Annotated in this window: 57 protein-coding genes and 1 tRNA gene (2 of these 58 cut by a window edge); 29 read left to right on the top strand and 29 right to left on the bottom strand. The window is 60.2% G+C overall.

Annotated features, from left to right (window positions below):
• Both NE357_RS01510 and NE357_RS01505 read left to right on the top strand, forming a co-directional pair.
• A protein-coding gene (locus NE357_RS01510) for an FkbM family methyltransferase (RefSeq protein WP_169428435.1) crosses the window boundary here: on the top strand, positions 1-419 show its 3' portion. Its footprint begins 397 nt before the window's first position; the window shows 419 of its 816 coding nt (coding positions 398-816); the start codon falls outside the window, past its left edge; the stop codon is at positions 417-419.
• A 76-nt stretch (positions 420-495) separates the two neighbouring features.
• A tRNA-Thr gene (locus NE357_RS01505) sits at positions 496-571 on the top strand.
• Between the two features lie 74 nt (positions 572-645).
• Here the strand turns inward: NE357_RS01505 and NE357_RS01500 are convergent.
• The 6 genes from NE357_RS01500 to NE357_RS01475 form a co-directional block, all read right to left on the bottom strand.
• Complete coding sequence (locus NE357_RS01500) at positions 646-876, bottom strand: hypothetical protein (protein ID WP_169428434.1); 231 nt, start codon at positions 874-876, stop codon at positions 646-648.
• 202 nt (positions 877-1,078) lie between these two features.
• A complete protein-coding gene (locus tag NE357_RS01495) occupies positions 1,079-1,789 on the bottom strand; it encodes an SDR family NAD(P)-dependent oxidoreductase (RefSeq protein ID WP_169428433.1) in 711 nt (236 codons plus the stop codon).
• A gap of 33 nt (positions 1,790-1,822) precedes the next feature.
• Positions 1,823-2,467: a DsbA family oxidoreductase gene (locus tag NE357_RS01490; protein WP_169428432.1), complete on the bottom strand. Its 645-nt coding sequence runs from the start codon at positions 2,465-2,467 to the stop codon at positions 1,823-1,825.
• A complete protein-coding gene (locus tag NE357_RS01485; RefSeq protein WP_007952610.1) occupies positions 2,464-2,682 on the bottom strand; it encodes a tautomerase family protein in 219 nt (72 codons plus the stop codon). Before NE357_RS01485 ends, NE357_RS01490 begins: the two co-directional genes overlap by 4 nt.
• Positions 2,683-3,008: 326 nt before the next feature.
• The gene (locus NE357_RS01480; protein ID WP_169428431.1) at positions 3,009-3,323 is read right to left on the bottom strand and encodes a type II toxin-antitoxin system YafQ family toxin; all 315 of its coding nucleotides are present in this window, start codon (positions 3,321-3,323) and stop codon (positions 3,009-3,011) included.
• Positions 3,289-3,579: a type II toxin-antitoxin system RelB/DinJ family antitoxin gene (locus NE357_RS01475; protein WP_085712741.1), complete on the bottom strand. Its 291-nt coding sequence runs from the start codon at positions 3,577-3,579 to the stop codon at positions 3,289-3,291. Before NE357_RS01475 ends, NE357_RS01480 begins: the two co-directional genes overlap by 35 nt.
• Positions 3,580-4,038: 459 nt before the next feature.
• Between NE357_RS01475 and NE357_RS01470 the strand changes: the two genes are divergently transcribed.
• The gene (locus NE357_RS01470) at positions 4,039-4,965 is read left to right on the top strand and encodes a LysR family transcriptional regulator (RefSeq protein WP_169428430.1); all 927 of its coding nucleotides are present in this window, start codon (positions 4,039-4,041) and stop codon (positions 4,963-4,965) included.
• Here the strand turns inward: NE357_RS01470 and NE357_RS01465 are convergent.
• The 6 genes from NE357_RS01465 to NE357_RS01440 all read right to left on the bottom strand — a co-directional run bounded on the left by NE357_RS01465 (position 4,882) and on the right by NE357_RS01440 (position 9,581).
• Positions 4,882-5,199, bottom strand: coding sequence for an AzlD domain-containing protein (locus tag NE357_RS01465; protein ID WP_169428429.1), 318 nt, complete (start codon positions 5,197-5,199; stop codon positions 4,882-4,884). The genes NE357_RS01470 and NE357_RS01465 overlap by 84 nt on opposite strands.
• A complete protein-coding gene (locus NE357_RS01460) occupies positions 5,178-5,894 on the bottom strand; it encodes an AzlC family ABC transporter permease (protein ID WP_085702720.1) in 717 nt (238 codons plus the stop codon). Before NE357_RS01460 ends, NE357_RS01465 begins: the two co-directional genes overlap by 22 nt.
• Positions 5,891-6,268 carry a GNAT family N-acetyltransferase gene (locus tag NE357_RS01455; RefSeq protein ID WP_096821986.1) on the bottom strand — a complete coding sequence of 126 codons (378 nt, stop codon included), beginning with the start codon at positions 6,266-6,268 and terminating at the stop codon, positions 5,891-5,893. The genes NE357_RS01460 and NE357_RS01455 overlap by 4 nt, the downstream gene beginning before the upstream one ends.
• A gap of 79 nt (positions 6,269-6,347) precedes the next feature.
• A complete protein-coding gene (locus NE357_RS01450) occupies positions 6,348-7,094 on the bottom strand; it encodes a 2OG-Fe dioxygenase family protein (protein ID WP_169428428.1) in 747 nt (248 codons plus the stop codon).
• Between the two features lie 232 nt (positions 7,095-7,326).
• Positions 7,327-8,613, bottom strand: coding sequence for an OprD family porin (locus NE357_RS01445; RefSeq protein WP_169428427.1), 1,287 nt, complete (start codon positions 8,611-8,613; stop codon positions 7,327-7,329).
• 299 nt (positions 8,614-8,912) lie between these two features.
• Positions 8,913-9,581 (bottom strand): DsbA family protein, encoded by a 669-nt coding sequence (locus tag NE357_RS01440; RefSeq protein WP_169428426.1) that lies wholly within the window; start codon positions 9,579-9,581, stop codon positions 8,913-8,915.
• Between the two features lie 255 nt (positions 9,582-9,836).
• On the opposite strand from NE357_RS01440, the gene NE357_RS01435 reads away from it, so the two are divergent.
• Positions 9,837-11,927 (top strand): TonB-dependent receptor, encoded by a 2,091-nt coding sequence (locus NE357_RS01435; RefSeq protein ID WP_169428425.1) that lies wholly within the window; start codon positions 9,837-9,839, stop codon positions 11,925-11,927.
• A 64-nt stretch (positions 11,928-11,991) separates the two neighbouring features.
• Here NE357_RS01435 and NE357_RS01430 read toward each other — a convergent pair whose 3' ends face one another.
• The 3 genes from NE357_RS01430 to NE357_RS01420 form a co-directional block, all read right to left on the bottom strand.
• Complete coding sequence (locus tag NE357_RS01430) at positions 11,992-12,204, bottom strand: hypothetical protein (protein WP_169428424.1); 213 nt, start codon at positions 12,202-12,204, stop codon at positions 11,992-11,994.
• A gap of 245 nt (positions 12,205-12,449) precedes the next feature.
• Entirely contained in the window at positions 12,450-13,556 is a 1,107-nt protein-coding gene (gene aguA, locus NE357_RS01425; protein ID WP_169428423.1) for an agmatine deiminase, read from the bottom strand.
• A 179-nt stretch (positions 13,557-13,735) separates the two neighbouring features.
• Positions 13,736-16,648 (bottom strand): aminotransferase, encoded by a 2,913-nt coding sequence (locus NE357_RS01420; RefSeq protein WP_169428422.1) that lies wholly within the window; start codon positions 16,646-16,648, stop codon positions 13,736-13,738.
• Between the two features lie 309 nt (positions 16,649-16,957).
• Here NE357_RS01420 and rfbC point away from each other — a divergent pair, with 309 nt between their 5' ends.
• The 4 genes from rfbC to NE357_RS01400 all read left to right on the top strand — a co-directional run bounded on the left by rfbC (position 16,958) and on the right by NE357_RS01400 (position 21,250).
• Positions 16,958-17,503 (top strand): dTDP-4-dehydrorhamnose 3,5-epimerase, encoded by a 546-nt coding sequence (rfbC, locus tag NE357_RS01415; RefSeq protein WP_169428421.1) that lies wholly within the window; start codon positions 16,958-16,960, stop codon positions 17,501-17,503.
• A 104-nt stretch (positions 17,504-17,607) separates the two neighbouring features.
• Positions 17,608-19,416 (top strand): sensor histidine kinase, encoded by a 1,809-nt coding sequence (locus NE357_RS01410; RefSeq protein ID WP_169428420.1) that lies wholly within the window; start codon positions 17,608-17,610, stop codon positions 19,414-19,416.
• Positions 19,413-20,798, top strand: coding sequence for a sigma-54-dependent transcriptional regulator (locus NE357_RS01405; RefSeq protein ID WP_169428419.1), 1,386 nt, complete (start codon positions 19,413-19,415; stop codon positions 20,796-20,798). The genes NE357_RS01410 and NE357_RS01405 overlap by 4 nt, the downstream gene beginning before the upstream one ends.
• On the top strand, positions 20,795-21,250 hold the full coding sequence (locus NE357_RS01400) for a YiiD C-terminal domain-containing protein (RefSeq protein ID WP_169428418.1): 456 nt from the start codon (positions 20,795-20,797) through the stop codon (positions 21,248-21,250). The genes NE357_RS01405 and NE357_RS01400 overlap by 4 nt, the downstream gene beginning before the upstream one ends.
• Positions 21,251-21,265: 15 nt before the next feature.
• On the opposite strand, the gene cysQ is transcribed toward NE357_RS01400, so the two are convergent.
• The gene (gene cysQ / locus NE357_RS01395; RefSeq protein ID WP_169432583.1) at positions 21,266-22,099 is read right to left on the bottom strand and encodes a 3'(2'),5'-bisphosphate nucleotidase CysQ; all 834 of its coding nucleotides are present in this window, start codon (positions 22,097-22,099) and stop codon (positions 21,266-21,268) included.
• A 5-nt stretch (positions 22,100-22,104) separates the two neighbouring features.
• The gene (gene nudE, locus NE357_RS01390) at positions 22,105-22,671 is read right to left on the bottom strand and encodes an ADP compounds hydrolase NudE (RefSeq protein ID WP_169428417.1); all 567 of its coding nucleotides are present in this window, start codon (positions 22,669-22,671) and stop codon (positions 22,105-22,107) included.
• Positions 22,672-22,759: 88 nt separating this feature from the next.
• Here nudE and yrfG point away from each other — a divergent pair, with 88 nt between their 5' ends.
• Positions 22,760-23,422, top strand: a complete 663-nt coding sequence (yrfG, locus tag NE357_RS01385; protein WP_169428416.1) for a GMP/IMP nucleotidase — start codon at positions 22,760-22,762, stop codon at positions 23,420-23,422.
• 42 nt (positions 23,423-23,464) lie between these two features.
• Here yrfG and lysM read toward each other — a convergent pair whose 3' ends face one another.
• Entirely contained in the window at positions 23,465-23,905 is a 441-nt protein-coding gene (gene lysM / locus NE357_RS01380; protein WP_169428415.1) for a peptidoglycan-binding protein LysM, read from the bottom strand.
• A gap of 137 nt (positions 23,906-24,042) precedes the next feature.
• Here lysM and NE357_RS01375 point away from each other — a divergent pair, with 137 nt between their 5' ends.
• The 4 genes from NE357_RS01375 to NE357_RS01360 all read left to right on the top strand — a co-directional run bounded on the left by NE357_RS01375 (position 24,043) and on the right by NE357_RS01360 (position 28,958).
• The gene (locus tag NE357_RS01375) at positions 24,043-24,930 is read left to right on the top strand and encodes a LysR family transcriptional regulator (RefSeq protein ID WP_169428414.1); all 888 of its coding nucleotides are present in this window, start codon (positions 24,043-24,045) and stop codon (positions 24,928-24,930) included.
• Between the two features lie 92 nt (positions 24,931-25,022).
• Positions 25,023-25,862, top strand: coding sequence for a formate dehydrogenase accessory sulfurtransferase FdhD (gene fdhD / locus NE357_RS01370; RefSeq protein WP_169428413.1), 840 nt, complete (start codon positions 25,023-25,025; stop codon positions 25,860-25,862).
• A complete protein-coding gene (locus tag NE357_RS01365; protein ID WP_169428412.1) occupies positions 25,859-28,207 on the top strand; it encodes an FdhF/YdeP family oxidoreductase in 2,349 nt (782 codons plus the stop codon). Before fdhD ends, NE357_RS01365 begins: the two co-directional genes overlap by 4 nt.
• 271 nt (positions 28,208-28,478) lie before the next feature.
• Positions 28,479-28,958, top strand: a complete 480-nt coding sequence (locus NE357_RS01360; protein ID WP_169428411.1) for a glycine zipper domain-containing protein — start codon at positions 28,479-28,481, stop codon at positions 28,956-28,958.
• 64 nt (positions 28,959-29,022) lie between these two features.
• Here the strand turns inward: NE357_RS01360 and NE357_RS01355 are convergent, their stop codons facing one another.
• The 4 genes from NE357_RS01355 to NE357_RS01340 all read right to left on the bottom strand — a co-directional run bounded on the left by NE357_RS01355 (position 29,023) and on the right by NE357_RS01340 (position 33,634).
• The gene (locus NE357_RS01355; protein WP_169428410.1) at positions 29,023-29,454 is read right to left on the bottom strand and encodes an acyl-CoA thioesterase; all 432 of its coding nucleotides are present in this window, start codon (positions 29,452-29,454) and stop codon (positions 29,023-29,025) included.
• A 31-nt stretch (positions 29,455-29,485) separates the two neighbouring features.
• A complete protein-coding gene (locus tag NE357_RS01350) occupies positions 29,486-30,709 on the bottom strand; it encodes a 3-hydroxyacyl-CoA dehydrogenase (protein WP_169428409.1) in 1,224 nt (407 codons plus the stop codon).
• A 109-nt stretch (positions 30,710-30,818) separates the two neighbouring features.
• Positions 30,819-32,747, bottom strand: a complete 1,929-nt coding sequence (locus tag NE357_RS01345) for a RecQ family ATP-dependent DNA helicase (protein ID WP_169428408.1) — start codon at positions 32,745-32,747, stop codon at positions 30,819-30,821.
• A gap of 383 nt (positions 32,748-33,130) precedes the next feature.
• Positions 33,131-33,634 (bottom strand): polysaccharide deacetylase, encoded by a 504-nt coding sequence (locus NE357_RS01340; RefSeq protein ID WP_169428407.1) that lies wholly within the window; start codon positions 33,632-33,634, stop codon positions 33,131-33,133.
• Between the two features lie 304 nt (positions 33,635-33,938).
• Between NE357_RS01340 and NE357_RS01335 the strand changes: the two genes are divergently transcribed.
• From NE357_RS01335 to NE357_RS01315, 5 genes are all read left to right on the top strand, one after another.
• The gene (locus NE357_RS01335) at positions 33,939-34,220 is read left to right on the top strand and encodes a hypothetical protein (RefSeq protein ID WP_169428406.1); all 282 of its coding nucleotides are present in this window, start codon (positions 33,939-33,941) and stop codon (positions 34,218-34,220) included.
• 102 nt (positions 34,221-34,322) lie between these two features.
• Positions 34,323-35,450, top strand: a complete 1,128-nt coding sequence (locus tag NE357_RS01330) for a hypothetical protein (protein ID WP_169428405.1) — start codon at positions 34,323-34,325, stop codon at positions 35,448-35,450.
• Between the two features lie 342 nt (positions 35,451-35,792).
• Complete coding sequence (locus NE357_RS01325) at positions 35,793-36,092, top strand: hypothetical protein (protein ID WP_169428404.1); 300 nt, start codon at positions 35,793-35,795, stop codon at positions 36,090-36,092.
• A 158-nt stretch (positions 36,093-36,250) separates the two neighbouring features.
• The gene (locus NE357_RS01320) at positions 36,251-36,694 is read left to right on the top strand and encodes a hypothetical protein (protein WP_134825142.1); all 444 of its coding nucleotides are present in this window, start codon (positions 36,251-36,253) and stop codon (positions 36,692-36,694) included.
• A 47-nt stretch (positions 36,695-36,741) separates the two neighbouring features.
• On the top strand, positions 36,742-36,966 hold the full coding sequence (locus tag NE357_RS01315) for a type II toxin-antitoxin system RelE/ParE family toxin (RefSeq protein ID WP_243433403.1): 225 nt from the start codon (positions 36,742-36,744) through the stop codon (positions 36,964-36,966).
• A 172-nt stretch (positions 36,967-37,138) separates the two neighbouring features.
• Here the strand turns inward: NE357_RS01315 and NE357_RS01310 are convergent, their stop codons facing one another.
• On the bottom strand, positions 37,139-38,680 hold the full coding sequence (locus NE357_RS01310) for a phosphoenolpyruvate carboxykinase (RefSeq protein WP_169428402.1): 1,542 nt from the start codon (positions 38,678-38,680) through the stop codon (positions 37,139-37,141).
• A gap of 181 nt (positions 38,681-38,861) precedes the next feature.
• Positions 38,862-39,764 carry an Hsp33 family molecular chaperone HslO gene (gene hslO, locus NE357_RS01305; RefSeq protein ID WP_085712714.1) on the bottom strand — a complete coding sequence of 301 codons (903 nt, stop codon included), beginning with the start codon at positions 39,762-39,764 and terminating at the stop codon, positions 38,862-38,864.
• A gap of 104 nt (positions 39,765-39,868) precedes the next feature.
• On the opposite strand from hslO, the gene NE357_RS01300 reads away from it, so the two are divergent.
• On the top strand, positions 39,869-40,669 hold the full coding sequence (locus NE357_RS01300) for a phosphatase PAP2 family protein (protein ID WP_169428401.1): 801 nt from the start codon (positions 39,869-39,871) through the stop codon (positions 40,667-40,669).
• A 68-nt stretch (positions 40,670-40,737) separates the two neighbouring features.
• Here NE357_RS01300 and NE357_RS01295 read toward each other — a convergent pair whose 3' ends face one another.
• On the bottom strand, positions 40,738-41,145 hold the full coding sequence (locus tag NE357_RS01295) for an RNA-binding S4 domain-containing protein (protein WP_169428400.1): 408 nt from the start codon (positions 41,143-41,145) through the stop codon (positions 40,738-40,740).
• A 116-nt stretch (positions 41,146-41,261) separates the two neighbouring features.
• Between NE357_RS01295 and rimA the strand changes: the two genes are divergently transcribed.
• The 3 genes from rimA to rimK are packed head-to-tail and all read left to right on the top strand — an operon-like array spanning position 41,262 to position 43,439.
• Positions 41,262-42,041, top strand: coding sequence for a S6 modification regulatory phosphodiesterase RimA (gene rimA / locus NE357_RS01290; RefSeq protein WP_169428399.1), 780 nt, complete (start codon positions 41,262-41,264; stop codon positions 42,039-42,041).
• Positions 42,042-42,057: 16 nt separating this feature from the next.
• On the top strand, positions 42,058-42,537 hold the full coding sequence (gene rimB / locus NE357_RS01285; RefSeq protein ID WP_065257793.1) for a retropepsin-like aspartic endopeptidase RimB: 480 nt from the start codon (positions 42,058-42,060) through the stop codon (positions 42,535-42,537).
• The gene (rimK, locus tag NE357_RS01280) at positions 42,534-43,439 is read left to right on the top strand and encodes a 30S ribosomal protein S6--L-glutamate ligase (RefSeq protein ID WP_007949201.1); all 906 of its coding nucleotides are present in this window, start codon (positions 42,534-42,536) and stop codon (positions 43,437-43,439) included. The genes rimB and rimK overlap by 4 nt, the downstream gene beginning before the upstream one ends.
• Before the next feature lie 124 nt (positions 43,440-43,563).
• On the opposite strand, the gene NE357_RS01275 is transcribed toward rimK, so the two are convergent.
• Both NE357_RS01275 and ompR read right to left on the bottom strand, forming a co-directional pair.
• Positions 43,564-44,877: an ATP-binding protein gene (locus NE357_RS01275; protein WP_085712711.1), complete on the bottom strand. Its 1,314-nt coding sequence runs from the start codon at positions 44,875-44,877 to the stop codon at positions 43,564-43,566.
• 114 nt (positions 44,878-44,991) lie between these two features.
• Entirely contained in the window at positions 44,992-45,732 is a 741-nt protein-coding gene (gene ompR, locus NE357_RS01270; protein WP_007952694.1) for an osmolarity response regulator transcription factor OmpR, read from the bottom strand.
• Between the two features lie 360 nt (positions 45,733-46,092).
• Between ompR and NE357_RS01265 the strand changes: the two genes are divergently transcribed.
• From NE357_RS01265 to tauD, 7 genes are all read left to right on the top strand, one after another.
• A complete protein-coding gene (locus NE357_RS01265) occupies positions 46,093-48,417 on the top strand; it encodes a Tex family protein (protein WP_169428398.1) in 2,325 nt (774 codons plus the stop codon).
• On the top strand, positions 48,417-48,800 hold the full coding sequence (locus NE357_RS01260; protein WP_085733334.1) for a PaaI family thioesterase: 384 nt from the start codon (positions 48,417-48,419) through the stop codon (positions 48,798-48,800). The genes NE357_RS01265 and NE357_RS01260 overlap by 1 nt, the downstream gene beginning before the upstream one ends.
• 317 nt (positions 48,801-49,117) lie before the next feature.
• Positions 49,118-50,701 (top strand): glutamate--cysteine ligase, encoded by a 1,584-nt coding sequence (gene gshA / locus NE357_RS01255; protein ID WP_169428397.1) that lies wholly within the window; start codon positions 49,118-49,120, stop codon positions 50,699-50,701.
• A gap of 360 nt (positions 50,702-51,061) precedes the next feature.
• Entirely contained in the window at positions 51,062-52,039 is a 978-nt protein-coding gene (tauA, locus tag NE357_RS01250; protein ID WP_169428396.1) for a taurine ABC transporter substrate-binding protein, read from the top strand.
• 16 nt (positions 52,040-52,055) lie between these two features.
• Positions 52,056-52,850, top strand: coding sequence for a taurine ABC transporter ATP-binding subunit (gene tauB, locus NE357_RS01245; protein ID WP_169428395.1), 795 nt, complete (start codon positions 52,056-52,058; stop codon positions 52,848-52,850).
• Complete coding sequence (gene tauC, locus NE357_RS01240) at positions 52,847-53,686, top strand: taurine ABC transporter permease TauC (protein WP_169428394.1); 840 nt, start codon at positions 52,847-52,849, stop codon at positions 53,684-53,686. The genes tauB and tauC overlap by 4 nt, the downstream gene beginning before the upstream one ends.
• A 57-nt stretch (positions 53,687-53,743) precedes the next feature.
• Complete coding sequence (gene tauD / locus NE357_RS01235) at positions 53,744-54,586, top strand: taurine dioxygenase (protein WP_169428393.1); 843 nt, start codon at positions 53,744-53,746, stop codon at positions 54,584-54,586.
• Between the two features lie 160 nt (positions 54,587-54,746).
• Here tauD and mgrA read toward each other — a convergent pair whose 3' ends face one another.
• Complete coding sequence (gene mgrA / locus NE357_RS01230; RefSeq protein WP_169428392.1) at positions 54,747-55,784, bottom strand: L-glyceraldehyde 3-phosphate reductase; 1,038 nt, start codon at positions 55,782-55,784, stop codon at positions 54,747-54,749.
• A gap of 39 nt (positions 55,785-55,823) precedes the next feature.
• Positions 55,824-56,226, bottom strand: the 3' portion of a protein-coding gene (locus NE357_RS01225) for an LLM class flavin-dependent oxidoreductase (protein ID WP_169428391.1). Its footprint extends 917 nt past the window's final position; the window shows 403 of its 1,320 coding nt (coding positions 918-1,320); the start codon falls outside the window, past its right edge — the gene reads right to left on this strand; its stop codon occupies positions 55,824-55,826.

The raw sequence follows: 56,226 nt of genomic DNA, 5'->3' as shown, positions 1-56,226 counted from the left end.
AGCGGCCGATCCACTTCCTGAAAATCGACGTCGAGGGCCACGAAGAAACCGTCCTGCGCGGGATGGACTTCGGCCGCTTCCGCCCCTGGATCATCCTCATCGAAACCCCATGGGAGCGCGACCACACCTGGGAACACCTGGTGACCGACGCCGGCTACACCAACGTCCTGTTCGACGGCCTCAACAGCTTCTTCCTCGCCAACGAACACATCAACCTCAAACCCGCGTTCGACCTGCCACCGTGCAACCTCGACAACTTCCAGCTGTGCAAAGGCCACAACCTCGCCCACCCGGTAAACCCGGCCCTGGAAACCGCCCTGCAACGCGCCGAACACGCCGAAGCCGAACTGCGCGCCATGCAAAACAGCCGCACCTGGCGCGCTGTACAAAAACTGCGCAACGTCCTGCGCCGGGCGTGATTCGCAGAGGACGCAAAAATAGTCTGAATTCAGGGGTTTACAGAAGCACCCGAGTCGCTATAATCGTCGCCCACACGCCGGTATAGCTCAGATGGTAGAGCAACTGACTTGTAATCAGTAGGTCCCGGGTTCGATTCCTGGTGCCGGCACCATACAAAACAAAGCCCCTGCAGAAATGCAGGGGCTTTGTTGTTTCTCGGCATTATGACGGCCTGTGTTTAACCGTTTACCATCTGCTGGCGTAATTCTTCTTCACGTAACGGTTGATGTAACTGTTTAAACCTTGCCCTGCCACAGCCAAACGTATTAGCTCTGCCACAATCACAGCGCCGGGCTTGAGCGAATCATAAAGATAAGTTCTGTAAGCACCCTTTGCGAATTGAATCGTGATTGATCCCCGCCCTAGTTCATAAGCAATCACGCCTGAATCTCCAGCCAGGTTCTTATACTGCGCCATAACGTCCTTCCCCGACCGTACGATCACGAGTAACTGTTTCTAATCAAAATAGACGACTCTCAGCATATCCTCAGGCTTAGGCTCACTGAGTTCCCCTTGAACTCGCGGGAGCTTCGCAAGGCGCTGGTCGATGACGATCCACAAACCGTCGCCCACAAAAAAGCCCTCGCATCACTGAAAGGGCTTTGTGTTATCGCATCAATCAATGCCCAGCGCTCTGCCCGCCGTCCACATGCAGAATCTCACCAGTTACAAAGTTCGCGTTATCGAGATACACGACCGCCTGCGCAATATCGTCGATCTCGCCCATGTGCCCAACCGGATGCAGAGCCCCCAGCGCCGCGTGGGTTTCCGCGCCATGCATCGGCGTTTTGATGATGCCCGGCGATACCGCGTTTACCCGGATTCCGCGTTTGGCGTATTCGATGGCCAGGGATTTGGTGGCGGCGTTGAGGCCGCCCTTGGTCAGCGACGCGAGGACCGAGGGCACGCCGTCGATGGCGTGGTCGACCAGGCTGGTGGTGATATTGACCACGTGGCCCTTGCCTTGTTTTTCCATCTCGGCGATGGCCAGTTGGGTGATGTAGAAGAAGCCGTTGAGGTTGACCGACAGCACCGCCGCGTAGTCGTCCGGGGTGTAGGCGGTGAACGGTTTGGCGACGAAGATGCCGGCGTTGTTGACCAGGGTGTCGATGCGGCCGAAGCGGGCCACGCCTTCGCTGATCACGCGTTGAGCGGTGGCCGGGTCGCCGATGTCGCCGGCGATGGTCAGGATCTGCGGATCGTTCGACGGTTTGATCGAGCGCGAAGTGGCGACGATGTTGTAGCCCAATTCACGGAAGGCCTTGACCATGCCTTCGCCCAGACCTTGGGAGGCGCCAGTGATGACGACGGTTTTTTTCGAATTGCTCATGATGAAATCCTCAATCAATAAGTGGGTGTTGAATCAGGCGCTAGCCAGTTGTTTCAGCATTTGTTCGTAGTACTCGACCGATTGCGAACCGGAGACCAGATGCTTACCGTTCAGGATCAGCGCGGGCACCGAGTTGATCCCGTGCTGTCGGTAAAACGCCTGCAGTTGCCGCACTTCACTGGCGAATTCGTCGCTGGCCAGCACCTTGCGGGCCCTCGCCGCCTCCAGCCCCGCTTCGGTCGCCAGACGGATCAGCGTCGGGTGATCGTTGGGGTTGTCGCCGTCGCGGAAGTAAGCGCGCAGCAGGATCTTTTTCAGCACGACTTGCCGCCCTTCCTGCGCTGCCCACATCAGCAATCGATGGGCATCGAAGGTGTTGTGAAAGTGCGTGCGTTTCTCCAGGTCGAACTCGAAACCGATGGCCTTGCCGCGCTCGATTTGCATCTTTTTGCCGGCGGCAACGTCTTCGGCGGTGCGACCGTATTTGCGCATCAGGTGCTGCACCGCCGGTTCACCTTCGGCGGGCATGTCCGGGTTGAGTTCGAAGGGCTTGTAGGTCAGCTCCACCGAAACCTCGCCGGCCAGATTGCCGATCGCCTGCTCCAGCGCCGTCGCCCCGAGTGCGCACCAGGGGCACACCACGTCGGAAACGAAATCGATGGTCACGGTCGGGGTCATGACTGGCCCCGTTCCGCCAGCTGTCGGCGGTATTCGGTGGTGGTGATGCCGGCGTAGCCCCAGTTATCGGTGTCGACTTCTTCGATCACGATGTGGGTCAGGTCCGGGCGTTTGTTGAGGACGCGCTCCAGGGTTTCAGTGATTTCGGCGATCACCTGAGCTTTCTGCTCGCGGGTAACGCCGTCGCGGGTGATGCGTACGCTGACAAATGGCATGACGACTACTCCAGTGACCTGCCCTCGGGATGATGGTCAGGTGTTGGAGCTCAATGTAGGCGTGTGCCGGGAGGGGAAAAAGTAGGGGTGGGGTACTTCATTTGTGAGGTGGTGTAATGAATTGACAAGCCGAAGTTCAGTGACAGAGAATCCCCTCAAGAGCGCGAAACCGGCTGCCATCAGGTGGCGATAGCCGGCGTTAGGAACCCCGTTGATGACCTGAAAATCAGCGTTCGGGTGCGACCTCTTCTCCCCTGCTTGAGGGAGCACAATATCGAGCGACTTCAACAAAAAAGCCGACAGCGATGTCGGCTTTTTTGTGCGCGCTATTTGAACAGTTCGGAATGAGTACCCAAGTCAACGAAGGTGATCAAATCTGGGCGTGTGTTTTCGTAAATCATCAAAAAGTCACCGCCGATGTGACACTCGCGAAATCCAGTCCAATCACCGTTTAGAGCATGATCCACATACTCCGCAGGCAACTGTTCGCCCAAAAACAACATGACCATCACCTTACGAACTTCATTCATATCTCGACGCCCGGCACGCTCGTAACGATCCCAGGACTTCTTGAACTCGGACGTTTGTGAAGCCTGCTTAGGCCGCTCAGCGCGTTTTTGTCTTTTCTCCGGTTTCGCCATCGGCAGCCCTCAGCATCTCATCTATCGAGTCGAAACGCTGGCGAATATCTCGTGCTTCCATCATCGCGCGGGCGGTCTTCTCTGAAGGGACGCGCACCTCAAAGGGCAAGCCTTGGGTCGCCACGACCTGACGAAGAAACAGACGCATGGCATCACTAATACTGAGCCCGCAAGCGTTCAAAACCTCAGTGGCACGCGCCTTCAAATCCTCATCAATGCGGCAACGCACATCGGTGGTTTTCAGTAGTGCACCCATTTCAATTACCTCATGGTGATTTTGTAGCTACATCGGCGCTACCTCTACATTGTGGTCAGGGGATTCGTTTTGGGTCAATGTGAAGTTGATACACGGGTCTCCACCGTCGTAACTCACTACTATTTCATCCGCTTTGACACCGGTCTGCTATCAGCCCAATCGCCAATTCCCCTGAGATGTATCTGCTCATCGTGCAGGCATAACGTGTGAACCCTGTCAGTCGTTTCTCTTGATGAATCTGCCCAGACGCACCCAAACCGTGCACTTTTTTTGACCCCAATCACCCCCACGTCACCAAAAACCCCGATCCTGTGTCAGCCTCCAGCCATCGGCAGGGACATCGATTCGCTACTAATTGCGCGACAACTATGCTCAGGTACAGGAATATAGCCGGCAAATGGCGCCGTTCAGGCTGCCACGTACACAACAATACCCAGCCCACTTCAGAGGGCATTACCCATGGATAGCAGAACCTTACGCAACCTCATGCGCATCGTGCAGACCGGCTCCTTGTCGGCCGCAGCCGAGCATTCGTGCCTGACTGTGCAGGCCCTGGCCGCGCAGTTGAACAAGGTCGAAGAACAGTTCGGTTTCCGCTTGTTTCGCCGTTCCAACAAGGGGCTGACGCTGACGCCGCAAGGCACAGAGCTGACGCCTTATATGGACAGAGTGCTGATTGCCACGCGGCAGATGGAAGAGAAAGTCGAGGCGCTGAAGGTGCCGGGACAGCGCACGTTGAAAGTGGCGTTGAACACCACGCTGGACCCGGACTTCAACCGACGATTGATCGGGCGCTTGATCGATGTGTTCCCCGACTACCAGATGGAATTCAGCTACGCCGAGTCGATGGAAAATCTCAGCAAGCTGAAGAACGAGGACTTCGACCTGGCGGTGCTGATCGGCCCGCAGCGTCCGGGGTTGCCGAGCATTGTCCTGCCGGAAGTGCAGGTACAGGTGGTCGGCGCTCATTGCGGTCAGGAGAACGATCCGCTGACGTTGCTCGGCAACAAGTTTCAGGTGCGTCCTGCAGAAGATTGCCCGTATTCCCACAGCTTTTTGCGTTTTCTCGACGCCGGGCTGGGCAATTTCGAGAACAGCCGGCGGACGATTTACTCCTGCAGCGAAACGCTGACCCTGTCACTCATCACGCAGATGGACGCGGTCGGCATGGTCTCCCGCGAGGCCGCACAGAAGAACGGCCTGACGATTTTCCCCGGATTCGAGGATTTCCTCGAAGTGCGCCTGGCGGTGAACAACCCGGATCTGTCCGGCCAGGCGTTGAACGACGTGGTCGACCTGCCGTTACATGAACGAGCCGAGCGCAATGTACGCAGCCGTCCCAACCGCCACACTGAGAAAGAGGTTTTTGCTGAAATACGCACATAACAGCGTCGGAATCGCTGCATAGAATTCCGGGCGATCGAGCTGTATGTGCTGTTCCTTGATCAACAAGGGGGTCAGGCTGATCGCAGCGACGATCGCCACCGGCAGGTATTCCAGCGCCCGGGCGACGAAGGGCGGCCAGTGCTCGGTGTTGACCTGCAGCGGCAAGGCCCGTGGCAGGAAGGTCACGGCCATCATCAGCGCGACCACCAGGATCAGGAACGTTTGGTCAGGCATACACCCACTCCACAGCCCACAAACGTGGCGATGAAAACGTTGAACGGCGAGCTGCCCACCAGACTCAGTGCGCCCATGCAGACGACTGCGGCCATAGCGGCGATGAGTTTGTTGCGGGTGTTGCACAGCGAGACCAGCACGTAGAGCATCATTGCGGTCAGCGCGTAGTCGAGCTGGTATTTGATCAGGTGCGAAGCGTATTGCGCACACAGGGCCCCGAGCAATCCGCCGATCACCCACGAGGTGTGGCAGAACAGGTTGAAGCCGATCAGATAACGGATGTTCACCGGCGCCCCGGTGCCCAGCTTGACGCTGTGAAAGGCGAACGACTCATCGGTGAGCCCGCCGGCATAGCACCAGCGCTCCATGCGGCTCAGACCCAGCGCCCGCAGGGCCTTCGCCATGTAGACCGACATCAGCATGTGCCGCGCATTGATCAGAAATGTGGTCAGCACGATGGTGGTCAGCGACGCACCGCTGCTGATCAGCGCCAGCGCCGCGAATTGCGAAGCCCCGGCATACACGAACAGACACATGGCCACCGGCAGCCACAGCGGCAGCCCGGCGTTGACCGCCATCAGCCCGAAGACGAACGACACGGTGAAGTAGCCGGCCACCACCGGGCTGGCTTCGGCAAAGGTGCGCGATGGCTGACGGTCGACCATCAGCGGCGCACTGCCGGATGTTTCATTCATAGATCCCTCTCAAATGTCCGTTCGCCGTGAGGCTCGCAAAAACCCTGGGCCGTCCAGAAACGCTTGCCCGCGAGGTTAGCATCGTCAACGAACAGAAACATCCGCAGCACACCGACCCGTTTCATGTCGGCTGACGCCGCTTCCACCAGCCGCTGCCCCACACCCTGGCTGCGATAGCGCGCGCTGACAGCCAGATGGTTGATCGTGCCGCGACTGCCGAGCATGCCGCCCAGCACCGCACCGACGATCTCGCCTTCGACGTCGAAGGCGAGATAGGCCGTGGTGGTTTTCTGGATCAGCACGCCGCGCAGGCATTTGGCGTCCTGCCATTCACAGAACGACACTTCGTCGAACTGGCGGAAGAAACGCTCCATGCGCTGCGCGTCCTTGGCCGTCGCACGCCGCAGCACCACCGGCGTCGAGCACTCGACGCCGTCGATTGGGGTGATCTGATTAGCGAACAATGTCGAAAGCGGTCCCGGGCCGCGAGAAGGAAATCGCCAGAATCTGCCGGTACGCCATGGCATGGGAGTGGGTGTTGCGCGCCGGCGTGACGTAGTGGCGCATGTCGCGGTCGAGGAAGTAAGTGGTGTCGAGAATTTCCTGGTAGGTGGTCGACGCCAGTTGCTGCTCGTGAATGTCGTACAGGCGGCTTTCGGCCCCCTCGACATTGTTGCGACCCCAGAAGTGCACACCGCTGAACGGGTAACCGTCGCAGTGGATGCCTTCCGGCGTGATTTCCAGTTGTTTGCCGGGTTTGATCTCGATGCGGATCTGATGGATCTGGCATTGCCAGATTTCATTGTGCAACTCTTCCGGCAACACGCTTTTGTACACTTCGAAATCGGTGTCGATCAGGCTGCGCATCACCGGCGAAGTAATCACTTCGTCGGAGAAGTCCTGGAAGTGCCGCACAACGCCGCCCACGTAGGCGTTGTTCTCCTTGGACTGCACGTACGCGCGGTGTTCCAGCTGCTTCAGCTCGCGCGTCTTGGGGTTGTATTCAAAGTCGCTGTAACGACGGTAACGCATGCCGGCTTCGGCCTGACCGTAGTAACTGTCAGGCTCCATGTTTTCCCAACTTTTGGTCAGTCTGACAAAGTCGGCGAAATGACCGTAGAGATTGAAGTCAGCACCCTGCACATTGGCGTATTTGTCGCGCCGTAGCGATTCGCCCACTTCTCTGGTTAAAACGATCATTACCCAATTCTCCGCTGCATTGAACGGCCTAATCTATTAGGTGGAGAATTTGCGTCCATGAGAAAGAATTTCAGGCATTTAAAGCGCTGTTTGAAACGCGATTTGAAACGCCTTGAAAGTGCATTTCAAATGACAAAAACACGGGTTTTTATGCTGTTTTCGCAAAAAACGTCAAAAAAAACCCCGAACCAGTCGGGGTTTTTCTGACGCGCTTCGCGGCTTCAATCGATCATCAGAAGATGTTGATCGGGTAATCCACGAACACACGCAACTCGTTGCCGCTGACGTTGTATTCGCTGGATTTCTGCGAAACACGCAGGATCGAGCTACGCACTTTCACGCTCAGGTCCTTGGCCGGGCCACTCTGCACGACGTACTTGAACTGGTTGAAGATTTCGCGCTCGGTGCCGCCTTCGCTGGTGGATGTGGTGATGTTGTCGCCACGCACGTAAGCGAAGTTGTAGCTCAGACCCGGAACACCGAATGCGCCGAAGTCCAGGCCGTAGCCCAGTTGCCAGCTGCGCTCGTCTTCAGCGTTGAAGTCCGACCAGTAGGAGTTGGCCAGGTAGATGGTGTTGCCACCGTCACCCACGCGACCTTGGCCTTTCTGGTAGCCGCCATAGGCGTAACCCAGGTTGCTGTCGCCGGTGGAGCGCTGGTGCGCCACGGTGAACGAGTGCGGGCCGGTGGCGAAAGTGGCTGCCAGGCTCCAGATCTTGTTGTCGTCGCCGGTTACGCCGTTTTCGCGGACATAGGAGTTGTCCAGCTTGGTGCGGTAACCATTGAAGTCCAGGGTCAGGGACTGATCCTTGTCGATCGGGAACACGTAGTTGGCGTTCACGTATTGCTTCTTCAGCACGTCTTCGACGTCGGAAGCGTACAGCGCAGCCTTGAACTGTTCGGTGAACTGGTAGCTGCCGCCCAACACGTTGATCGACTTCAGACCACCGCTGTCACGGCCTTCAGCGCTTTTCCGCGATTCGGCGGTGAAACGACCGGCATCCAGTTGCAGACCTTTGATCTCTTTGGAGGTGATCAAGGTACCGGTGTAGCTTTCCGGCAGCAGGCGCACGTTGTCGTAACTCAGCACCGGCAGGGCCGGCATCTGGTCGCCGTAGGTCAGTACGGTGTTGGAGATACGGAATTTGACGGCTGCACCGCCCTTCGACAGGTCGTCGGCAGCGTTACCGCTGTCACCGCGCTTGAAGAAGTCGATACCGCCCGCACCGCTGCGGCCCTTGCCGCCATCCAGGCGCAGTGCGTACAGACCGAAGGCATCCACACCGACACCGACGGTGCCCTGGGTGAAACCGGACGAGAACGTACCGATGGCCGCTTGGCCCCATTCCGCTTTGTCCTGGTTGCCGTCTTTGTAGTCACGATTGATGTAGGCATTGCGCAGCAGCACTTTGAGGCTGCTGTCTTCAACAAAACCCTTGGACTCGGCCTGGTCGTTAGCCATGGCCGAAGTGGCACTCAACATCCCCAGTGCGATCAAACTGATTCGCTTGTTCAACATCTTGTTTTCCTTATTGCGGGTTGAAACGCGCTGTGTCGAACGGCTGAAACGGCGCTTATTGCACTCTTTTATTCACCCCGAAACAAAAAGACCCGCTCAAGACAATGTCATGGCGGGCCTGCTCCTGATTTTGAGTCATGGCGGTTAGCCACAGGCGTTGGGCCGAATCGTAGCCGCGCCCTGAACAATGTGTCAATTTCAAGAATCGTCTTTAAATAGGCAAAAATCGTCTAATAAAAGTAAATTTTACGATGGCTGCGTGCTGGGAATTGCCAGTAATCAGGTTTTTTGATGTCCGCTCACGCACAACCATCGAGGCCACAGACCGGCAAGGCTTGCACCACGGGTGCCGACGGAACGGACTCGCTCAACCACTGTGCAAAGGCCTGCGGTTTGCCGAGCCACGGGCCGATATCGATCAGAGTGAACTGACCGTCCTGTTCCAGTGCAAAGGTTGGAAAGCCTTGACCACCGAGTTTCGCCAACAATGCGCGGCTGTTCTTTATGTGTTGATCGGTATCAGTGGCCTTGAGGTTTTTGAGGAAAGTGTCCGCCTCGTAGCCCATCTCTACCGCGCACTCCACGAGCACGACCTCATCGGCAATCCGCCGGCCTTCTACATAGTGTGCGGTTTGCAAACGACCCAGCAGTTCCAGGCCACGCCCATCGAGGCGTTCTGCTGCCATGACAGCGGCAATCGGTGGCGTGGAATCAAATACCGCCGTGTGATCACGCAACAGACCTTCGAAATAGGCTTCGCCAAACGGCTGTCCGGTGTATTCGGCAATGCGTCGGTCGTGAGGTATCACGTAATTGCGCAGTTGCGGTGAAACGCTCTGACGGTTGGCACCGGTCATCATGCCGCCAGCATGGGCGATCACCGGCAGAACTTGCTGTGCGGCCTGTACCAGCGGCTTGGCGCCGTAGCACCAGCCACACAGCGGGTCGTAGATGTAATGAAGAGTCATCGAAAAGCTCCGGCTGGAAGATGGGAAAAATGATGCCGGCACATTAGTCCATGGGTCGTTGCGGAAAAACGCCGGAATGGCTTTCAGTCTGTTTCGGCAATCGGTCAAATGCGCTCATTGTCCGCTCCGACACAAACATGAAATAAATTGACACAATCAAACCAAGGAACCTTTCAGGAATAATTAACGGAAGCAAATGCAAAGCATTACCATCCGCGCGTTTGAATTCTTTCACCCTTTCGGATGCGCTTTTCAATGCCTGCCCCGTTCCGTCTTACGCCCGTCACGCTTGGGCTTTCTGCCGTTTTGTCCTCCGGTTTCGCTTACTCCGCGACCGAACTTCCCGCCACTTCGATCAGCGCTGAAGCGCAGGCCGACGACCCGCGCGTAAAGGTCAGCAACACCGCAACCCGTACGTCCACCCCCGTGCGCTACGTGCCGCAGGCGATCGATTCGATCAAGACTGCCAACGTCGCGGATTACGGCATCAATGACATCGAAGACGCCCTGAGCGGGATTCCCAACGTCAGCGGCGCAGGCGATACGCGCTTCGACAGCCTGCGCATCCGGGGTTTCGACGCCAGCAACGACTTCTATCTGGACGGCATCCGCGACGACAGCCAGTACAAGCGCGATCTGCACAACATCGAACGCGTCGAAGTGCTCAAGGGGCCGGCCGCCGTGCTGTACGGCCGTGGCAGCCAGGGCGGGATCGTCAACCGTGTGAGCAAGGCGCCCGAATCCGGCCGCCGCTCGACCATCGAGGCCCAGGGCGGCAGCGAAGATCTGCGCAGCCTGTACGCCGACCTCAGCGCCGACCCGAGCGAGAACATCAGCCTGCGCCTGAACATGGGCAACATGGACGAGAACAGCTTCCGCGACGGTGTCAGCGGCAACCGCAAACTGTTTGCGCCGTCGATGAGCTGGCAGCTTACGCCTGACCTGAACTGGCTGGTGCAGTACGAATACAGCCGCTACAACCGTACGCCGGATCGCGGCATTCCCGGCGTCGGTGGACGTCCGGCGGATGTTGGCCGAGACACGACCTACGGCAACGATCACGACTTCATCGATGACAAGGCACAGTCCCTGCGCTCGAAGCTGAGCTATGAAATCAACGACAACTGGCAACTGCGCCACACCCTCGGTGTGTTCAAGCTCGACAGCGATTTCGACAACACCTACCTCACCGGTTTCGATGCGAAGACCAACAAGGTCACCCGCCAGCACTGGCAACAGGACCTGACCACCCGCAACGTATTCAACAACGTCGAACTGGAAGGTGGATTCGACACCTTCGGCCTCGAACACCGCTTGCTGACCGGCCTCGAAACCGGCAGCCAGCGCCGCGACCCGACGCTGTACAACGCGGCAACCTCCGGACGCGGCAGCTCCGCAGTGCCATCGCTGGACCTGTACAACCCGGATCGCAATCTGCGCCACAACGGCCGTATGCAGGTGTCGAGCAGCAGCCATACAGAAGTCGAAAGTCGCGCGATCTACGTTCAGGACCAACTGCGCCTGAACGATCAATGGCAACTGCTGGCAGGCCTGCGCTATGACACCTTCGATATCGAGTCGACCAACAAACTGCGCAACATCTCCGAGGACCGTGACAGCCACAGCACCAGCCCGCGTTTCGGTGTGGTCTGGACGCCGCTGCAGAACCACTCGTTCTACGCCTCGTGGACCAAGACCTTCTCGCCGGTGGGCGGCGGTCTGATCGGTATCACTCCAGGCGCAGCCGGCAATACCAACGACCTGAGCCCGGAACTGACCAAGCAGAAAGAGATTGGAGTGAAGAGTGACTGGCTCGACGATCGCCTGAGCACCACCCTCGCCATCTACGAGCTGGAACTCTACAACCGTCGCACCACCGATCCGAACGACCCGACCCTGACTGTACTCAGCGGTCTGCAGCGTTCGCGGGGGATCGAGTTGACCGGTACCGGCAAGATCGTCGGCAACTGGTACGTGCGCGGCGGCTTCGGCGTGCAGGACGCGACCATCGAGAAGGACAACAACGGCCTGGAAGGCAAACGCGTCAACAATGTCGCCAAGCACAACGGCAGCCTGTTCCTGACCTGGAAACCGGAGATGGGCTGGTACGGCGAAACCGGCCTGACCCTGGTCGGCCAGCGTTACGCCGACAACGCCAACACCACCGTGCTGCCGGGCTATGGGCGCTGGGACGCTCTGGTCGGTTACCGCCACAAGGACTGGGACCTGCGCGCAGCGCTGAACAACATCACCGACCGCGAGTATTACGCGTCGGCCACCAGCGCCTTCCAGATCCAGCCAGGCGCGCCGCGCAGCCTGGTCATGACCGGTACCTACAGCTTCTGATTCACGCCCATAAAAAAAGCGCTGCCATCCCGGCAGCGCTTTTTACAATCCTTGTCTGTTCTTCTTATCCTTCCATCACATCCCACAATGCGTCCAGTTCGGCCTCGCTGAACAGGCCAGCGGGGTAACGCTCGATCATCATCCGGCGCGGATCAGGTTCCCTGATCTGACGCGTTCCATTGGACTTCAACCAGTGCGCGACAATCTGGAGCGACTCACTATTTACAGCCATGGGATGCATCGTCCGCTCGCTGATTACGTTCACTTCGGCGTTCATTTCCGCGCTCTCTCCCCGTTCGTGAGCGGCTACGTTATCCAAGGTTTATGACAGAACTGTTGAAGTTCTCCCCCCTCCCTAGTGCGTCATAAGCGATACAAGAGCTATGCCAATGTGTTGAAACTGCCGACAGGCGGATATAAAGAAACCCGCAGTCCTGACGGGCTGCGGGTTTCTCTTCAAGCGTAGGCAACAAATGACTGCCCGGTCGATTTTCCAATCAACTCAAGCTGTTACATCTGCACTCACTCTTTGTGCGGAGCGGGTTGCTGTTGGGTAAGGCAGTGAATATTGCCGCCCCCCAGTAACAGTTCGCGACCCGGCACCATCACCACTTCGTGTTGCGGGAACAGGTTCTGCAGAATCTCACGGGCCGGAGCATCCATTGGATCGTCGAAACTCGGCGCGATGATGCCGCCGTTGACGATCAGGAAGTTCACGTAGGAACCGGCCAGACGCACGCTCGGGTTGCGCTCCTGAGTGCCATCCACCGGGTCCACGCCTGCGCATTCCTCTTCGGTGGCAAACAGCGGCCCCGGAATCGGCATCTTGTGCACCGTGAACGGGCGCCCCTTGGCGTCGGTGCTGCTTTCCAGCACTTTCATCGCAGCCTGGCAGCGCGGGTAGTTCGGATCCTGCGGATCGTCGGTCCACGCCAGCAGCACTTCGCCCGGACGCACGTAGCAGCAGAAGTTATCCACATGGCCGTCGGTTTCGTCGTTGAACAGGCCATCCGGCAGCCAGATGATCTTGTCCACGGACAGGTTGTCGCGCAGCACCGCTTCGATTTCTTCACGACCCAGGTGCGGGTTGCGATTGCGGTTGAGCAGGCATTCTTCGGTGGTGATCAGGGTGCCTTCACCGTCGACATGAATCGAGCCGCCTTCGAGCACAAAGCCTTCGGTGCGATAGCGCGGGCTGCGCTCGATCTCGAGGATCTTGCCACCGACCTGGGAATCGCGGTTCCACGGCGAATACAGGCCTCCGTCAAAACCGCCCCAGGCGTTGAAGTCCCAGTTCACACCGCGCACTTCGCCGCTGTTGTTGATCACGAAGGTCGGGCCGCTGTCGCGGACCCAGGCGTCATCGCTGGACATCTCGACCACGCGGATATTCGGCACATCAAGGCGCGCGCGAGCATTTTCGTACTGGCCGGCGGACACCGCCACGGTCACCGGTTCGAAACGCGCGATGGCCTTGGCCACGGCAGCATGAGCAACCTGCGCCGGCTTGCCGCCCAGACGCCAGTTGTCCGGACGCTCGGGCCAGATCATCCAGGTCTGGGTTTGCGGCGCCCACTCGGCCGGCATGTAGAAGCCATCGGCGCGTGGGGTACTTTTCAAGGTGGTCATGTCGATCAGGACTCCAGGGAACGGTCGAGGTTGTTCAACGCGCCGAACAGGTTTGGACGACGGACGATAGCGACTTTATAAACGATAAATATCGACTTTAAAAGCTAAAAACAAATATCGAGTTTTGTTTTTACCGATTAATACCGATAGAAATCGGTATTAATCGGACTATCACAGTCTCAGAGGCCTTCTTCCAGCACCTTCGACAGCATGTCGACAAAGAAATCCACACTCTGACGCGAGGTGACCATCGGCGGTTTGATCTTGAGGATGTTCAAGTCATCGCCGGTCGGCTGCATGAAGATCCCCAGCTCCCGCAGGCGATCACACAGCAGCGTGGTTTCTTCGGTCGCCGGCTCCAGGGTCTGGCGATTGCGGATCAGTTCGACCCCCAGATAGAACCCCGAGCCATGCACCGCACCGACCAGCGGATGTTTATCGATCAATGCCTCCAGCCGCTGCTTGAAGTACCCGCCGACCACCTGGGCGTTTTCCCAGAGTTTTTCCTCTTCCATCACATCAAGCACGGCCATGCCGATCTGGCAGCTCACCGGACTGCCGCCAGCGGACGAGAAGAAGTAACCCTCGGCCTCCAGCGCTTCGGCGATTTCCCGCCGGGTGATCACGGCGCCCAGCGGCTGGCCATTACCCATGCCCTTGGCCATGGTGATGATGTCCGGCACCACGCCTTGCTCTTCGAAGCCCCAGAAGAAATTCCCCATACGCCCATAACCGACCTGTACCTCGTCGGCGATGCACACACCGCCTCGAGCACGCACCAATTCATAAACTTTTTTCAGATAACCGGGTGGCAGCGAGATCCCGCCTGCATTGCCGTAGACCGGCTCGCAGATGAACCCGGCCAGTTGGCGTTTCTGCTCGTCGATTTTGGCCAGGTTGTGTTCGACGCTGCGCACGTAGTCCGGCGCCGAATCGAGCCCCCGGAATTCGCCCCGATAGATATTCGGCGCGGTCACCGGGTGCACCCAGTCCGGACGACTGCTCAGAGCCTGCGGGTTGTCGGCGATCGAGGTCGACACCGCATCTGCGCCGACCGTCCAGCCGTGATAGGCCTCCAGCACACTGAGCATGTCGCGCCCGCCGCTGTAGGCCCAGGCCAGGCGAATCGCCAGATCATTGGCTTCGCTGCCGCTGTTGACCAGGAACACCCGGTCCATGCCCTCCGGCGCCAGTTTCAGCAAACGTTCGGAAAACTCGGCGACCGCCGCATAGTTGAACCGCGAATTGGTATTGAGCAACGACCACTGTCGGCTCGCGACCGCCGCCATGCGTGGATGACCGTGCCCGAGCACCGCGACGTTATTGAGCATGTCGAGGTAGGAACGGCCTTGCATGTCGATCAGGTGATTGCGCCAGCCGCGTTCGATACGCGGCGGGTCGACGTAATAATGTTTTTGAGTGCGGGCGAAACTGGCGTCACGACGGGCAAGCAGGGCTTTCGCATCCAGCTCGGGCTCGGCGTCGCAGGCCAGGCCCAGCAGCGCTGCCGGCGATGGCGACAGTACCTGCCACGCCGGAGCACGGGTCGGCGTACAGAACAGCGGCGCCTCCAGATGCGCATCGCGGACCAGTTGCACAATCAACGGACCGTCCACCGATCCCAGAACCTGTCCTTTGACCAGCGCCGCGCCGCTGTGCAGCGAGGGCGTCACACCCCACAGGCGCACGCTCAGATTCGGGCCGTCGAGTCGCAGCGCGCCGTCAGCCGACAGATGCAGCACGCCGGCGAACGGCGCTTCGACTGCTGCCCCGCAAGGCACACGCAACTCGACGTGCAGCGGAAACGTCTCAGGTTCCCCGGCGCTGTCAGGCCGGGTGCGGGACAAACGGTACTGCCCGTATCGACTGGCAGCCAGACCATGGATCGCGGCGGCTTCACTCAACAGACGTTGATCGATGACCGGCTGCTCCCAGTTGCCCGCCTCGAAGTGCGCGCTCAGAACACCCAGATCGATCAACGCGAATTCGCGCCCCACCAGCTCCGGCAACAAAGGTGCGAAACCTTCACTGTCGATGGCTGGCAACGCCTGCCCGACCGCCGAGAGGATCGCCGCTTCCATCAGCGCCAGAGGCACCGAAGTGGCGACCCGGAAGATTTCCCACTCATGCGCAAGATTGTCACGGCTGTAGGTATTGCCCGGATCGATGCTGACCTGTTGCTCGCCACTGAGCACCAGCACTGCCGCGCGCGTCACGATCAGCGGCCACAGTGCCTGCAATTCTTCGTGTTGCAACGGATTGACTGCGTGATAGGCCTGCACCGCCGGCAGGATCACGAACGGATCGCCCCCGGCGTGATGCAGCAGCGCGGCGCAGGTGACCGACAGATCGGTGATGCGCCAGGTGCGCACCAGATCACCGAAATCGATGACGCCTTGCATTTGCCAGTGACGCCGGGCATCGCGCTGCCAGACCACGTTGTCATCGGTGATGTCCATGTGGATCGCCTGCACCGGCAATTTGTCCAGCAGCGGTTGCAGGCGCCGTCGAGCCTGCTCGGCGGCATCGGCGATCAGACCGCGCTGTTGCCGGTCCTCGATCACTGGCAGCAGGTGCTCGATCAGGGCGCCGGCATGGCGCGCATCCCACTGCAATGTACGTTCAAGTCCTGGATGGTCGAACCCGGCCAGGGCCAGATCCATTTCACCGCAGAGTCGACCGAATCCGGCAACCACCTCGTGGCCGAGATGATCCAGGGCCGTCAGAGACTGGCCCTCGATGTAGTCGAGCAGCCGCACGTGCACCGCTTCTCCACCGATTTCCAGCGACAACAGGTCCTGGCCGTCACTGGCCGGGATGACCCGGGGAACGTGGACATCGCAATGTTCGACCAGATACTTCAGGCCGGCATGCTGGGCCTGCAGCTCCACCAGCGAATAGTCGCCGCGACAGATCTTCAGTACGAATCGCCCGCGTTCGCTGTCTACGCGATAGTTGAGATCCTGCTGGCTGCCCAGCGCCTGTAATGTGCCGCCCAACCCGTAATGTTGCTCCAACACTTGCAAGGCTTGCTCCGCAGTGACCTGCGGGCCGGGCAGACTGGCGCGGTGAATCAGCGTGGCGAACGACATGAAGCGACCCCTGTATTTTTATAAGGCGTTTATATCGCCATTGCTTCAGACGATAAGCAACCCCTTAAATCGGTTCAGATCGGTTAATGACTGCCGATACACACGACTATCATTAAAGGTGACTTTTCCCACAGGTTTTTCAGATTGCGTTCCACGCCCCTCCACCTCACCCTGAAGGATCAGAACTACCGTAGTGGTCTACCCGATGGCCGGTAGCGACCCGATAGACTATAAAAAACATCAGAACTCGCGCGCTCCGGCACTTTGCGCAAAAATATCGGTCATTCCACCTTTACTTGGAATTTTTTCATGAATGTAATTACCACCGACCTACCGGGTGTTCTGATCATCGAACCCAAGGTATTTGGTGACGAGCGCGGTTTCTTTTACGAAAGTTTCAATGCCAAGGCTTTTGAGGACGCAACCGGTATCACTCCGCATTTCGTCCAGGACAACCATTCCCGATCACAAAAAGGCGTACTGCGCGGTTTGCATTACCAGGTGCAACATACCCAGGGCAAACTGGTGCGGGTCACCGCAGGTGAAGTTCTCGACGTGGCGGTGGATATTCGCCGCAGCTCGCCGAACTTCGGTAAATGGGTGGCTGTACACCTGTCCGCCGACAATTACCGCCAACTGTGGATTCCGGAAGGTTTCGCCCATGGTTTCCTGGTGCTGAGCGACTACGCCGAGTTCCTCTATAAAACCACGGACTACTACACCCCGGCGGCCGAACGCAGCATTCGCTGGAACGATCCGGACCTTGGCATTGACTGGCAATTGACTGAAGCGCCGACGCTGTCTGCCAAGGACCAGACCGCAGCTTTTTTCAAGGACGCCGAAGTCTTTTCCTGATTCCCTGTGTGAATCTTCCACGCACGCGTATCCAAAAAAAGCGGATGCACAGATCAAGCCCGGCCCGGGCATAATGCGCCTGTTCCCCCAGGCGCTTGAGGATCATGACTCCACCCCTTCCCCGCAGACCTCGCTGGCGCAGCCTCGCCCTGCTGGCCCTGTGCCTGGCCCCGCTGCTGTGGCCGCTGCAACATCTGGCCGAGCGCTATTACCGCAGTGAACTGATCGGGCAGAACCGCCAGACACTCGACCTCTACGTCGCCAACCTGCTGGGCACCCTGCATCGCTACGAAGTGCTGCCACAGATCCTCGGCGACCTGCCGGCCCTGCGGGCGGTCGTCGGTGCTCCGGACGATGGTGTCACTCAGGGCAATGCCAATCGCCTGCTGAAGAACATCGCCGCCCAGACCGGTGCCGAAGTCATGTACTTGATGGATACCACCGGCAAGACGCTGGCGGCCTCGAACTGGGACAAGCATGACAGTTTCGTCGGGCGCAATTTCTCGTTCCGGCCTTACTTCAGCGAAGCGATGGCCGGGCGGCTGGGGCGCTTCTTCGGCCTTGGCACCACGTCCGCCAAGCGTGGTTACTTCTTTGCGGCGGCCGTGCGCAACGGCGAAAAAATCATCGGCGTGCTCGTAATCAAGGTCGATCTCGACCACACCGAAAGCCTGTGGGGAAAAACCCCGGAACAATTGCTGGTGACCGATCACAACGGCGTGGTCATCCTTACGTCGCGCCCGGAATGGCGATTCCGCTCGACCCGTCCGCTAAATGACGATGAACGCTCGGCGATCACCGCCATTCAGCCCTATCCGACTCGCTCACCGCGTCCGCTGAATCTCAGCTCGACAGCCTGGCTGACCCAGACCCGGGCGATCGAGGAAACCGGCTGGAGCGTCAGCATTCTTGCTCCGCGCACCTTGATCGACCGTCCGGTGCGGACCGTGGTGGCCGTTGGCGGCGCCACGCTGTTGGTGGTCATGCTGTTGCTCGGGCTGATGATGCAGCGCCGCCGACACTATCTGGAACGGATTGCCTTCGAAGCCAAGGCCCGACGTGAACTCGAAGGTCGGGTTGCCGAACGGACCAGCGATCTGGAGGGCCTCAATCGGCGCCTGAAACAGGAAGTGCTGGAACGCGAGCACGCCCAGCAGGAGCTGGTGCGCGCTCAGGACGATCTGGTGCAGGCCGGCAAGCTGTCGGCGCTGGGCACCATGTCGGCGAGCATCAGTCACGAGCTCAATCAGCCGCTGGCGGCGATCCGCAGTTACGCGGAAAACGCCGAGGTGCTGCTTGACCATCAGCGCACCGACGACGCTCGCGGCAACCTTAAATTGATCAGCGAACTGACCGGGCGCATGGCATCGATCATCGCTCACCTGCGCGCCTTCGCCCGCCGCGATCGTCACGCCCCGGAAAGCGTGGCCCTGCAACCGGCGCTGGACGATGCGTTGGCGCTGCTGGCCAAACGCCGTCGGAGTATGGATGTCGAGCTGATCCGCGACCTGCCCGCCGCAACCTTGTGGGTCGAGGCCGGGGAAACCCGTCTGCGCCAGGTGCTCGGCAACCTGCTGGCCAACGCACTCGATGCCCTGACCGAGAAAGGCCCGCCGCGCAAATTGTGGCTGAGTGCCGAATCCACCGGTGAAGGCGTCAATCTGTACATTCGTGACAACGGCCCGGGGTTTTGCATGGAAGCCCTGGGCCGCGCCAGCGAACCGTTTTACACCACCAAGACCCGTACGCAGGGCCTGGGTCTGGGTTTGGCCATTTGCGAAACCCTGATGCGCGCCTTCGGCGGTGAACTGTCGTTCGCCAACCACAAGCAAGGTGGCGCCTTGATCACCCTGCGGCTGCGCGCCGGCGCGCCCGGGGTCAGCCTGCAACCGTCCGAGGATCGAAGTGCATGACCATCGACAACCGCATTCAGGTGGTGCTGATCGACGACGATCCGCACCTGCGTCAGGCCCTGGGCCAGACGCTGGATCTGGCCGGCCTGAAAATCCTTCCGCTGTCCGAAGCCAAGGGCCTGGCCGCCCAACTGGAGCGTGACTGGCCTGGCGTGGTGGTCAGCGACATCCGCATGCCCGGCATGGACGGTCTTGAATTATTGAGCGAACTGCACGCCCAGGACCCTGAGCTGCCCGTGCTGCTGATCACCGGCCACGGCGACGTGCCGCTGGCCGTGCAGGCCATGCGCGCCGGTGCCTACGACTTCCTCGAAAAGCCGTTTGCCAGCGACGCCCTGCTCGACAGCGTGCGCCGCGCACTGGCCCTGCGGCGCCTGGTGCTGGACAACCGCAGCCTGCGCATGGCCCTCAGCGACCGCAACGAGCTGAGCGCGCGACTGGTCGGCCAGTCCGCCCCGATGGCGCGTCTGCGCGAGCAGATCGGCGCACTGGCCGCGACCAAGGCTGATGTCCTGATCCTCGGCGAAACCGGTGCCGGCAAAGAAGTCGTCGCCCGCGCACTGCACGACCTGTCGAGCCGGCGCAACGGCCCGTTCGTGGCGATCAACGCCGGGGCACTGGCCGAGTCGGTCGTGGAAAGCGAACTGTTCGGCCACGAGCCCGGTGCATTCACCGGTGCGCAAAAACGCCGGATCGGTAAATTCGAATTCGCCAATGGCGGCACGTTGTTTCTCGATGAAATCGAGAGCATGAGCATGGACGTGCAGGTCAAACTGCTGCGCATGCTGCAGGAACGAGTGGTCGAACGGCTGGGCGGCAATCAGTTGATCCCGCTGGATATCCGCGTCATCGCCGCGACCAAGGAAGACCTGCGCCAGGCCGCCGATCAAGGACGGTTCCGGGCGGACTTGTATTACCGCCTCAACGTGGCGCCGCTGCGCATTCCGCCACTGCGTGAGCGGGGCGAAGACGCGCTGGTGCTCTTCCAGCACTACGCCGATGAAGCCAGCGCCCGCCACGGTCTGCCACCTCATGAACTGCAACCGGCACAACGGGCGTTGCTGCTGCGTCACTCATGGCCGGGCAATGTGCGCGAATTGCAGAACGCGGCGGAACGTTTCGCCCTCGGCCTGGAACTGGCGCTGGACAATACTCAGACCGACGGCAGCAGTGGCACCATCGAGGTCACGAGTGGAGGCCTGAGTGAACAGGTGGAAAATTTCGAAAAGTCGCTGATCGCCGCCGAACTGGCCCGTTCGCACAGCTCGGTGCGCAGTCTCGCCGAAGCGCTGGGTATTCCGCGCAAGACCCTGCACGACAAACTGCGCAAGCACGGGCTGAACTTCGCCGACAGCAGCAGCCATGGAGACGAATCCGAATGAATCGTGACAGTCGCTATCTGGAATCCGTCCTCCATCACGACATTCCGCTGACCCGGGACATGGGCCTCAAAGTGCTTGACTGGCACGAGGGTGAGTTGCGTCTGCACCTGCCACTGGAAGCCAACGTCAATCACAAGAGCACCATGTTCGGCGGCAGTCTGTATTGCGGCGCAGTGCTGGCCGGCTGGGGCTGGCTGCATCTGCGCTTGAAGGAAGAAGGCATCACCGACGGACACATCGTGATCCAGGAAGGACAGATCAGTTATCCGCTGCCGGTTACCGGCGATGCCAACGCCATCTGCGCAGCGCCGAATGCGGCCGTGTGGAAGAAGTTTCTGACGATGTATCAGCGCTACGGGCGGGCGCGATTGACACTGCAAACGCGAGTCGTCAATGCGGGTAGCGATGAGGATGCGGTGACCTTCAGCGGGCAGTACGTCCTGCACCGCTGAGGTGTGGAAGTGCGCTTACGAACGGGCCAGTTCCAGCAGCTTCGTGCGCCACGCGGCTTTTGCCGGCAGCGCCAGGAAGAACTCGTTCAGCAGTGTTTCCCGCGCCGGGTAGCAGAACGCTTCTCCGTTCAAACTCAGCACCTCGCCACCTGCGCCTTCCAGCACGCCTTGCGCCGCCGCCGTGTCCCACTGGGATGTCGGCGCAAGCCGCGGATAGCAATCCGCTGCGCCTTCGGCCAGCAGACAGAATTTCAGCGAACTGCCGATATTGGCCAGTTGCAATTCGCCCAGGCTTGCACTCAAACCAGACAGCAGCCGCTCCTGCTCCGGACTCGAATGGCGACGGCTGGCGACCACGGTGAAGGCTTCGCCAGGCCCCGGCACGTCACGCACCTGAATCGCCACTGGCGTACCGCCCTTATCGCCACGCCAGGCACCCAGCCCCGCACCACCGACGTAGAAACGCCCATTGGTCGGCATCGACACCACGCCAAAAACTACCCGGCCATTTTCGATCAAGGCAATGTTGACGGTGAATTCTTCGCTGCCGCTGATGAATTCCTTGGTGCCATCCAGCGGATCCACCAGCCACCAGCGCTGCCAGCCGGCGCGCACGCTCTGCGGGATGCTGGCGTCTTCTTCGGACAACACCGGGATGCTCGGATCCAGGGCGGTCAGGCCAGCCACGATCACCTCGTGCGCGGCGATATCCGCAGCAGTCACCGGCGAATCATCAGACTTGGCGGTCACCGCCACATCGGCACGCCAGAACGGCAGAATCGCCTCGCCGGCCCGCAACGCCAGTTCAACCACCGGCGCCATCAACGGATGGGGAAAACTCATAGACATCTCACTCATGACTGAAAAAAGCCGCGCTGGGTCAGCAGATCGCGGGCCAGGTACAACGCCGCCAAGGCCCGACCTTCGGAAAATTGCGGATTTTGCGCCAATGAAGAAAGGTCCCGCAGGTTGATCTTGTCCACCCGCATCGGCTCCGGCTCGTCGCCTTCCAGGCGCTCTTCATACAGATTGCTGGCAAGCACCACCTGGATTTTCTGGCTCATGTAACCGGGGGACAACGACAGCTCGGTCAGGTGTTCCAGTTGCCGGGCACCGTAGCCCGCCTCTTCCTTGAGCTCGCGCTCGGCCGCCGCCAGCACGTCCTCGCCCGGTTCGATCAACCCTTTGGGCAGTGACAGTTCGTACTCGTCGGTGCCGCCGCAGTATTCCTCGACCAGCACCGCGTGCTCCGCATCGAGCATCGCCACAATCATCACCGCGCCGTAACCGGCGCCCTTGCCCACCAGCCGCTCGTAGGTGCGCTCCACGCCATTGGAAAAGCGCAGCTTCAGCTCTTCGACGCAGAACAGACGGCTGGTGGCGACGATTTCCCGGGCGAGTACGGTTGGTTTCTGGCGCATGCAAAGCTCCTTGGCGTGAACGCGCTACTATAACGCGGCTTTTCCGATTGTTTGCGTCGGATATCTTTCTACCGTTCGAGACGTTGCCATGCCTTCATTACCGTGGTCCGACATCGATACCGTTCTGCTGGACATGGACGGCACGTTGCTGGATCTGCACTTCGACAACCATTTCTGGCTGGAACACTTGCCACAACGCTACGCCGAACTGCACGGCGTGAGCCGGGCCATGGCGGAGATGGAGTTGCAGCCGTTGTTCGAACGCCATGCCGGTCAATTGCAGTGGTATTGCCTGGATTTCTGGAGCGCGGAGCTGAAGCTGTCGGTGCGCGAACTGAAGCTGGAAACCGCCCACTTGATCGCCCTGCGTCCCGACGCCGACACGTTTCTGGCTGCCCTCAGACGCGCCGGCAAACGCGTGGTGATGATCACCAATGCGCACCGTGATTCGCTGTCGCTGAAACTGGAACGAATTGAACTGGCACCGTACTTCGAGCGGCTGATCAGTTCCCACGATTACGGTTTTCCCAAGGAGAACCCGCAATTCTGGGACGCCTTGCAGGCCGACATCGACTTCGACCCGGCGCGCAGCCTGTTCATCGACGACACCTTGCCGATCCTGCGCAGTGCGCGGAATTTCGGCGTGGCGCATCTGTTGGCCGTCAGGGAACCGGACAGCCGCAAAGGGCCGAAAGACACCGGGGAGTTTGCGGCGGTCGAGGATTACCGGGATTTGATTGCCGGGCTCTGAAGACTGCAGGAGCCGCCAAAGGCTGCTCCTGCAGGCGTGTTGTTACTCAGGAATACGCAGTGTCTGCCCCGGATAAATCTTGTCCGGGTGTGACAGCATTGGCTTGTTGGCCTCGAAAATCTTGTTGTACTGGTTGGCATTGCCATACACCGCCAGGGAAATCGCGCTGAGGGTGTCGCCCTTTTTCACCACCACGAAACGTGCGGCAGCCACCACCGGCCCGGTGACCGTGATCTGGTCATCGACACTGCCCACGCCTTGGATATTGCCGACGGCCAGCAGAATCTTCTCTTTCTCTTCCTGGCTTGCCACTTCGCCGGTGACCGTCACCTTGTCACCGTCCACGGTGGCGTGGACATTCGGGTTACCCAACCCGACCTTGCTGATATGTTCCTTCAATTGCTCGCTGGCATTGGCGTTGCCGGGGGTCAGCAGGTCGATCAGTTTCTCACCTGCTTCTTTTACAAAGTCCAAAAGACTCATAGCGCACACTCCTTGATTTAGGTTCCAGACGCCCAAGCCTAGACCACCGCGAACCAGCCCGGTTCCGGCCCGACCAATGACCCTGCCCTCGCGCAAGCGGTAGAATCGCCCACCCTTGCCAGCGCCCCGGAGCGAAGATGGACATCAAGCAGCTGAAATTCCTCATCGCCCTCGACGAAACCCGCCACTTCGGCCAGGCCGCCGCCCGCTGCCACATTACCCAGCCGACCTTGTCGATGCGCCTGCGCAGCCTCGAAGAAGAACTCGATCTGCCGCTGGTCAATCGCGGCCAGCGCTTCGAAGGTTTCACCGCACCTGGTGAACGCGTGCTGGCCTGGGCGCGCACGGTGCTGGCGGCTTATGACGGCCTGCAGGCGGAAGCGGCAGCCTGTCGCGGCAACCTGATTGGCACCTTGCGTCTGGGGGTCGTGCCACTGTCGAGTTTCGACCCGCTGCCGCTGATGCAACGCCTGCACGCCGCACACCCGGACCTGCGTTTCGAGCTGTCGGCGCTGAGTTCGGAGCAGATCCTCGAACAACTGGCGGACAACCGGATCGACATCGGCGTGTCCTATCTGGATCGTCTCGACAATGAGCGTTTCGAATCCCTGGCGTTCGACGAAACCCGCATGGGCCTGCTCTACGATCAGCGTTCCTTCAGTTTCGGCGAAGCACCGCTGAGCTGGCAGGCGCTGATCGAACTGCCGCTGGGCATGCTCACCAGCGGCATGCACTTTCGCCAGTCCATCGACCACAATTTCCACAGCCGCGGCCTGACACCACAGCCGTTGTTGCAGACCGACGCAGTGCATCAATTGTTACAAGCTGTGCACGGCGGATTCTGCTGCGCGATCATGCCGCTGGACGGCGGCCTCGAAAGCCTCACCGATCACCTGCGCCTGCAACCGATCGAAAACGCCCAGACCCTCGCCCGCCTGGGCTTGATCATGCGCCGCGGCGCCCCGCGTTCGGCACTGGCCGAGGCCTGTTTCGCGCTTTATCAGAAATCGCCAGCGGCCGCTTGATCGACGGCATCTATCGATAGATCGACACTAGCGATTAGACGCGACAAGTTGCCGCGCCTAGTCTTAACGTTGATCAATCCCTCGGTGATGCCATGAACGCCAAGCGCCCGGCCTGCGCGGCGCCTGCTCTCGAAACGCCCGCGCCCGCCGCCAGTCAGACCTACAGCTACAGCGACCTGCCCCTGGCGGAGTCGGCCAGCACCGCGCTGGCCGAAGAAGTCGCACTGGCGATTGCCTACAACGGCATCAGCCAGGCGGTGATGCTGGTCACCCCGACCGACCTTGAAGACTTCATCGTCGGCTTCAGCCTCGGCAGCGGCATCATCGAAGACGCCTCGGACATCTACGACCTGCAACTGACCGGTGCGGGCTCGGCGCAATACGCGCAAGTGACCATCGCCAACCGCGCCTTCTGGAACCTCAAGCAGCAGCGTCGGCAACTGGCCGGCACCAGCGGTTGCGGGTTGTGCGGCGTCGAAGCAGTGGAGCAGGCGTTGCCTGATCTCAAGGTTTTGCCCGGCGCACCGTTGCCGCCCGCCGAATGGCTCGACGGTCTGCGCCAACGCATCGGCGCCTTCCAGCCATTGGGCCAACATTGCGGCGCGGTGCACGCGGCGGTGTTCATGAATGCCAGCGGCGAATTGCTGCTGGGTCGTGAAGACATCGGCCGGCACAACGCTCTCGACAAACTGATCGGCGGCCTGATCCGACAAAAGATATCCACAACCGGCGGCCTGGCGATCGTCACCAGCCGCTGCAGCCTCGAATTGATCCAGAAAGTCTTGCGTGCCGGCATCCAGACCCTCGTCAGTCTGTCCGCGCCCACCGGCCTCGCCGTGCAATGGGCCCGGCGCCACCACCTCAATCTCATCCACCTGCCGCAGAAGAACGCGCCGCGGGTGTATAGCCCAGAAATGGAGAAACACTCGTGAGCCAACACCATCAAGCCGACCAGAAACCCGTCCCGCGCTACAAGCCTTACAAGGGCGCTGCCGGCGGCTGGGGCGCACTGATCAGCGTGGCCCAGGCCTGGCTGACCAGCGACAATGCGCTGAAGAACCTGCGCATGATGCTCAAGACCAACCAGAACGGCGGCTTCGACTGCCCGGGCTGCGCCTGGGGCGACTCCCCGGAAAGCGGCATGGTCAAGTTCTGCGAGAACGGCGCCAAAGCGGTGAACTGGGAAGCGACCAAACGTCGGGTGGACGGCAAATTCTTCGCCAAACACAGCGTCACCGCTTTGCTGGAACAGAGCGACTACTGGCTCGAGTATCAAGGTCGCCTGACCGAGCCGGTCGTGTATGACGCCGAAACCGATCGCTACAAGCCAATCAGCTGGGACGATGCCTACGCGCTGATCGGCAAACACCTGCAAGCGCTGTCGAGTCCGGATCAGGCCGAGTTCTACACCTCGGGCCGCGCCAGCAACGAAGCGGCGTACCTGTATCAACTGTTCGTGCGCGCCTTCGGCACCAACAACTTCCCCGACTGCTCGAACATGTGCCACGAGGCCAGCGGTGTTGCGTTGGCGCAAAGTGTCGGTGTCGGCAAAGGCACCGTGACCTTCGACGACTTCGAACACGCCGATGCAATTTTCGTCTGGGGCCAGAACCCCGGCACCAACCACCCGCGCATGCTTGAGCCGCTGCGTGAAGCGGTGAAACGCGGTGCTCAGGTGGTGTGCATCAACCCGCTGAAAGAGCGCGGCCTGGAACGCTTCCAGCACCCGCAGCACCCGATCGAAATGCTCACCAATGGCGACAAACCGACCAACACCGCGTATTTCCGCCCGGCACTGGGCGGCGACATGGCGGTGTTGCGCGGCATGGCCAAATTCCTGCTGCAATGGGAACGCGATGCGCAGAAGGCCGGCGCACCGGCAGTGTTCGATCACGATTTCCTGAATGAACACAGCGTCAACGTGCTGGAATACCTGGGCGTCGTCGATGACACGCCGTGGGAGCAGATCGTCTCGCAGTCCGGCCTGACCTTGGTCGAGATCGAGCAAGCGGCGCGCATGTACGCCAAAGGCAAGAACGTGATCATGTGCTGGGCGATGGGCATCACCCAGCACCGCCATTCAGTGCCGACCATCCAGGAAATCGCCAACCTGATGCTGCTGCGCGGCAACATCGGCAAGCCCGGCGCCGGTCTGTGCCCGGTGCGCGGTCACAGTAACGTGCAGGGCGACCGCACCATGGGCATCAACGAGCGTCCGCCGGTGGCGTTCCTCGACTCCCTGGAGCGTCGCTTCCAGTTCAAGGTGCCACGCCACAACGGGCACAACGTGGTCGAGGCGATTCACGCGATGGCCGAAGGTCGCGCCAAGGTGTTCATCGGCCTGGGCGGCAACTTCGCCCAGGCCACGCCGGACAGCCCGCGCACCTTCCAGGCCCTGAGCAACTGCGACCTGACCGTGCAGATCAGCACCAAGCTCAACCGCAGCCACCTCGCCCACGGCAAGGACGCATTGATCCTGCCGTGCCTGGGCCGTACCGACATCGACATCCAGACCGAGGGCCCGCAAGCCGTCACCGTGGAAGACTCGTTCAGCATGGTGCACGCCTCCAATGGTCAGCTGCAGCCGCTGTCGAACCAGATGCGCTCGGAGCCGTCGATCATCGCCGGCATCGCCGCCGCAACCCTGGGCAGCAAACCGGTGGACTGGAACTGGCTGGTGGCCGACTACCGGCGCATTCGCGAACTGATCGCCGACACCATTCCGGGCTTCAAGGACTTCAACGAGAAGGTGAAGAACCCGGGCGGTTTCTACCTCGGCAACAGCGCCGGCGCGCGCAAGTGGAACACCACATCGGGCCGGGCCAACTTCAAGCCGAACCTGCTGCCCAAGGACCTGATTCACGAACGCACCCGCGCCACCGGCAAACTGCCGGACCTGATCCTGCAATCGATGCGCTCTCACGATCAGTACAACACCACGATTTATGGTCTCGACGACCGTTATCGTGGCGTGAAGGGACAGCGTGACGTGTTGTTTGCCAACGAGGCGGACATCATTCGCCTGGGCTTCAAGCCCGGGCAGAAGGCTGACATCGTGTCGTTGTGGGATGATGGCCGCGAGCGTCGGGTGAAGGGCTTCACGCTGCTGGCGTTCGATATACCGGCGGGGCAAGCGGCGGCTTATTACCCTGAAGTGAACCCGTTGGTGCCGCTGGAAAGCACCGGCGATGGCAGCCATACGCCGACGTCGAAGTTCATCGCAATCAGGTTGGAGGCGGCGAGTGAGACGGGACTGATCATGGCCAAGTCAGCCTGAGACGGCGCCTGAACGAGCCCGCTCGCGAAAGCGGCAGCCGAATCAATGATCTTTTCCTGCGCGAACACTTTTCAACCGCCCACAAAAAAGGCCGCTTTGTGATCAAAGCGGCCTGTCCGAAGTAGTTAAAGACCGGCGAAAAACGGTTAAGTTCCACCCAAAAATCAGTAGCTTGCAGAATTGTATACAGGTGGTGCTATTCGTCGGATTTCGATTGTCACGTCCATTGCAGAGCCTCAGGATCGCGCCGTCATCCCTTTGAGGCTCCTCTATGAAGTTCTCCCAGATTCTCTTGTTGTCCCTTGGCCTGGTCAGTGGCTTCGCTTCTGCCGGAGGCACCACCGAAGCAGGTGTGGGCGGCGCATTGGGCGGGGTTCTTGGCTCGGTCGTCGGTCAGTCTTTAGGCGGCAGCACAGGTTCAACCATTGGCGCGGCCCTGGGTGGCGCGGGTGGTAGCGCGGTGGGCGCCAACAAACACAGCCGTGGCGAAGCCGCCATTGGCGGTGCATTGGGCGCAGCCGGCGGTAACGTGGTCGGCCGCAGCATGGGCGGCACCACCGGCAGCCTGATCGGCGCCGCAGCAGGTGGCGGCGCCGGTGGCGCGCTGGGTAACTACATGGGCAACGAGAGCAATCGCGAAGACCGCTATTACGATCGCGGCCGTGACCGTGGTCGCTACTACCGCGACGATCACCGTGGTCGTGGCCACGCGTACGGCCATCGCAAGCATCACCGCTACTACCGCGACTGAGGCCTGACCTCGTTGCCGGTACAGCCAAATCGCAGCTCCCCCGAGCTGCGATTTTTTTTGCCTGTCAGATCGCCAGCCGTTCCAGCGCTCCGCGCAAACCCGCAGGGATCGCCACCGGCTGGTTCGATGCACGATCAACGAACACATGCACGAAACGCCCCGCCGCACAGGCTTCATGCTCGCCAGTCTTGAACACGGCCAGCTCGTATTGCACTGAACTGTTGCCCAGTTTGCCGACCCGCAAGCCGACTTCGATCAAGTCCGGGAACGCAATCGAGGCGAAGTAATCGCAAGACGAACTCACCACAAACCCCACCACCTCGCCATCGTGAATATCCAGCCCACCGACCTGAATCAGGTAGGTGTTCACGGCCGTATCGAAAAAGCTGTAGTAGGTGACGTTGTTGACGTGGCCATAGGCATCGTTGTCGTGCCAGCGCGTGGTGATCGGCTGGAAATGCGGGTAATCGGCGCGTTGCGGCATCGGGTTGGACATCAGTGTCGATTCCTTGAGTGATCGGCTCAGTCTAAAGGTAAAAACCCTTTCCTCGCGCCGCCAGCTCGCCAATCAATTGTGCCGGTCGCCACTGATCTCCCTGCCGCGTTTCCAGCGCCAGCAGCCGCTTGTGAATATCTGCCAGCCCCTGATCGTCCGCCCAGGCCATCGGCCCACCCCTCTCCGCCGGGAAGCCATAGCCGTTCAGGTAAACCTGATCGATGTCATGCGCCGACTCGGCAATCCCTTCCTGCAGGATCTTCGCGCCCTCGTTGACCAACGCCAGCAGACAGCGCTCAAGGATCTCCTCGGACCCAATCTCACGGCGATGAAATCCCAGACCTTCGCTGACGCTCAACACCAGTGCGTCCACTTCAGGGTCATGCTCGGCCTGACGACTGCCTGGTTCGTAATGGTAGTAACCGTTGCCGGACTTCTGACCGAAGCGACCCAGTTCACACAAGCGGTTATCCACCTGAACCTCGGGCGCGTCCTGCCCTTTGCCGGCCAGCTCGCGGGCACGCCACTCAAGATCGATGCCGACCACGTCGTACATGCGAAACGGCCCCATGGCGAAACCGAAACTCTGCAACGCCGCATCGATCTGATGTGGATACGCCCCTTCGAGCAACATCTTGCGCGCTTCGAGCACGTATGGATGGAGCATGCGGTTGCCGATAAAACCGTGGCAGTTGCCCGACACCACACTGACCTTGCCCATGCGCTTGCCCAGCTCCAGAGCGGCTTCAAGCACAGCCGGTGAGGTCTGCGCGCCACGGACTATTTCCAGCAGTTTCATGATGTGCGCCGGGCTGAAGAAATGCAGGCCCAGCACTTGAGTCGGCCGCCGTGTCGCGGCGGCAATGGCGTCGATGTCCAGCGCCGAAGTATTGCTCGCCAGCAGCGCCTCTGGCTTCAGCACGCCATCGAGCTCACGGAAGATCTTCTGCTTGAGCTCGAGGTTCTCGTACACCGCTTCAATCACCAGGTCGACGTTGCGGATCGCCACATAATCCGCCGCCGCGCTGACCCGGGCGATTCGCGCATCAGCCTCGGCCTGATCGATCCGCCCCTGACGCACGTTGTGCGCATAGGTATCGGCCACCGTCTTCAGCGCCTGCTCAAGCATCTGTGGATTGTTGTCGACCCATTGCACTGACACGCCGGCGTTGGCCAGGCACATGACAATGCCACGGCCCATGGTGCCGGCGCCGATCACGGCGGCCCGCTGAATTTCGAAGGATGTCTGGCTCATGTTGTTCTCTTGTGGGCGATCCAAAGACAGCCTTCACCATAGTCAGCCACCGGGCATTTTTGAAGTTTATTGCCGTGATGATCGACATTCAGCAAATGGATTCGATGCCTCAGAGATGCGCCTGAGCCCACGCCCGCACGTCCGCGTAGGGGTAGTCCTCCAGCGCCGCATACCCGGAGATGGTTCGCGCCTTGAGTTTGGTAAACAGCGGCACACTGATCCCGCACAGAAACCGCGTCAGCCGCTCCGCCGAAGGAACGCTGCCGGTCAGTTGCTCATGCCTGTGGATAAAATCGCCGCACAACGCCGGAAAACTTTTATCCACAAGCGCCGGCAACGCCGGAGGTGACGGCAGCCGGGCGACCTGCCCGTGGCACACCGAACAATGCCCGCAATGCTCGGGGGCATTGTGATCACCGAAGTACTCCGCCAGTCGGTGGCCCAGGCAACGCTCGGTGGCGAACAATTCGAGCATCGCGTGAATCCGCGCCACTTCGGCCTGTTCGTGGCGGGAGAAGTCATCATGCAACTCGCCACTCAGGACCTGGCTGTCGAAGGCGCTGTGCAGCACGTTGTAGACCTCGGTCATCTGTTTGCTTTCCAGCTCGACCCAGCCCTTCTCCTGGAAGTAATCCAGCGCCTTCACCACACGATTTCGCTCGGCCGAATATTGCGAATACATCGCCTCGAAATTCACCGTGGCCCAGGTCCGCGCGCGGCTCGAAGTCTGGATGATCGCCGCGACGAAATCCCTGCGCTCACCCTCAAAACGCTCAAGCAACGCCTCGGGCTCCAGCAGGTATTTGAAACGGTATTCGGCGTAATACGCGTAGCGCGGGGCAATCAGCCCTCGCAGCTCCAGTTGCACCAGCAACGTCTTCAATGGCAGCGCACGGATGTTGCTCTGATCCGCCAGCGGCCCGAGTAAAAACTCCCACTGACCTTCAGGGGCAGCGGTCTGTAACTCGTCCAGCACATGGCGAATGCCGTCGCGCTCCGGCGTGTCGCCATAGACGAAGTTTTCCAGCACATTGAGACTGTCGCGGTTGGCCAGCACCAGACAGTCGGAGGGTTGCCCGTCACGCCCGGCGCGGCCGATTTCCTGGCTGTAGTTTTCAATGGATTTGGGCAGGTCGAAATGCACCACGTTGCGGATGTCGCTCTTGTCGATGCCCATGCCGAACGCGATGGTGGCGACGATGCAATTGGACTGCCCGCCCATGAAGCGCTTCTGGATCGCTTCACGTTGTTCGTGGGGCAACCCGGCGTGGTAAGCCTCGGCCTGGATGCCATTGCGCTCCAGATGCTCGGCGATGTATTCGGCGGTTTTCTGCAGGGTGACGTAGACGATGCTCGGCTGACCCGCACGCTCGGCCATCCACTGCACCAGCCGTCGACGCTTGTCCTCACCGCGTACCGGCTCCACCAGCAGATTGAGGTTGGGCCGGTAGAAACCGGTGGTCACCACATCCTCGGCGGCGATGGCGAATTTCGCCTGCATGTCGGCGATGACTTTCGGCGTTGCCGTGGCAGTCAGCAGCAAGGTCTGCGCAATGTTGAACTGGCGCTGGTAGTCCGGCAGCTTGAGGTAGTCGGGCCGGAAGTTATGGCCCCATTCGGAGATGCAGTGCGCCTCATCCACCACCAGCAGCGAGATCGGCACCTGCTGCAAAAAATTGCGGAAGCGCTCGTTCTTCAAGCGCTCAACGGAAATCATCAGAATCTTCAATTCGCCCGAACGGGCACGGGTCATCACGTCGTTGGCATCTTCGCGGCTCTGTGCCGAGTCGATGCTCCCCGCCGAAATGCCGTGGCGCCGCAAGAACTCAAGCTGATCCTGCATCAGTGCCAGCAACGGCGAAACCACCAGCGTCAGGTGCGGCAGCAGGAGCGCCGGGACCTGGTAGCAAAGGGACTTGCCGGAACCCGTGGGAAAAATCGCCGCCGCCGAGCGCCCGGCCAGCACAGCGCTGATTGCCGCTTCCTGACCGGGTCGAAATTGTGGATAACCGAAAACCTGTTCCAGGGTGTTGTGCATTCGCTGTCACTCCGTTGACCGCCGTGATGCCAACAGCCTAGCGGGCGATCGCAGCGAATCGAGAAAAGGTCGGGGGGCAAATCGATACGGGATGATACAGCGTCGGCGGCCACGCCACGGGATCAAACAAATGAAACACTTTGTTCATCGCCGCGTGAATCGACCTGAAGGTAATGTCCGTCACGCCTCGAGCCAGGACGGCCGATGCCCATGGATTTTTATCAAGGAGTGAACATGTCAAAGCCTTTGAAACTGCCCTTCGCCCTGATCCTTGCATCCCTGTTACTGGGTGGATGTACGCCCTCTCCCGACAACTTTCCACCGCCCTGGGCTTCCGCCGTGACAACGGGTGAAACCTCTTCAACCTGACACCCGCCAAAGCGCTATGGCCGCAGGACGGCCACCCGCAATTGCTCATCCAGTACCCGCTCATGCACGTCCAGGCTCTTGCTCGCCCACAGTGCATGGGCCGGGCTGATATCGCCCGTAAATGCCGCCGCCAACTGACGCAAGTCGGCGACGCTGCGCACCCGCGGGCAAAACGCTTGTTCGTCGCAATTCTGACTGGCGTTGCGATAGGTATGGAGCAAGCGATCCCACAGACCGTCGCGCACTTGTCGGATCGACTTGAGCTGCATTTGCTGCACGCCCAGTCGTTGTTTGAGTCCCGTTTCGTCCAGCGCTTCGCTCGCCAGCAGAGCCTTGCCGAAGATCAACACTTCAGCGCGGGAAGCTGTGTCAATGTTGGCTTGAGTGGTGAGTGCATCGGGCCAACCGCTGCGCTCCAGGTTGGCCAGCGCCAGCCCATTGCCCGTGTCGGAGGCCACCGTCAAACGACAACCACTGGCCCACAGCAAGATGATCGAGGCCATTCGTAGCCACTGCATACCTAATTCCCTTTAAGCGTGTGTCGGACGTCTGGAAACGCCCTACGGATTCTGGCGCGCACCATACAGAGGTTTACCGGGAATCGCCCGACAAACGCGTGGGAAATTTCTTCCGTCAGGGTTTGGCTGTGAAAACACCGCAAAAATGCGTAGGGCAAATGCCCGAACCCCGGAAAAACCCCTACGAATTCTGTCCATCGCGGCTGTCTTGTCCCGCTCGAGGGCACCCTTCTATAGTGGCCGGCGCGACTGAAAACACTGTGTCGGCCCGCCACAGCGACTTCGTAAAGGAGACACCCCGATCATGAACATGTTCAAACCGTCAAACACCCGATACCGCGCACTCACAACCAGCTATAGCGAAACGCCCGTGCTGATCATTGATACCGAAGCGAGCCACCGCGATCTCCTTGATGCCGCCGATCAGCGGCTGCGGGCGGCCAACAACCTGCTGGAAACTCTTTACTGCCTGTGTTTCAAACAGGCCGATGTCAAAGACATCCCCAACATCGTCAATGCGCTTTATCTGTTGACGCAGGACGGCTGCGACTTGCTGGAAGTTGCAAGACAACGAATAAATAATTAACGCCACCAGCCAAACTTACAAAGTTCGAAACAACCCTTCACTTCCATTACTGCGAAGTTCAGAACTAGCCTGTTTGCTCTTTCATCAACCCAGAGCAACAACATGACTACGCTAACTATTTTCTTTTGCGGTACAGGTTCGACAAAGTTTGATAACACCCACGAAAATTATTGGGATGGCGAACTGGTCTCCACACTTGCCTCCCATCACTCTGGTCGCGAGTTCGCCGAATGGATCGTGGTCGATGGCCCCGGCACCAGTAACCTGCAGGCCGATGACCTGTTCACCAAATCCAAGGACTATGGCCTCAGCGGAACCCTGTTCGGCAAGGGCTGGGAGGAAAACGTCCAGCACGCGATGAACATCATCAAAGGCAAATGCGACTGGCAGCGCGAGCAACTGACCGAAGCAGAATATAACCGCCTCAAAGCGGCAGGCATTCCCATTGAAGATGTAAAAGTCGAGGGCTCGTGGCTATGGCGCAAGTACAACTACGGCGACCGCAGCATCACGCAACAGAAGTTACAGGAGCAGATCATTAAAACTTTCCGCAAGGACGGTGTCATTCCAACAAAAGTCAATCTGGTGGGCTGGAGCCGTGGCGGCATAAGTTGCCACATGCTGGCCAATGCCATGTTCAACGACACTGCGCTGAAAAACATTCCAGTGAATATCTTCGCCATTGATCCCGTGCCCGGTATCGGTAACTTTCAGGAACACCGGGTGAAGCTCAACACCAACGTAAAAGAGTACGTGGGCTTCTATGCACGGGACGAACGATCCAAAGGCTTCAGCTGCGTCATCCCACAAACCGCGACCAGCACCAAGACCAGCATCTTCCCCATGTCCGGCCGTCACGCCACCCTGGTCGGCAACGCTTCCGCCGATGGCAACAGTGGTCCCAAAGTGCTGGCCGAACCGGGTCTCATCGTCCGCCACTTTGCAGAGGTCTGCCTGAAACGCTGGGGCACCGTCCTCGAGAAAAACCTCAACCTCTCCGACGCCGACCTTCGCAACCATGCCGCCGCCATCGTCAATGCGGCAGCGAAATACAAGGCCATGGAAAAGTGCTCCTACACCTGGTTCACCGAACTGGATCAAGGCGAACGCTACGTTTCGCTGGGCAGCAAAGGCGTTCCGTTCTCGACGGTAAAAGGCACGATCTACACCCCGGCGAGCGGGCTGACGACGAGTGTGCTGGATGTTGAGGCGTATCGGGCGATTCGTTGAAACCGTGATTGATCTGTAGGAACGGCCTGCCCGGATCTGCATCCCGTTCCTACAGGCAGCGGCGCCTTGTCTTCTATCGGTGCCTGTTAGCCCAAATCTATAGTTGTGAGTGTCGCTGCCCAATCAGCGATTCAGGTTTGGTCACCTGAAAAACAGAGATAACTGATACATGCCCTTGTATGCTGCCGAGCTCTTTCTGTCGGCATGCTTTATGGCGGGCTGTGTTTGGGACGCTTCGGCGTACCGGGTTATCTCTGCCGGTTTGACCAACTTGAACACAGTCCGCCTCCACCGCTTGGTCACGGTAGCAGCGGTTAATCGATGCCTACAGAGATAGAAAAAATGAAATCATGGAACGAGCTCCACTCCGATCGCTACCGCCCCGTCGACTCCAACCTCACCGACACCAAGCCCCTGGTCATCGACACCGATGCCAACCCGCAAGACATCCTCGAATGCGCCGTCCAGCGCCTGCGTGCCTCCAGCGACCTGCTGCAAACCCTCTACTGCCTCTGCTTCAAACACGCCGACGTCGAAGACATCCCGCACATCACCCACGTCCTCTACCTGCTGACCAAAGACGGCTGTGACCTGCTGCAAGTCGCCCAGCAGAAAATGCTCAGCTGGAAAGCCCCGGCCTAACGAACTCCTCAGGCAGGCGTGTTCATGGCTAGAACTGCCTGCCTCTATCTCAAACACTGACGCTGACATTTCCGACGCAAAACTTAAGGATCTGGATTTTGCAAACTATTATTGATTGCGTACGATGGGAGCCATTGTTCAACCAAGGGCTTGCTTTCATGACCACTGAAACCATTGATCACAGCACTCTCACGCGACTGTTTGAGAACGGTTCGATCAGTAGCGCACATATCGTCGCCAAGCCCGGTGGCTGGTCGATTCAAGTTCAGCAAGGAAGCAAAGAGTATTCACTGGCAGCACAGCGCAGTGGTCAGGTGCGGCTGTTCAAGCGGTTCGAAACACTGGTGACATACCTGCAAGGAGTGGGTATCAATCACTTCGATGTGGACGCCTCCAGTTATGATCCTCTTCAAATAAAAACCTATGCTCGCCCTGATCGCGCCGAAGCGATGAAGCAAGCTCATGAAGCCGCTGCGTATGAAGAATGGGTCAAGCAACAGGTACAAATCAGCATTGATGACCCAAGACCCAGCGTCAGCGATGAAGACGCTCGCAGGATATTTGCCGCCAAGCGTGATGCCCTGCGTCAGCGAGTACGTTGATGAGGTTAGTCTGGCGCCAAGAGGCGCTGGATGACCGAGACAACATCATGGAGCGTATCGGACAGGAAAATCCCGTTGCAGCGATTGAGCTCGATGAGGTTTTCGAACTGAAAGGAGAAAGCGCTCGCCAGCACCCAGCCATATACCGAAAAGGTATCGCGGAAGGCACCCGCGAAATCGTCGTCACCCCAAACTACGTCATCATCTACGCAATCAAAGTTGATGTTGTGGAAGTGCTGCGAGTGCTGCATACCAGACGGCAATGGCCATGATGGCTGGAGAAAAAATGCTTAGGAGTTCGAGGCTCCTTAAGTAGCATTATTCTGGCTGTTTAGCGCGGACTCTGCGGGAATAATGGCAGTTGATCTGACAACGAAGTCCAACCAATCACCCACAAAAAAGCCGCCCTCAAGAGGCGGCTTTTTCATTCACCAGAACTAAGCCTTACAACTTAGGCCCGGCACCCTTGATCGCGTCGCTCACGTCGAACTTCTTGAAGTTCTCGATGAACAGACCGGCCAGTGCTTTGGCAGCTTCGTCGTACGCAGCCTTGTCAGCCCAGGTGTTGCGTGGGTTGAGCAGGTTGGTTTCGACGCCCGGTACGGCCAGTGGCACGTCCAGGTTGATGGTGTCCAGGTGCTCGGTTTCAGCACCGATCAATGCACCGCTCTGGATCGCTGCGATCACGGCGCGGGTGGTCGGGATGTTGAAGCGTTTGCCGACGCCGTAGCCACCGCCGGTCCAGCCGGTGTTGACCAGGTAGACCTTGGAGCCGAAGCCCTTGATGCGCTTGATCAACAGCTCAGCGTATTCGCCAGCCGGACGCGGGAAGAACGGTGCGCCGAAGCAGGTGGAGAAGGTCGACTTGATGCCGCTGCCCGAACCCATTTCAGTCGAACCCACCAGTGCGGTGTAGCCGGACAGGAAGTGGTAGGCCGCCTGCTCGTTGTTCAGGATCGACACTGGCGGCAGGACGCCGGTCAGGTCGCAGGTCAGGAAGATTACAGCATTGGGCTCGCCGCCCAGGTTCTTCTCGGAACGCTTGGCAACGTGCTCCAGCGGGTAGGCTGCGCGGCTGTTCTGGGTCAGGCTGACATCGGCGTAGTCGGCGTGCTTGGCGTCGTCGATCACGACGTTTTCCAGCACAGCGCCGTGCTTGATGGCTTTCCAGATGACCGGCTCGTTCTTCTCGGACAAGTCGATGCACTTGGCGTAGCAGCCGCCTTCGATGTTGAACACAACACCTTCACCCCAGCCGTGTTCGTCGTCACCGATCAGGTAACGGCTTTCGTCGGCGGACAGGGTGGTCTTGCCGGTGCCCGACAGACCGAAGAACAGGGTCACGTCGCCCTCTTCGCCGATGTTGGCAGCGCAGTGCATTGGCAGCACGTCAGCGGCCGGCAGCAGGAAGTTCTGCACGGAGAACATGGCTTTCTTCATTTCACCGGCGTAACGCATGCCGGCGATCAGCACTTTCTTCTGGGCAAAGTTGATGATCACGCAACCGTCGGAATTGGTGCCGTCACGCTCAGGCACGCACTCGAAGTTGGCGACGTTCAGCACTTGCCACTCTTCGCGACCGGCCGGGTTGTACTGGGCCGGATTGATGAACAGGCAACGACCGAACAGGTTCTGCCAGGCAGTCTGAGTGGTCATCTTCACGGCCAAGTAGTGATCTTCGGCCGCACCTACATGCACGTGGGAAACGAAATGCTCTTGCGCGTTGTTGAATGCTTCAACACGAGCCCACAGCGCGTCGAACTTGTCGGACGGGAACTTGCGGTTGATCGGGCCCCAGGCAATGGCAGCCTGGGTGGAAGGCTCTTCAACGATGAAACGGTCGACTGGCGAACGGCCGGTGCGGTGACCGGTGCGAACAACCAGAGCGCCGGTATCGGCAAGCTCGCCTTCACCGCGTTTCAGGGCTTCTTTTACCAGATCATCAACACTCAGATCGGTGTACACGGCGTTATTGGCTTGCGTCATGAGGTTCCCCGTCGGCCAGTGGCCGAGTGTGCTCCAAACGTTTTGTAGTAGAAAGTCGTGCACTACTACCGCGAAAAAAGTGGGCCGGATTATGCCAGAAAAGCCCAAAAAGAGTAGGGCCCTCCCGTCGTAACGGCGTTATTCCGTCGTTGAGCAGTGAATTTACCTGCGCTGAACCGTTTTAGTGCCGGGTATCTGACGGCGTCTCGACGCCCGCGCCAGCGAACAATTGAGCGATATCCGCCGCATCGAACAGGTAGCGCTGGTTGCAGAACTGGCAATCGATCTCGACACTGCCACCCTGCTCGGCCACCAATTGCTGCGCATCTTCCAGACCCAGGCTGACCAGAGCATTGCCCGAACGCTCACGGGAGCAACTGCAGTGGAAGCGCAGTTTCTGCACATCGAACAGACGGACCTGCTCTTCATGGTAGAGACGATGCAGAACCGTTTCGTTGTCCAGGCTCAACAGTTCATCAGCGGTCAGGGTGTTGCCCAGCGCGGTGATGTGCTGCCAGCTGGCGGCGCGCTCTTCTTCATCTTTCAGGCGATCGGCAGGCAGTTGCTGCAGCAGCAGGCCACGGGCGCGACGACCATCGGCGCAGAGCTTGAAGCGGGTGCCGACCTGTTGGGACATGACGAAGTAGTTGGTGAAACAGTCGGAAAGGGTTTCGCCGTCAAGGTCGACGATACCCTGGTAACGCTGGCCTACCGTCGGGTCGATCGTCAGGGCCAGAACACCGTTGGGCATCAGGTCGGCGAGGGTCGCGTCGGGGGCGATCAGGTCAGCCTCGTAACGGGCTAGGCCACGGATTTCACGCTCGCTGGAGCATTCGATCATCAGCAGCGGGATCGGGCCTTCGGAGCGCGCCTGAAGAATCAGCAAGCCATCGAATTTCAGGGTGCCCACCAGCAACGACGCGGCAGCCATGAATTCGCCCAGCAATTGCGCAACCGGCTCCGGGTACGGGTGCTTGGCGAGCACTTCGGCGTAGCTGCGTTCCAGCGACACCAGTTCGCCGCGCGTGTCGCTGTCATCGAAGATGAAGCGTTGGGTGTAATCGGTATCGAGGAAATCGGTCATAGGTTTAGGTATCTGATTTTAATGACAAAATGGTTACAAAGAATGAAAATCCCGCGCTTCTGGCATCCATTTTGATGCCTGTGTTCAGCCACGGGAGGCATTTTATGAACAATCCGGGTTTGTTCCAATCAAGGTGGAACCTCGGCCGGCTGCTTCTGTGCAATACGGTGCCATTGGCACTACTGGCTTTCTGGTTATGGCCTACAGGCCAGATGCTGTGTGTGGTTTTCGACGAGTGGCTGTTCCGCTCACTCAATACTCCGCTGGCCAGCAACCCCATATGGCTCCACATCTGGGCAATTGCAAGTCTGCGCCCGTTCGATGTTGTCGTCGGACTGATTCTGCTGACGTTGCTGATCAAGGGCGACTGGGTCTTCAAGGCGATTGATGTACGTCGCGCCTTCTTCGGATTTTTCTCGATCCTGCTGCTGATGGTGGTCATCCGCGCGCTGTTTTCCAAATTCGCCGATCACATGGGCTGGCAGCACAACAGTCCCTCCATGGTGCTCGAAGGCGCCGTCCATATGAGCGATTACTTCCCGCATCTGGAGAAGGCCTTTGAGCTGAAGGATCGCTCAAGCCAGAGTTTCCCCGGTGACCACGCTTCGGTGCTGCTGATCTGGGCGCTGTTCATGGGGGTGTTCAGTCGTTCAGCCGGCCAGTTCCTGACGATCTGGGGCCTGGCGCTGCTGTTCATGCTGCCGCGTCTGGTAGCCGGCGCACACTGGGGCCAGGACGATTACATCGGTGGTCTGCTGCTGGCGGTGTGGGCGCTGGGTTGGGGTTACTACACGCCGTTCGCCTATCACGCGGCGAATTTCTGGCTGAAGGTCACGGCGCCGATTTTCGGGCTGCTGGGCAAGTTGCCGGTGATTTCGCGGATGACCATCGTGTCCGCACGATAATCGACGACCACTGAAAAAAATCGCAGCCTTTGACGGGTCTTGAGTCAGGACCGGCCAGCTGCGATTTTTTATTCGCCGCTACTGTTCCCACGAAATTTAAACAGATCCCGCCGCTGCTTCTTGCTGGGTTTGCCATCGGTGGTCACGCCCATCGCCCCGGCCTTGCGCATCGCCGCAGCCGCCTCGCGCTTGGCGATACTGGCCTCGGTCTCCGCATACAGTGTCTGAGCTTCCGGCGCGCCACGACGCACGATCGACAGGGCCTGGACCACTACAGTCTTTTCCTCGAAGCCGGTGCGAATCTCGAATTCGTCGCCAATGCGTGGCTCTTTGCCAGGCTTGCAGCGCTCTCCCCGACAATGCACTTTGCCGCTCTCGATCGCAGCCTTGGCCAAGGCCCGTGTTTTATAAAAACGCGCTGCCCACAACCATTTATCGAGACGGACCTTGTCGTCCTCTTCCTGTTTTTGCGCCATATGAATTCCTCGTTCAGCCAGTAGTCGGAACTGTACTACCGATTCTGTCGGGCGCAAGGATCCGGCCCTCCAGATAAACTGTGATCTTCGCCGGTTCAACGGCATGGAGTGATCGAGTGACCAAATTTCCGTCTTCATTGACCTCGCCCCGATCCGGGTGCCTGGGCTGCCAGCAAAGCGAGCCGCTGGGCTTCGATTTTTCCTTCGCTTATCAGCCCATCGTGGATCTGCGTGACGAGTCGGTTTACGCCTACGAGGCGCTGGTTCGTAGTCCGGCCGGTGAAGGCGCGTTAACCGTGCTGGACCAGGTTACAGAAGACAACCGCTACCGTTTCGACCAACTCTGCCGGACTCGCGCCATCGAAGGCGCGGCCGCGCTTAATATGCAGACACACTTGTCGATCAACTTCATGCCCAACGCCGTCTATCGTCCAGAGTTATGCATTCGCAGCACCCTGGAGGCTGCCAGGAAACACAATTTCCCGATCGACCGTCTGATTTTCGAAACCCTGGAAAGCGAGCACGTAGATAACTATCGCCATTTGACCAATATTCTGCGTGAATACCGCGAATTCGGCTTCAAGACGGCTATCGACGATTTCGGTGCCGGCTATTCGGGGCTCAATCTGCTGGCCGATTTCCAGCCTGACCTGATCAAACTCGACATGGCGCTGATCCGCGATATCGACCGTGACCGTATTCGTCAGGCTATCGTTCGGGGGATTGTCACAATCTGTGCGGAGTTGGACGTTACAGTCATCGCCGAAGGCATAGAAAGCGCTGGTGAACGGGATTTCCTGGCGGATTGTGGAATATTTCTGATGCAGGGATTCTGGTTCGCCAAGCCTGCATTCAAAGCGTTAGCTCAGGTTTCCCCTGCAGCGTGGGCGCGTTAATTGTTGGTTTTTTCCATTGAAGACATTTGACCATTTGACCGTTGTCGGTCTGCGCGAGTGGGTGGCGCTCCCGGATCTGGGAGTTGCGGGCCTTCGGGCGAAAATCGACACCGGCGCCAGCACCTCCAGCCTGCACGCCACCGACATCGAGCCGTTCGAACGGGACGGCGAGAAATGGGTGCGTTTCACTGCGCACCTGGGCACGGTGGTGCAGTTGCGCCACCGGCGTTGCGAAGCGCCGCTGGTCACCCGCAAGACCATCAAGAGTTCCAACGGCCAGGCCCAGGTGCGCTACGTGATCAGCACCACCCTGGCCCTCGGTGATCGGGTCTGGCCGGTCGAGTTCACCCTCGCCTGCCGCAAGTCCATGCGCTATCGCCTGTTGCTCGGTTCCAAAGCCCTGATCGACGGCCAGCTGGTGGTCAATCCGGGCATCAAGTATGTACAAGACAAGCCGGTGTTCCCGGTATCTACCTCCTCCACAGGTGTTGCATGAAGATCGCTGTGCTGTCGCGCAATCCGCGTCTGTATTCCACCCGTCGTCTGGTCGAAGCCGGCACCGAACGCGGGCATGAAATGGTGGTGATCGACACCTTGCGCGCCTACATGAACATCGCCAGCCACAAACCGCAGATCCACTATCGCGGCAAACCGCTGGAAGGTTTCGACGCGGTGATCCCGCGGATCGGCGCATCAGTGACGTTCTATGGCTGCGCGGTGTTGCGTCAGTTCGAAATGATGGGGGTGTTCCCGCTCAACGAATCGGTGGCCATCGCCCGCTCCCGGGACAAACTGCGTTCGCTGCAGCTGCTTTCCCGCCGTGGCATCGGCCTGCCAGTGACCGGGTTCGCCCACTCGCCGGACGACATTCCCGACCTGATCGACATGGTCAACGGCGCACCATTGGTGATCAAGGTGCTGGAAGGTACCCAGGGGATCGGCGTGGTGCTGTGTGAAACTGCAACGGCGGCGGAGTCGGTGATCGAGGCATTCATGGGCCTGAAGCAGAACATCATGGTGCAGGAATACATCAAGGAAGCGGGCGGCGCGGACATTCGCTGTTTCGTGGTCGGTGACAAGGTGATCGCGGCGATGAAGCGTCAGGCCAAGCCCGGGGAATTCCGCTCCAACCTGCACCGTGGCGGCAGCGCCAGCCTGATCAAGATCACCCCGGAAGAACGCATGACCGCGTTGCGCGCCGCCAAGGTCATGGGCTTGGCGGTGGCCGGTGTGGATATCCTGCGTTCGAATCACGGGCCGTTGGTGATGGAAGTGAACTCGTCGCCGGGCCTGGAAGGGATCGAGACCACCACCGGCAAGAACGTGGCGGGGATCATCATCGAACACCTTGAGAAGAATGGCGGGCCGAACATGACCCGCACCAAAGGCAAGGGCTAGACCTGAAGCGATGAGGCGGCCAAATGGCCGCCATCGCGAGCTGGCTCCCACAGGGGGATGCATTTCAACTGTGGGAGCGAGCTTGCTCGTGAAGAGGCCGTCAGACCCGGCAGGATATCCGCCGTTAAACGGCATCTCTTGGCAACATCAATCCCAGCGGCAACCGAACCCGTGCTTCCAGCCCGCCACCGGACCGGTTACGCAACTCGACATTGCCGCCATGCATCGAAGCTATCCGCTTGACGATCGCCAGCCCCAGCCCGGTGCCCTTCCCGCCCCGCGCGCGGTCGCCACGGGTGAACGGATTGAAGATCGCCTCGAGCTCCGACGGATCAATCCCCGCCCCACGGTCCATCACGCTCAGCACCACATACGGCGCGCTGGTGTCGCCGGACACATAGGCCGCGACGTCCACGCTACCGCCGGCATGGTTCAACGCGTTGCCGATCAGGTTGTTCAGCAGACGTTTCATCGACACCCGACGCAGCGGGAACGGCTGGATCGGCTCCAGACGCAAACGCACCTTTTCTTCACTCTGGTTGTACGGCGCCGCGACTTCGCGCACCAGATCGCTCAGATCCACCTCTTCCACCGACTCGTCTCGACCATCGCGAATGAACGCGAGGAACTGGTCGAGGATCGCGTCCATGTCTTCGATGTCGCGCACCATGTCGTCGGTCAGGTCGGTGCGATCGCCCATCAACTCCAGTGACAGTCGCAGACGGGTCAGCGGTGTTCGCAGGTCATGGGAAACGCCGGCGAGCATCAGTTCACGTTCACGACCGGCCTGTTCGACGTCTTCAGCCATCTGATTGAAGGCGCGATAAACCTCGGTCATTTCGCTGGGCGTATCGCTGATCGGCAGGCGCACGCTGCGGCCCTGACCGAGTTGCCGGGCGGCATAGACCAGACGTTTCAACGGTTGGTTGAGCTGGCTGACGAAAATCCATGCGGAAGCGGTCGAAAGCAGCCCGATGGCGAGGAACCATCCGAGCACGTTCCAGATTTTCTGGCCACGCAACGGATGAGGATACAACGGCACTTTCAGCCATCCGTCCCCCAGGCTCGGCGCGCGCACCCACAACGCCGGCGGCGAATGCATGCGCAGCCGGACTTCTGTATCGGCACCCAGCTCCGCCTGCATCTGCCGCTGGTAGATTTCGCTGTAAGGCCAGTGCTGTTCACCTTCCGGCACACCGGCACCGACCACCCGGATCAGGGTTGCGGCATCGGCGATCTTCGCGCGGTTCTCTTCATCGGCGGCCCAATAGGCGCGCAGCGTCAAGGCGACGCCGTGGCTGTATTGGCGATCCACCAGCACATCCTCGTTCATCAGCAGATAAACCAGGGTCAGTGCCTTGGAAAACAATACGACGATGAGCACCAGCCAGAGGGTGCGGGAGAAGAAACTTTGGGGGAACCAGACAGGGGTTTTCATGGATAACCGCTACGCACTTGCAGGAGCGAGCAATGCTCGCATATTGCGGATAGCGAGTCTGCGGAGGCGGCACTTTCGACCGTTTCCCGCAGACCCGCTCCTACAAATCACCCGTCACTTGGTGGAGTTGCCATCCGGCACGAATACATAACCCACGCCCCAGACAGTCTGGATGTAGCGCGGTTTGGACGGATCGGGTTCGATCATCCGGCGCAGACGGGAAATCTGCACGTCGATGGAACGCTCCAGGGCATCCCACTCCCGGCCACGAGCCAGGTTCATCAGCTTGTCGCGGGTCAGCGGCTGACGGGCGTTCATCACCAAGGCCTTGAGTACCGCAAACTCACCGGTGGTGAGCATGTGCACTTCGTCGCCGCGCTTGAGTTCGCGGGTGGCCAGGGACAGCACGTAGTCGCCGAACGTGACATTTTCTTCTTCACTGCCCGGCGCGCCCGGCACCGGTGCGGCCTGACGGCGCAGTACGGCTTTGACCCGGGCCATCAGCTCGTCCGGGTTGAACGGCTTGGCCAGGTAGTCGTCGGCGCCCAGCTCCAGACCCTTGATACGGCTCAACTCGTCGCCCTTGGCGGTGAGCATGATGATCGGGATCTGATTGTTCGCGCCACGCAGGCGACGGCAAGCAGTCAGGCCGTCTTCACCTGGCAGCATCAGGTCGAGAACGACCAGGTTGAACACTTCGCGCGACAGCAGACGATCCATCTGCTCGGTGTTCGGTACGGCGCGGGCACGGTAGCCCTTGCTGACGAAGAAGCGTTCCAGCAGGCTGCTCAGCCCCGGATCGTCGTCAACAATAAGAATTTTTTCGCCTTCAGCAGTTTGTGCAGTGCTGCTCATTGGATGCTCCTTTTAGCTCGGCGCGCATTATGGCGTAGCTGCCGTTATACGCACCGTGTGCATTGTTAGCAGATTTTTCCTTCACTGCCAGAAAACCGGGGCTTGAGCCTACAGACTGCGTCGCCCCCGAATGACAGAACGCCGGTTATAATGCGCGGCCTTTTGTGCCAGGCAACGTCTGAATCGTTACCGCAGGTGGCCGTCCTTTATTTTCCGGGTCGCCGCAGTAATTGTTCGATTTCACGGGTCAATGGAATGCCTTTTGACCCAGGCAGCGGCCAGCATCAAGCCGCCCCACCAGACTCCGGGCCTTCATTTACGCGCCTGCGAGCCTGCTTTCACAATTTGTCAGGTGGTTTTATGGACAGCATCAACAGCCGCATCGCCGAGGAACTCGGCGTACGCCCACAACAGGTCGAAGCGGCCGTCGCGCTACTCGATGAAGGCTCAACCGTTCCCTTCATCGCCCGTTACCGGAAAGAAGTGACCGGCAGCCTCGATGACACTCAGTTGCGTCATCTGGAAGAGCGTCTGCGCTACCTGCGAGAACTCGACGAACGGCGCATCAGCATTCTTTCCAGCATCCAGGAGCAGGGCAAACTCACCCCCGAACTGGAACGCGAAATCAAACTCGCCGACACCAAGACCCGCCTCGAAGACCTGTACCTGCCGTACAAGCAGAAGCGCCGCACCAAGGGCCAGATCGCCCTGGAAGCCGGCCTCGGCGAGCTGGCCGACGGTCTGTTCAACGACCCGAGCCTGACCCCCGAAGCCGAAGCTGCGCGCTTCGTCGACGCCGAAAAAGGCGTGGCCGATGCCAAGGCAGCGCTGGAAGGCGCCAAATACATCCTCATGGAGCGCTTCGCCGAAGACGCCAACCTGCTGGACAAACTGCGCAATTATTTGAAGCAGGAAGCCACCCTCAGCGCCCGCGTGATCGCCGGCAAGGAAGAGGAAGGCGCCAAATTCCGCGATTACTTCGAACACGACGAACCGCTGAAAAGCATGCCGTCGCACCGCGCGCTGGCAATTTTCCGTGGTCGCAACGAAGGCATTCTCAGCTCCGCGCTGAAAGTCGGCGAAGAACTGCCGGGCACCCTGCACCCGTGCGAAGGCATGATCGGCCAGCACGTCGGCATCCAGAATCAGAACCGTCCGGCCGACAAATGGCTGGGCGAAGTGGTGCGCTGGACCTGGAAGGTCAAGCTCTACACCCACCTGGAAACCGACCTGCTCGGCGAGCTGCGCGACGGCGCCGAGACCGAGGCGATCAACGTGTTCGCCCACAATCTGCACGACCTGCTGCTGGCCGCCCCGGCCGGCCCGCGTGCCACCCTGGGCCTGGACCCGGGCCTGCGCACCGGTTGCAAGGTCGCCGTGGTCGACGCCACCGGCAAGCTGCTGGATCACGCCACGGTTTACCCGCACGTGCCGCACAACAAGTGGGATCAGACCATCGCCATCCTGGCCGCCCTGTGCGCCAAGCACTCGGTCGATCTGATCGCCATCGGCAACGGCACCGCCAGCCGTGAAACCGACAAGCTGGCCATCGAGCTGATCAAAAAATACCCGGCGATGAAAATGACCAAGGTCATGGTCTCCGAAGCCGGCGCATCGGTGTACTCGGCATCGGAACTGGCGGCCAAGGAATTCCCGGATCTGGACGTATCGATCCGTGGCGCAGTATCGATTGCCCGCCGTCTGCAGGACCCACTGGCAGAGCTGGTGAAAATCGATCCGAAATCCATCGGTGTCGGCCAGTACCAGCACGACGTGTCGCAGCTGAAGCTGGCGCGCGGCCTGGACGCCGTGGTCGAGGACTGCGTGAACGCCGTGGGCGTGGACGTGAACACCGCCTCCGTAGCGCTGTTGGCGCGGATCTCCGGCCTCAACGCGACCCTGGCGCAGAACATCGTGGCCCACCGGGACGAGCACGGCGCATTCAAAACTCGCGCTGCGCTGAAGAAAGTCGCGCGTCTGGGCGAGAAAACCTTTGAGCAGGCCGCCGGCTTCCTGCGCGTGATGAACGGCGATAACCCGCTGGATTCCTCGGCCGTTCACCCGGAAGCCTATCCGCTGGTGCAACGCATCGCCGCTGAAACCGACCGCGACATCCGCTCGCTGATCGGCGACGCGGCGTTCCTCAAGCGTCTGGATCCGAAGAAATTCACCGACGAGACCTTCGGTCTGCCAACCGTCACCGACATTCTGCAGGAACTGGAAAAACCGGGCCGCGACCCGCGTCCGGAGTTCAAGACCGCCGAGTTCCAGGAAGGCGTCGAGGACCTGAAGGACCTGCAACTGGGGATGATCCTCGAAGGCGTGGTGACCAACGTGACCGCGTTCGGTGCGTTCGTCGACATCGGCGTGCATCAGGACGGTCTGGTGCACATTTCCGCGCTCTCGGAGAAATTCATCAAGGATCCGCGCGAGGCGGTGAAGGCCGGTGACGTGGTGAAAGTGAAGGTCATGGAAGTCGACATCCCGCGCAAACGCGTCGGCCTGTCGATGCGTATGAGCGACACCCCGGGCGAGAAGATCGACGGTGCCCGTGGTTCGCGTCCGGGCTCGGCGCCACGCCAGTCCCAGGGTTCGGCTCCGCGCAAGGAAAGCACCCCGGCAGCTCCGGCGAACAACGCCATGGCGTCGCTGTTCGCCAACGCCAAGCAGTTGAAGAAACGTTGATGGAAATTCCGGCCGGGCTCGTCGAGAGCGCGTTTTTCAAGCTGTTGGGCTGTCGCCTGCACAGCCTGGAAACCGGGGTGGCGCAAGTCGCCCTGGCGCTGGAACCCGAACTGCGCAATCGCGGCGGCAAGCTGCACGGTGGCGCGCTGTTCAGTCTGGTCGATATCGCCATGGGGCTGGCCTGTTCCAGCACCCACGGCTTTGATCAGCAGAGCGCGACCATCGAGTGCAAGATCAACTACATCCGCGCCGTCTCCGAAGGCGAGGTGATGTGCACGGCGCGGGTGATCCACCCGGGCCGGCGCACGCTGGTGGTCGAAGCCGACGTGATGCAGGGCGACAAACTGGTCGCAAAAGCGCAAGGCACGTTCGCTGTCCTGTAGATGTTGTTCATCATTTTGAGTTAATTTCGGCGCTGTGATCGCAGCGTCGAGCTTTTCTGTGGGAGCGGGCTTGCCCGCGAAGAGGGAGTGTCAGGCAGCATCAGGTCGCCTGACACGACGCCTTCGCGGGCAAGCCCGCTCCCACAGGGATCGCGTAATCTTCGCGTGCATCGGCCAGATTCAGGGAATGAAGTCGGCGCTTCAACGGGGGCTTCAGAGCCCGAAAAACCAGGCGAAAACGCCAGTTTCAACTTCACCCTTGTAGACCGTCCTGCCCACCCCCATATTGGGGCGACTGACGCGTGAAGGAATCCAAATTGAGCGAACTTCTCAACCGCCGCCTGGCTCTGCTCGGCGAGCGCGCTAACCTCTCTCTGCTTGAGCAGTGCCTTCACGGTATCGAACGTGAATGCCTGCGCGTGACCGGCGAAGGCCGTCTGGCCCAAACGCCGCACCCTGAAGCCCTGGGTTCCGCGCTGACCAACGAACAGATCACGACCGACTATTCCGAGTCGTTGCTGGAGTTCATCACGCCCGCCCTGCCAGACCCTGCCGATACCCTGGCCAGCCTGGACAAGATTCATCGCTTCGCCTACAGCAAGCTCGGCAACGAGTACCTGTGGAGTCCATCGATGCCGTGCCCGTTGCCGGCCGAGGAAGACATCCCGATCGCCTATTACGGCACCTCCAACATCGGTCAGCTCAAGTACGTCTACCGCAAGGGCCTGGCCCTGCGTTACGGCAAGACCATGCAGTGCATCGCCGGGATTCACTACAACTTCTCCCTGCCGGAAAAGCTCTGGCCGTTGCTGAAAGAAGCCGAAGGCTTCGTCGGCACCGACCGGGATTTCCAGTCGTCGTCCTACATCGCGCTGATCCGTAACTTCCGTCGCTACAGCTGGCTACTGATGTACCTGTTCGGCGCTTCGCCGGCGCTGGACGCCGGTTTCCTGCGCGGCCGTTCGCATCAGCTGGAACAGCTGGATCCGGACACCCTGTACCTGCCCTACGCCACCAGCCTGCGCATGAGTGACCTCGGTTACCAGAGCAACGCCCAGGCCGGCCTGACCCCTTGCTACAACGACCTGGCCAGCTACACCGACAGCCTGCGCCAAGCGGTGGCCACGCCGTACGCGCCGTACGTTGAAATCGGCACGCACCAGGATGGCGAGTGGGTGCAACTGAACACCAACATCCTGCAGATCGAAAACGAGTACTACTCCAACATCCGCCCGAAACGCGTGACCTACACCGGCGAGCGGCCGATCCAGGCCTTGATGGCCCGTGGCATCCAGTACGTCGAAGTGCGCTGCCTGGACATCAACCCGTTCCTGCCGATGGGCATCGATCTGACCGAGTCGCGCTTCCTCGACGCGTTCCTGCTGTACTGCGCGCTGAACGACAGCCCGTTGCTGACCAACATCAGCTGCGGCAACGCCACCTCCAACTTCCTCAGCGTGGTCAAGGAAGGTCGCCGTCCGGGCCTGCAATTGCAGCGCGACGGCCAACCCGTCGACATGAAGGAATGGGCGGCGCAACTGCTGGAAAAAATTGCTCCGCTGGCCGCGTTGCTCGATCAGAGCCATGGCGGCGATGCCCACAGCAAGGCCCTCGACGCGCAACTGGCGAAGGTCAAGGACTCGTCCCTGACACCTTCGGCCCAAGTGCTGGCGGCCATGGCCGAGCACAAGGAAAGCTTCGCGCAATTCTCCCTGCGCCAGAGCCAGGCCCACGCCGAGTTCTTCCGCAGCGAGCCGTTGGCGGCTGACGAGCAAGCGAAGTTTGAAGAACTGGCGCGCTCTTCACTGGCGCAACAGGCTGAGCTGGAACAGAACGAGGTCGGCGATTTCGACGTGTTTGTCGGGTCGTATCAGGCGAGCATTCTGGCGATCAGCAACTGATCGATCGGCTTTGGATCGCAGCCCCTCACCCTAGCCCTCTCCCAAGGGGAGAGGGGACTGACCGAGTTGTACTCTCGAACTGCACCGACGTGAAATACCGAGTCGAACTCAGGATCTGAAAAGCCCCCGATCAGCTCCCTTTCCCCCTCGCCCCCCTGGGGGCGGTCCGACGCTTCGGGAGGGTTGGGGTGAGGGGGAAAAGATCTCAAGCCATACCCAGAACTCCAACGCCCCCAATACCTCTGAGCCTTAGATTTTTCCGCTCATAAGCTCATTCTAAAAAGTTATTTATTTTTAGATTCTTAGATCATTTAGTCTCCTTTCACGCCGACGCTCGGTCGCCTGATATGGAGCTCTTCAATGAAACTGAATGTCCCGCTTCGCCTGCTGGCCGTGGCCTCTCTGGCTGCCGCGAGTTTCCTGGCTCAGGCCGCCGACCTCACTGTTGCCTACCAGACCACCGTCGATCCGGCGAAAGTCGCCCAGGCCGACGGCGCCTACGAGAAAGCCACCAAGGCCGACATCAACTGGCGCAAGTTCGATAACGGTGCCGATATCATTGCCGCCATCGCCTCCGGTGACGTGCAGATCGGCTACCTCGGTTCCAGCCCGCTGACCGCGGCGATCACCCGCAAGGTGCCGGTGGAAACCTTTCTAATTGCCACCCAGATCGGCGCCGCCGAAGCGCTGGTCGCCCGCGACGGCTCCGGCATCAAGACCCCGCAGGATCTGGTCGGCAAGAAAATCGCCGTGCCGTTCGTGTCCACCGGTCACTACAGCCTGCTCGCCGCGCTGAAGCACTGGAACATCGACCCTTCGAAAGTCACCGTCCTCAACCTCGCCCCGCCGGCGATCATTGCCGCGTGGAAACGCGGTGACATCGACGCCACTTACGTTTGGGATCCGGCGCTGGGTGTGGCCAAGGAAAACGGCAAAGTGCTGATCACTTCCGGTGAGCTGGCCAAGTTCGGCGCGCCGACCTTCGACGCCTGGATCGTGCGCAAGGACTTCGCCGAGAAGCACCCGGAAATCGTCACGGCCTTCGCCAAAGTCACCCTCGACGCCTACGCCGACTACCGCAAGGATCCAAAAGCCTGGCTGGCCAACCAGAGCAACGTCGACAAGCTGGTGAAGCTCTCCGGCGCCAAGGCCAGCGACATTCCATTACTGCTGCAAGGCAACGTCTACCCGCTGGCGGCGGATCAGGTCAGTGACCTCGGCGCGCCGACTACCAAAGCCATCACCGACACCGCTGCGTTCCTCAAGGAGCAAGGCAAGGTCGAAGCGGTACTGCCGGACTACGCGCCGTACGTCAGCGCCAAGTACATCACCAACTGATCGGGAGTCAACTGCGATGGCCTTGCTACAGCTGGAGCGCATCAGCGCACAGTATCCCGGCAGTCCGGAACCGGTACTGTCCGACATTTCCCTGACCCTCGGCCCTCAGCAATTGCTGGTGGCCCTGGGCCCTTCCGGCAGTGGCAAGACTTCGCTGTTGAACCTGATTGCCGGCTTCGTCGAACCAAGCGCCGGTCGCATCACCCTCGACAACGTACCGGTCAAAGGCCCGAGCGCCGAACGCGGCGTGGTGTTCCAGGACGACGCCCTGCTGCCCTGGCAGGACGTGCTGGCCAACGTGGCTTTCGGTCTCGAACTGGCCGGTGTGGCCAAGGACAAACGCGAACAGCGCGCCCGGGAAATGCTCGCGCTGGTCGACCTTTCCGGTTTTGAACACCGTCGCATCTGGCAGCTCTCCGGCGGCCAGAAACAGCGCGTCGGCCTGGCCCGCGCCCTCGCCGCCGACCCACGCGTGCTGTTGATGGATGAACCCTTCGGCGCCCTCGACGCCTTTACCCGCGAACAGATGCAGGAGCTGTTGCTGCAAGTCTGGCAACGCACCGCCAAACCGGTGTTCCTGATTACCCACGACATTGAAGAAGCGGTGTTCCTCGCTACTGACCTGATTTTGCTGGCGCCGAATCCGGGGCAGATCGTCGAGCGTCTGCATCTCGACTTCGGCAAGCGCTACGCCGCCGGCGAATCGGCGCGGTCGATCAAGTCCGATCCGCGCTTCATCGAAACCCGCGAACACGTACTCGCCAAAGTGTTCTCGCAACGCAGCGCCGCTCAGCGGCAGGAGCGCGCATGAGCAGTTACGACGTTTCCGCCACCGCCGTGAAACCTGCCGCCACGTCGGCGGTGATTCCCGTGCGCCGCAGCCTCAGCACCCGCTGGATCAGCCTGCTGACCCTGTTCGCGTTACTGGTGATCTGGTGGGCCGTGACGGCCACCGGCCTGATCGAACCGCTGTTCCTGCCGCCACCGTCCGCCGTGCTGCAAAAAGGCTGGTTGCTGGCGACCACGGGCTACATGGATTCAACGTTGTGGCAGCACCTGGGCGCGAGCCTGAGCCGCATCGGCCTGGGCCTGGGTTTTGCGATTCTGACCGCCGTGCCGGTGGGCATTGCCATCGGCGCCAACCGCATCGCCCGTGGCGTGCTCGATCCGCTGATCGAGTTCTACCGGCCGATTCCGCCACTGGCGTATCTGCCGCTGATCGTGATCTGGTGCGGCATCGGCGAATTGTCGAAAGTGCTGCTGATCTACCTGGCGATTTTCGCTCCGATCGCGATTGCCACCGCCACTGGCGTGCGCACCGTCGACCCGGCCAAATTGCGCGCCGCGCAGTCGCTGGGCGCCACCCGCGCACAACTGATCCGCCATGTGATTTTGCCAAGTGCTCTGCCGGACATTCTGACCGGTGTGCGCATCGGCCTGGGTGTCGGCTGGTCGACGCTGGTCGCCGCCGAACTGATCGCGGCCACCAGCGGCCTGGGCTTCATGGTGCAGTCGGCCGCGCAGTTTCTGGTCACCGATGTGGTGGTGCTGGGGATTCTGGTCATCGCCCTGATCGCCTTCGCCATGGAGATGGGCCTGCGCGCCCTGCAACGCAAACTGGTGCCGTGGCACGGCCAGGCCCACTGATTTTTCAGCACTGACTACCCCGACAGTTTCGGGGCCCCGGAATTGAAGAGAACCACCATGAGCAGCCTGAACATCACCCCGTTAAGCTCGGCCCTCGGCGCACAGATCAGCGGCGTCGACATCAGCCAGCCGCTGAACCTGGAACAGCGCGACGCCATCGAGCAGGCGCTGCTCAAATATCAAGTGCTGTTCTTCCGCAATCAGCCGATCGAGCCTTCGCAGCAGGCGCGCTTCGCCCACTATTTCGGCGACCTGCACATTCACCCGATCTACCCGAACGTACCGGAACAACCGGAAGTGCTGATCCTCGACACCGCCGTCACCGACGTGCGCGACAACGCGATCTGGCACACCGACGTGACCTTCCTGCCGACCCCGGCCATGGGCGCGGTGCTCAGCGCCAAGCTGTTGCCGGAGTTCGGTGGCGACACGTTGTGGGCCAGCGGGATCGCCGCCTATGAAGCGCTGTCGGCGCCAATGAAAGCACTGCTCGAAGGGCTGACCGCGACTCATGACTTCACCCGTTCGTTTCCGCTGGAGCGCTACGGCAACACCCCGCAAGCACTGGCGCAGTGGGAAGAGGCGCGGCGCAAGAATCCACCGCTGTCGCACCCGGTGATTCGGACTCATCCGGTGAGCGGACGCCGTTCGTTGTTCGTCAACGAAGGGTTCACGTCGAAGATCAATGAGCTGTCGGAGACCGAGAGCGAAGCGATTTTGAAGTTTCTGTTCGCCCACGCGACGCGGCCGGAATTCACCATTCGCTGGCGCTGGCAGAAGGACGACATCGCGTTCTGGGACAACCGCGTGACGCAGCATTACGCGGTGGATGACTACCGGCCGGCGCGGCGAGTGATGCAGCGGGCTACGGTGTTGGGAGATGTGCCGTTCTTTAAATAGGCCCCGATTTCTTTGGTGCTTGAGCCGGCCTCTTCGCGGGCAAGCCCGCTCCCACAAAGACAGCTGTGTTCGCAGATTTTGTGTACGACTCGGCCCCTGTGGGAGCGGGCTTGCCCGCGAAAGCGTCAGAGCAGGCGCCGAATATTTCGGCGCCAGTCACTTATTCAGCCGTCGATGGTTTCTCCCAAAGATTGATCCCGCCCTCCTGGGCAAACCGGTCAATCTCCGCCAGTTCCTGAGCACTGAAGCTCAGATTCTTCAACGCCCCGACGTTCTCGATAATCTGCTCCGGCCGGCTCGCGCCAATCAATGCCGAGGTCACCCGCGGATCGCGCAGCGTCCAGGCCAATGCCAGTTGCGCCAGGCTCTGGCCACGACGCTTGGCGATTTCATTCAACGCCCGCACGTGAGCAATGTTGGCCTCGGACAAGTGCGAAGCCTGCAAAGAACCACCGCCCGGACGGTTGACCCGCGCATCCGCCGGCACGCCGTTGAGGTATTTGTCGGTCAGCAGACCCTGCGCCAGCGGGGTGAAGGCAATCACGCCAGTGCCGAGCTCGTCGGTGGTGTCGAGCAGGTCCTTTTCCACCCAGCGGTTGAGCAGGTTGTAGGCCGGTTGGTGGATCAGCAGCGGCACTTTCCACTCTTTGAGCAACGCGGCGATTTCGCGGGTTTTCACCCCGGAGTACGACGAGATGCCGATGTACAACGCCTTGCCCTGCTGCACCGCCGTGGCGAGGGCGCTGGCGGTTTCTTCCAGCGGGGTGTCCGGGTCGAAGCGGTGCGAATAGAAGATATCCACATAGTCCAGGCCCAGGCGTTGCAGGCTCTGGTCGAGGCTGGCCAGCACGTATTTGCGCGAGCCGCCGCCCTGGCCGTAAGGGCCGGGCCACATGTCCCAGCCGGCCTTGCTGGAGATGATCAGTTCGTCGCGGTATTGCTTGAAGTCTTCGCGCAGCAGACGACCGAAGTTGATCTCGGCGCTGCCGTAGGGCGGGCCGTAGTTGTTGGCCAGGTCGAAGTGGTTGATGCCCAGGTCGAACGCCGTGCGCAGCAACGCGCGCTGGGTGTCGATCGGCGTGCTGTCGCCGAAGTTGTGCCACAGGCCCAGGGAAAGCGCCGGCAGCACCAGACCGCTGCGTCCGACGCGGCGGTAAGGGATGGAGTCATAGCGGTTTTCGGCAGCGGTGTAAGTCATCGAATCCTCTCTTGTCGGTCTTGAATCGGGTGTCGATTGCTACGCAAATCTGTTGCCGGGCCTGGCGAGGCCAAGGTTCTGGCGCAAGGTCCGGCCCTCGTATTCGGTTCTGAACAGCCCACGCCGTTGCAGTTCCGGGACCACGCCGTTGGCGAAGTCTTCGAGCCCGCCGGGCAGGTGCGGCACCAGCACGTTGAAACCGTCCGCCGCGCCTTGCTCGAACCATTCCTGCAAGCGGTCGGCAATCTGCGCCGGGGTGCCGACGACGCTGTAATGCCCGCGACCGCCGGCGATTCTGCGACCCAGTTCGGCCAGGGTCAGATGCTCCCGGCCGGCCAGTTCGGTCAGCAGTTTCTGCCGGCTCTGCTGGCCGCTTTCAGTCAGCGGCAAATCCGGCAGCGGCCCGTCCAGCGGGTACTTCGACAGATCGAAGTTGCCCAGC

Source organism: Pseudomonas sp. G7(2022), assembly GCF_052660475.1.
This window is presented reverse-complemented; position numbering and strand designations above follow the sequence as displayed.

Bases quoted from the DNA above. Each gene is read 5' to 3' on its own strand.
- NE357_RS01500 (WP_169428434.1), bottom strand. From the start codon at position 876: ATGGCGCAGTATAAGAACCTGGCTGGAGATTCAGGCGTGATTGCTTAT.
- NE357_RS01495 (WP_169428433.1), bottom strand. From the start codon at position 1,789: ATGAGCAATTCGAAAAAAACCGTCGTCATCACTGGCGCCTCCCAAGGT.
- NE357_RS01490 (WP_169428432.1), bottom strand. From the start codon at position 2,467: ATGACCCCGACCGTGACCATCGATTTCGTTTCCGACGTGGTGTGCCCC.
- NE357_RS01485 (WP_007952610.1), bottom strand. From the start codon at position 2,682: ATGCCATTTGTCAGCGTACGCATCACCCGCGACGGCGTTACCCGCGAG.
- NE357_RS01480 (WP_169428431.1), bottom strand. From the start codon at position 3,323: ATGGCGAAACCGGAGAAAAGACAAAAACGCGCTGAGCGGCCTAAGCAG.
- NE357_RS01475 (WP_085712741.1), bottom strand. From the start codon at position 3,579: ATGGGTGCACTACTGAAAACCACCGATGTGCGTTGCCGCATTGATGAG.
- NE357_RS01470 (WP_169428430.1), top strand. From the start codon at position 4,039: ATGGATAGCAGAACCTTACGCAACCTCATGCGCATCGTGCAGACCGGC.
- NE357_RS01465 (WP_169428429.1), bottom strand. From the start codon at position 5,199: ATGCCTGACCAAACGTTCCTGATCCTGGTGGTCGCGCTGATGATGGCC.
- NE357_RS01460 (WP_085702720.1), bottom strand. From the start codon at position 5,894: ATGAATGAAACATCCGGCAGTGCGCCGCTGATGGTCGACCGTCAGCCA.
- NE357_RS01455 (WP_096821986.1), bottom strand. From the start codon at position 6,268: ATGGAGCGTTTCTTCCGCCAGTTCGACGAAGTGTCGTTCTGTGAATGG.
- NE357_RS01450 (WP_169428428.1), bottom strand. From the start codon at position 7,094: ATGATCGTTTTAACCAGAGAAGTGGGCGAATCGCTACGGCGCGACAAA.
- NE357_RS01445 (WP_169428427.1), bottom strand. From the start codon at position 8,613: ATGTTGAACAAGCGAATCAGTTTGATCGCACTGGGGATGTTGAGTGCC.
- NE357_RS01440 (WP_169428426.1), bottom strand. From the start codon at position 9,581: ATGACTCTTCATTACATCTACGACCCGCTGTGTGGCTGGTGCTACGGC.
- NE357_RS01435 (WP_169428425.1), top strand. From the start codon at position 9,837: ATGCCTGCCCCGTTCCGTCTTACGCCCGTCACGCTTGGGCTTTCTGCC.
- NE357_RS01430 (WP_169428424.1), bottom strand. From the start codon at position 12,204: ATGAACGCCGAAGTGAACGTAATCAGCGAGCGGACGATGCATCCCATG.
- aguA (WP_169428423.1), bottom strand. From the start codon at position 13,556: ATGACCACCTTGAAAAGTACCCCACGCGCCGATGGCTTCTACATGCCG.
- NE357_RS01420 (WP_169428422.1), bottom strand. From the start codon at position 16,648: ATGTCGTTCGCCACGCTGATTCACCGCGCCAGTCTGCCCGGCCCGCAG.
- rfbC (WP_169428421.1), top strand. From the start codon at position 16,958: ATGAATGTAATTACCACCGACCTACCGGGTGTTCTGATCATCGAACCC.
- NE357_RS01410 (WP_169428420.1), top strand. From the start codon at position 17,608: ATGACTCCACCCCTTCCCCGCAGACCTCGCTGGCGCAGCCTCGCCCTG.
- NE357_RS01405 (WP_169428419.1), top strand. From the start codon at position 19,413: ATGACCATCGACAACCGCATTCAGGTGGTGCTGATCGACGACGATCCG.
- NE357_RS01400 (WP_169428418.1), top strand. From the start codon at position 20,795: ATGAATCGTGACAGTCGCTATCTGGAATCCGTCCTCCATCACGACATT.
- cysQ (WP_169432583.1), bottom strand. From the start codon at position 22,099: ATGTCTATGAGTTTTCCCCATCCGTTGATGGCGCCGGTGGTTGAACTG.
- nudE (WP_169428417.1), bottom strand. From the start codon at position 22,671: ATGCGCCAGAAACCAACCGTACTCGCCCGGGAAATCGTCGCCACCAGC.
- yrfG (WP_169428416.1), top strand. From the start codon at position 22,760: ATGCCTTCATTACCGTGGTCCGACATCGATACCGTTCTGCTGGACATG.
- lysM (WP_169428415.1), bottom strand. From the start codon at position 23,905: ATGAGTCTTTTGGACTTTGTAAAAGAAGCAGGTGAGAAACTGATCGAC.
- NE357_RS01375 (WP_169428414.1), top strand. From the start codon at position 24,043: ATGGACATCAAGCAGCTGAAATTCCTCATCGCCCTCGACGAAACCCGC.
- fdhD (WP_169428413.1), top strand. From the start codon at position 25,023: ATGAACGCCAAGCGCCCGGCCTGCGCGGCGCCTGCTCTCGAAACGCCC.
- NE357_RS01360 (WP_169428411.1), top strand. From the start codon at position 28,479: ATGAAGTTCTCCCAGATTCTCTTGTTGTCCCTTGGCCTGGTCAGTGGC.
- NE357_RS01355 (WP_169428410.1), bottom strand. From the start codon at position 29,454: ATGTCCAACCCGATGCCGCAACGCGCCGATTACCCGCATTTCCAGCCG.
- NE357_RS01350 (WP_169428409.1), bottom strand. From the start codon at position 30,709: ATGAGCCAGACATCCTTCGAAATTCAGCGGGCCGCCGTGATCGGCGCC.
- NE357_RS01345 (WP_169428408.1), bottom strand. From the start codon at position 32,747: ATGCACAACACCCTGGAACAGGTTTTCGGTTATCCACAATTTCGACCC.
- NE357_RS01340 (WP_169428407.1), bottom strand. From the start codon at position 33,634: ATGCAGTGGCTACGAATGGCCTCGATCATCTTGCTGTGGGCCAGTGGT.
- NE357_RS01335 (WP_169428406.1), top strand. From the start codon at position 33,939: ATGAACATGTTCAAACCGTCAAACACCCGATACCGCGCACTCACAACC.
- NE357_RS01330 (WP_169428405.1), top strand. From the start codon at position 34,323: ATGACTACGCTAACTATTTTCTTTTGCGGTACAGGTTCGACAAAGTTT.
- NE357_RS01325 (WP_169428404.1), top strand. From the start codon at position 35,793: ATGAAATCATGGAACGAGCTCCACTCCGATCGCTACCGCCCCGTCGAC.
- NE357_RS01320 (WP_134825142.1), top strand. From the start codon at position 36,251: ATGACCACTGAAACCATTGATCACAGCACTCTCACGCGACTGTTTGAG.
- NE357_RS01315 (WP_243433403.1), top strand. From the start codon at position 36,742: ATGGAGCGTATCGGACAGGAAAATCCCGTTGCAGCGATTGAGCTCGAT.
- NE357_RS01310 (WP_169428402.1), bottom strand. From the start codon at position 38,680: ATGACGCAAGCCAATAACGCCGTGTACACCGATCTGAGTGTTGATGAT.
- hslO (WP_085712714.1), bottom strand. From the start codon at position 39,764: ATGACCGATTTCCTCGATACCGATTACACCCAACGCTTCATCTTCGAT.
- NE357_RS01300 (WP_169428401.1), top strand. From the start codon at position 39,869: ATGAACAATCCGGGTTTGTTCCAATCAAGGTGGAACCTCGGCCGGCTG.
- NE357_RS01295 (WP_169428400.1), bottom strand. From the start codon at position 41,145: ATGGCGCAAAAACAGGAAGAGGACGACAAGGTCCGTCTCGATAAATGG.
- rimK (WP_007949201.1), top strand. From the start codon at position 42,534: ATGAAGATCGCTGTGCTGTCGCGCAATCCGCGTCTGTATTCCACCCGT.
- NE357_RS01275 (WP_085712711.1), bottom strand. From the start codon at position 44,877: ATGAAAACCCCTGTCTGGTTCCCCCAAAGTTTCTTCTCCCGCACCCTC.
- ompR (WP_007952694.1), bottom strand. From the start codon at position 45,732: ATGAGCAGCACTGCACAAACTGCTGAAGGCGAAAAAATTCTTATTGTT.
- NE357_RS01265 (WP_169428398.1), top strand. From the start codon at position 46,093: ATGGACAGCATCAACAGCCGCATCGCCGAGGAACTCGGCGTACGCCCA.
- NE357_RS01260 (WP_085733334.1), top strand. From the start codon at position 48,417: ATGGAAATTCCGGCCGGGCTCGTCGAGAGCGCGTTTTTCAAGCTGTTG.
- tauA (WP_169428396.1), top strand. From the start codon at position 51,062: ATGAAACTGAATGTCCCGCTTCGCCTGCTGGCCGTGGCCTCTCTGGCT.
- tauB (WP_169428395.1), top strand. From the start codon at position 52,056: ATGGCCTTGCTACAGCTGGAGCGCATCAGCGCACAGTATCCCGGCAGT.
- tauC (WP_169428394.1), top strand. From the start codon at position 52,847: ATGAGCAGTTACGACGTTTCCGCCACCGCCGTGAAACCTGCCGCCACG.
- tauD (WP_169428393.1), top strand. From the start codon at position 53,744: ATGAGCAGCCTGAACATCACCCCGTTAAGCTCGGCCCTCGGCGCACAG.
- mgrA (WP_169428392.1), bottom strand. From the start codon at position 55,784: ATGACTTACACCGCTGCCGAAAACCGCTATGACTCCATCCCTTACCGC.